This window comes from Sphingomonas dokdonensis, assembly GCF_002197685.1.
GTDB lineage: Bacteria > Pseudomonadota > Alphaproteobacteria > Sphingomonadales > Sphingomonadaceae > Sphingomonas > Sphingomonas dokdonensis.
In genome coordinates, this window is the sequence record NZ_NBBI01000001.1 from 447496 (window position 1) to 504176 (window position 56681).

Consider the following 56681-nt stretch of genomic DNA (forward strand, 5'->3'; position numbering starts at 1 on the left):
TGTTCACCAGCGCCTTTGGCTATGTCAGCTGGCCGATCGTCGGCAAGTTCGAGCTGGCGACCGCGATGCTGTTCGACATCGGGGTCGCGCTGGCCGTGATCGGCGCGGTGATGCTGGCGCTGGCCGAGCTCAGCCATATCGCGCAGCGGGCGCAGAAGGAGCCGGTCGAGGACGATGGCCCGATGGATATCGACCCTGCGAAATTGCGGGGCGCGCGTCCATGAGCATTGAATTTCTTGTCGCGACCGCAATCGGTGCGCTGACGGCCGGCGGCATCTACCTGTGCCTGCGCGCTCGCACCTTTCCGGTGGTGCTTGGCCTCGCCATGCTGTCCTATGCGATCAACCTGTTCCTGTTCGCCATGGGTCGGCTCGTGGTGGGTAAGCCGCCGATCTACGCCAAGGGCGTGGCCGTCTATACCGATCCGCTGCCGCAGGCGCTGGTGCTCACGGCCATCGTCATCTCGTTCGGCATGACCGCGCTGGCACTCGTGCTCGCGCTGCGCACCTTCCTGGAAACGGGGACCGATCAGGTCGACGGCACGCCTGATCCCGATCTCCTCGATCGGGAGAACCGCACATGAGCGCGCTGATCGCTGCGCCGGTGCTGCTGCCTGCCTTTGCCGCTACCCTCTCGCTACTGTTCCGGCGTCGGCGCCGGTGGATCGGGGCTGGCGTGTCGATCGGCGCGACCGCGCTGCTGCTCGCGATCGACCTCGTGCTGCTGGGGCAGGCGGCGACCGGCGAGATCGGAATCTATGCGCTTGGCGACTGGCCAGCGCCGTTCGGCATCGTGCTGGTGCTCGATCGGCTGGCGGCGATGATGCTCGTGCTCACCGCGGCGCTGGCGCTGGCGGTGAGTATTCATGCGACGTTGACCAGCCTCGACCGGCGCGGTTGGCATTTCCACCCGTTGTTTCAGTTTCAGCTGCTCGGGCTGAACGGCGCGTTCCTGACCGGCGATCTGTTCAACCTGTTCGTCTTTTTCGAGGTGCTGCTGATCGCGTCTTACGGCTTGCTGCTGCACGGGCAGGGGGCGCGGCGGCTGACGGCAGGCGTGCAATATGTAATCGTGAACCTTGTCGGCTCCACGCTGTTCCTGATCGCGCTGGGGCTGCTCTACGGCGTGACCGGCACGCTCAACATGGCCGACATGGCGGTGCGCGCAAGCGCCCTGCCGATTGGCGATCAAGGGCTGTTCCGCGCCGGCGGCCTGCTGCTCACCGCGGTGTTCGCGCTGAAAGCCGCCTTGTTGCCGCTGCACCTCTGGTTGCCGCGCGCTTACAGCGGCACCGCGCCTGCGGTCGCGGCGCTGTTTGCGATCATGACAAAGGTGGGCGCTTATGCGATCATCCGCACCGGCCCGCTGATCTTTGCGGGTGCGGCCGGCCGCTACATGATCCCGGCGGCGCTTGGCACGATGATCCTCGGCTTTGCCGGCTTCCTCGCCGCGCGCCACTTGCGCGTGATGACCGCCTTCGGCCTGATCGGCTCTACCGCAATCCTTCTCGTTGCCGTGGCGGTGTTCCAGGAAAGGGCGATGGCGGCGGCGCTATATTATCTGCCGCATACCACGCTTGCCGCGGCCTTCCTGTTCCTGGTCACCGACCTTCTGATTCGCTGGCGCGGCACGGAAGGTGACGCGATCGTCGTCACGCCGGGCTATCGCGGCCAGCAGGTGCTGGCGGCATTGTTCTTCGCCGGCGGGATCGCGCTGGCGGGGCTGCCGCCGCTGTCCGGTTTTATCGGCAAGCTGTTGATCCTGCAGGCGACGCTCTCGTCGTCGTGGTGGCCGGCGATCTGGGCCGCGATCCTGATCACCAGCCTTGTTGCGGTGATCGGCTTCGCGCGGGCCGGCAGCACCTTGTTTTGGAAGAGCAGCGGCGATGCGCCACCGTCGCCAGGCACGAGTGGCGCACGGGCCTTACCGCTTAAGGAGGCCGCGCCGGCTGGTTTTCTGCTGGCGCTCATGGTGCTGCTGACCGTCGCGGCGGGGCCGGTGACCGCCTATATGGAGGCAGCGAGCCACCAGATTTTCGACGTGGCCGATTATGCGCGCGCGGTGCTGCCGCCAGCGAGCGGGGTGGGCTCATGAAGCGCCTGTTGCCGCACCCCGGCCTCACCGCCATGCTGCTGCTCATCTGGATGCTGATGCTGAATTCGTTCAGCATGGGCGGCCTGCTGCTTGGCGCTTTCTTTGCGGTGCTTATCCCTGTCTATACCGCGGCTTTCTGGCCCGACCGCCCGGCGATGCGGTGGGAGCTGCCGCTGCTCCGGTTCGTGCTGTTGGTGATCCGCGACATCATCGTCGCAAACTTCCACGTTGCGCGCCTGATCCTGTTTCGCCGCAATCGTGATCTGCGGCCCGGGTGGCTCGCCATTCCGCTCGAGCTGCATTCCGCCGAGGCGATCACCCTACTGGCCGGCACGATCAGCCTCACGCCGGGTACCGTTTCGGTCGACATATCGACCGACGGGCGCCACCTTCTGGTTCACGCGCTGGATGTGGCCGACGTCAATGCGGAGATCGCGCACATCAAGGCACGCTATGAGCGTCGGCTGCTGGAGATTTTCCGGTGATCGCCGCCGCCCTCATTATCGCCATGGGGTGCATCGCGCTTGCCATGCTGCTCAACCTGTTCCGCCTGTTCCGCGGGCCGACCCCGGCAGACCGGATTCTGGCGCTGGATACCCTCGTCATCAACTCGATCGCTTTCATTATCCTGATCGGCATTCAGCAGACGACGACCACCTATTTCGAGGCCGCGCTGCTGCTGGCGATGGTCGGGTTCGTCGGCACGGCGGCCTATTGCAAGTTCCTCCTGCGTGGGGACGTGGTGGAATGACTGTCACCGTGATCGCCGATGCCGTAATCGCCGGGCTGCTCCTGCTGGGTGGCGGCTTCGCGCTGATCGGCAGCTGGGGGCTCGCGAAGCTGCCGTCGCTGATGAGCCGGCTGCACGGCCCGACCAAGGCGACCACGCTGGGCGTCGGCAGCTGCCTTGTCGCCTCGGTGGTCTATTTCCCGGTCCATGGCGGGGTATGGACCGCGCATGAGCTGCTGATCACTCTATTTCTGTTCATCACCGCGCCGATATCCGCCAATCTGATCGCAAAGGCGTATCTTCATGGCTGCCACACGGCGCCGGGCGAGCAGTCGATGATGGCGGAGGGCATGCCGGACGCAGCCGAGAACGGCGCCGATTGGGCGACGTTCGGCTATGATGACGCGGAGGAGGATCCGCTCTCGGTGCCAACCGGCGCGGGCGGCAAGGATCCGAGCGCCTGAGCGGCCGGCGTTACGCCGCGCTGTCGATCCCGAGTTCGCTGAGCTTGCGGTACAGGGTCGAGCGCCCAATCCCGAGCCGCCGCGCGACCTCCGTCATCCGGCCGCGGTAATGGCCGATCGCCAGGCGGATCACGTCGGCCTCGATTTCCTGCAGCGCGCGCAGATTGCCGTCGGCGTGGAACAACGTCACGCCGCCAGAGGTGGACATATGCTGCGGCTGAGGCACGCGCACGCGGCGGGCATCGAGCGACGCGATCTGCGGAAAGTCGGCCCGCGTGAGCGCATCGCCCTCGCATAGCACCGCGGCGCGAAACAGCGCATTCTGCAGCTGGCGCACATTGCCGGGCCAATCGTAATCGACCAGCAGGGCCAGCGCATCGTCGGTGATGCCTAGCTGGCGCAAGCCCGGCTGCAGCGCGATGCGGGCGAGCAGATGCCGCGCGAGGGCCGGAATATCCTGCGCGCGTTCGCGCAGCGGCGGGATCGTCACCGGCACGACGTTCAGCCGAAAGAACAGCTCCTCGCGAAACCGGCCTTCCTCCACCTCTTCGGTCAGCCGCTTGTTGGTGGCGGCGACCACGCGCACGTCCACCTCGCGTGGGTGGCGCCCGCCCTGCGCATGGATCAGCCCGGTCTGCATCGCGTCAAACAGCCGGTCCTGCGTCTCCAGCGGCATGTCGGCGATTTCGTCGATGAAGAGCGTGCCGCCATCGGCTTCCACGAATTTGCCGACCTTTCGATCGAAGGCGCCGGGGAAGGCGCCCGGTTCGTGGCCGAACAATTCGCTGTCGATCAGATTGGCGGGCAGGGTGGCACAATTCACCGTCAGCATCGGCTTTTTGGCGCGCGGGCTGGCGGCATGCACGGCCTCCGCCACCACTTCCTTGCCGACGCCGCTTTCGCCCTCGATCAGCACGGCAACGCGCGCGCGTGCGGCCTTTGCCGCGATCGCCAGTGCCGCGCGGAATTGCGGCTCCGATCCGACGATTTCGTCAAAGCCCAGCATCGCCGGGATCTTCTCGGTCAGCGGGCGCAGCTCGCCTGCGGCGGTGCCTTCTACCGCAGCGTCCAGCGCGTGCAGCAGCCGTTCGGGGGCGAGCGGCTTCACCAGGAAATCCGTCGCACCGGCGCGCATGGCGCTCACCGCATGTGCGACGGATCCGTTGGCGGTGACCACCAGGACCGGCAATGCCGGGCGACGGGCCCGCAGCTCGGCGATCAGCACGGAGGCGTCGGCATCCTCGCCCCATTGATCGAACAGGATCGCATCCAGGCGCATGCCGTCCTGCGTCCCCAGCATGGCGATCGCGGTTTCGGCATCGCCCGCAAAGATCGTACGCCAGCCGCCACGCGCCGCCAGCGCCGCCACCAGGCGGCGCTGCGCAGGCTCGTCATCTATCAGCATCAGCATGCGCTGCCCGTTGCGCGTCATCTGTGGTCCTGTTCCATCCCGCGTCCTGCTTTAGGCCGTGCAAGTAAAAGCAGGCTTAAGCAGGCTTGAGGGGTGGCCGTCGAGCGGACTAAGACGCTACACAAGGCTTTTGGGGAAAGAGGAACGCTATGGCTGACCATGGTACCACCGGCGGTGTCACGAAGGCGCATGCCGCCACTTACGATCGCGTGATGGCGATGCTGAAGTGGGGCACGCTGGCCTGCATTCTGCTCGCCGCTTTCGTTATCTGGCTGATCGCCTGAGCCATGAAGATCGCTGTCCTTAAAGAGGGGGCGGACGGCGAGCGGCGGGTGGCGGCAACACCGGAGACGGTGAAGAAGTTCATTCAGCTGGGCGCAGATCTGGCCGTTGAAACTGGCGCCGGCGCTGGCGCATCGATCGCCGACGAGGCGTATCGCGATGCCGGCGCCACCGTCTCCGACCGCGTCGGCACCATTGCCGGGGCGGACATCATCCTTGGCGTACAGGGGCCGGAGCCGGCTTCGCTCGCCGGGGCGAAGCCGGGCGCATGGATCGCTGCGGGCCTGAACCCGTTCGGCGATCGGGCGCGGGTGGATGCCTATGCGTCTGCCGGGCTTGAGGCGCTGGCGATGGAATTCATGCCGCGCATCACGCGTGCGCAATCGATGGACATCCTGTCCTCGCAATCGAACCTGTCGGGCTACAAGGCCGTGCTGGATGCGGCGGCGGAATATGGCCGGGCGTTTCCGATGATGATGACGGCCGCGGGCACCGTATCGGCGGCCAAGGTCTTCGTGATGGGTGTCGGCGTTGCCGGGCTACAGGCGATCGCCACCGCTCGGCGCCTGGGTGCGCAGGTATCGGCCACCGACGTGCGCTCCGCCACCAAGGAGCAGATCCAGTCGCTCGGCGCCAAGCCGATCTTCGTCGAGAATGTCGCGGGGATCGAGGGCGAAGGCTCGGGCGGTTATGCGACGGAGATGAGCGAGGAATACCAGAAGGCGCAGGCCGAGCTGGTATCCGGACATATTGCCAAGCAGGATATCGTCATCACCACCGCCCTGATCCCGGGGCGCGCCGCGCCGCGGCTGATCAGCGATGCGCAGATCGCGACCATGCGGCCGGGCAGCGTCATCGTCGATCTGGCGGTGGAGCAGGGCGGCAATGTCGAGGGCGCCGTCGCAGGCGAGATCGTCGTCAAGCATGGCGTGAAGATCGTCGGGCATCGCAACGTGCCCTCGCGCCTCGCGGCAGACTCGTCGGCATTGTTCGCCCGCAACCTGTTCAACTTCCTGTCCGCCTTCTGGGACAAGGAGCAGGGGCGGCCCGTGCTGGACGCGGAAATTGGCGATGCGGTGCGGCTGACCAGGGATGGCAAGGTCGTCAACGAACGGCTGCTGGCAGCCGGCTGATGCTGTCCTGCACGCCCGCGTACGGTCAGATGCATGATCGGGCGGGCGGCAAATGTTGAGGCGCTGGATGAGCGTGCGAGCGTGTCTCAGCATTCTCACCATCCGCGGTTTGAAAGGGAGGGGAAGTTGAGCTTCATCGCGATCCTGTCGATCTTCGTATTGGCGTGTTTCGTCGGCTATTTCGTGGTCTGGTCGGTCACGCCGGCGCTCCACACTCCGCTGATGGCGGTGACCAACGCGATCTCCAGCGTCATCATTGTTGGTGCGCTAATCGCCGCGGCGGCGAGCGGTTCGCCGAGCGCCAAATGGCTGGGCCTGCTCGGCGTGGTGCTGGCCAGCATCAACATCTTCGGCGGTTTTGCCGTCACCCAGCGCATGCTGGCAATGTACAAGAAGAAGGAGCGGCCGGCGGTCGCCAAGCACTGACGAATCGCGGCGCACGGTGACGAACCGGGCGCCGCAGGCCGCATAGCTGCGCCTGTCGCCGGGCGACCCGGCAGGCGCCGGATGACGAACAAGGGGGGAAGAGGATAGTGGAACACGTCGCGGACAATCCCTGGGTAGCGCTCGCCTACCTGATAGCGGGTGTGTGCTTCATCCTCGCACTGCGCGGGCTTTCCAGCCCGGAAAGCAGCCGCCGTGGCAATCGCTATGGCATGATCGGCATGGCGATCGCGGTGGTCACCACGCTGGTCACCCACGTGCCGACAGTGCCGGTGCTCGCCGTCGGCGAGGTCGCCGGTTATGATTATGCGGCACTGATGCAGCGCGTCGATACGCTGGCCGTGTTCGAAATACTGGCCGCGATCGGCATCGGCGCCGTGATCGGCGTGGTCACCGCGCGCCGGATCGCCATGACGGCGATGCCGCAGCTGGTCGCTGCCTTCCACAGCCTGGTCGGTCTGGCCGCAGTGCTGGTGGCGATTGCTGCGTTCCTCAATCCGGTCGCGTTCGGCATCGCCGACATCGTCACGCCGCTGATCGGCGCGCCCTTTGCCGCGATCCACGGTGTCAGCCGCGTCGAGATGATCCTGGGTGTCGCGATCGGTGCGATCACCTTCTCCGGCTCGGTCATCGCCTTTCTGAAGCTCAACGGGAACATGGGCGGTGCGCCGATCATGCTGCCCATGCGCCACGCGATCAATCTGGGCGTCGCCCTGATGATCCTGTGGTTCTCCTTCTCCTTCTGGCTCACCCAGTCGCCGCTCGACTTCTGGATCGTTGTGGCGCTTTCCTTCGCCATCGGTTTCCTGCTGATCATTCCGATCGGCGGCGCGGACATGCCGGTCGTGGTGTCGATGCTGAACAGCTATTCGGGCTGGGCGGCCGCAGCGATGGGTTTCACGCTGCATAACACCGCAATGATCATCACCGGCGCGTTGGTCGGCTCGTCGGGCGCGATCCTCAGCTACATCATGTGCCGCGCAATGAACCGCAGCTTCATCAGCGTGATCGCGGGCGGCTTCGGTGCGGAGGCCGGCCCGAGCGGCGGCGGCGGTGCGGCAATCGATCGTCCGTGGAAGCGTGGCTCTGCCGAGGATGCCGCCTTCCTGATGAGCCAGGCCGAGCAGGTCATCATCGTGCCGGGCTACGGCATGGCGGTCGCGCAGGCGCAGCACGCCTTGCGCGAAATGGCGGATAAGCTGAAGGAGCACGGTGTTCGCGTAAAATACGCCATTCACCCGGTGGCCGGCCGTATGCCGGGGCACATGAACGTGCTGCTGGCCGAGGCCAATGTTCCTTACGACGAAGTGTTCGAGCTGGAGGATGTCAATTCCGAATTCTCCCAGACAGACGTCGCCTTTGTCATCGGTGCCAACGACGTGACAAATCCGGCTGCGAAAACCGACAAGACTTCACCGATTTACGGCATGCCGGTGCTCGACGTAGAAAAGGCCAAGACGGTCCTTTTCATCAAGCGCTCGATGGGCGGTGTCGGCTACGCCGGCGTGGATAACGAAGTTTTCTACCGCGACAACACTATGATGCTTCTTGCCGACGCCAAGAAGATGGTCGAGGAGATCGTCAAATCCTTGGATTGATCGTCGTCGATCCAATTCGGATATAAAAGACGATTTAGCATGTATGCCCGCCCATTTTGGATGTTAGATCAAGATGGGACCTGGGGCGGGGCACACTTGGGTTCGATTCGGATCGGAGTGATGCATGCACTTGAACGAAGACTATAAGACCCAGATCAGCGCACGCTTCGATGCGGTGCTGATCAACGAGGTTGGAGAGGAAACACCAGGCGGCGCCGGGGCAGGCGCCGCCGTGATGCTCGCAGGCGGGCGTGTCGTCACCACGGCGCCGTTCGGCGAGGCGGTGCAGCGGATTGCGGGCATCGCATCACGGCCGCTCGTCCTGGTCGATGCCCGCGAGGTATCAGATGACGAAATGGCCCGCTCGCTGTCGCGGCTCGATGGCCTGGCGGCCGGACGTGACCTGGCGCTCGTCGTGGCGATCGGGTCCGATCAGATCGATGTCACCGCCGCGGGTCTGATGATGTCGCGACATCAGATCCTGTGCGAACCGAGCCCCGGCGACTGGATCGGCGCGATCGCCGTGGCGCAGGGCTTTTCCAACCTCGCCATGCATGACCGCGTCAGCGAAAACGAGGCGGCACGGCTGGCGCGGCTGAACGCAGAGGTGGCGCGGATCGCAGATGTTCTCGCCCGCTTGTCAAAGCACGATGAGCCGGCCCGTGCCGCTGTTGTTGCCGAAGTGGGGCTGGACTTCGCCTCCGAGCCGGGCGGTGAGCATCCGATCACCGCTGCCGATATCCGGCAGATCGTCCGTGCACGACGTTTGCGTGATCGCTATGTCGGCCCCGGTCTGTTCGAAGATCCGGCGTGGGACATGATGCTCGACCTTTATGCCGCGCATCTGGAGCGCGCGCATGTATCCGTCTCCAGCCTGTGCATCGCCGCGGCTGTCGCACCGACAACGGCGCTGCGCTGGATCGCGCGGTTGACCGAGGCCGGCATGTTCGAGCGCCGTCCCGATCCGTTCGACCGGCGTCGCGCGTTTATGTCGCTGACCGATCGCGGTCTCGATGCGATGCGTCGCTATGCCGCCATGGCGCAGGCACTCGGCCTTCCGGTCGTCTGATCCTGCTTCCGTGACCGGGGGCCAGCGGCGGCGGGCTGCACAGGAGCCTTGTGCGCCGCACCGGTCGCGCTTAAGGGGCTTTCTCCCGCGAGGGGGCGCTTAGCTCAGCTGGTAGAGCGGCTCGTTTACACCGAGTAGGTCGGCGGTTCGAACCCGTCAGCGCCCACCATCGCCGGCTTGCGTATGCCAGCGCGCGATCGCCTGTCACATCAACAGACACATTGACACGTCATGGTCTTGTTTTCGCGCCGCTCTGCCATGGTTGCGCCATCACCGTCTGCGAACAGATGCGGCATGAAGACCTTGTCGATGCTTGCCCTTGCTTCTCTTGTTTTGACTACCCCGGCTGCCGCGCAAGGCGGAACGGGGATCCTTGGGCCGTATGCCGCGCGCTGCAGCACCGGCAGTGCCCCCGCGATCCTGGTGAACGTGATTGGGCTCAAGAGCCGAACCGGCAATCTGCGGGTGCGTACCTTTGGTGGTGCGACATCAACATGGTTCGAGAAAAAGGGGTGGCTGACGCGCGTCGAAGTGCCGGCGCCCGCAAGTGGCCCGGTGCGCGTCTGCATGCCCGTGACCGCGCCGGGTACCTATGCGATCGACTTTCGTCATGACGTGACGGGGAATGGCGACACCGATCGCTCGGACGGGGGCGGCGCGTCCGGCGATCCGAAGGTGACGATCCTGGACTTCATCCTGGGCCGCAAGCCGTCGCCCAAGGTTACGGCGGTGCGCGTTGGCCATGGCGTGACGGAGATCACCATCACCGCCATGTACCTGCGTAACGGTGCGCTGCGGCCGTTGTGAGCCGAACGCGTCAGGCTGGCGCCAAGCGTCCTTGCAGCGCGGCGATCTGCTCCGCCTGGCGTTGCACCTCTACCCGGACGCGATCCGCCATTGTATCCAGCGCGGAATAGTCGGGCTGCAGCGCCAGCGCGCGTTCGCTGGCAAGGTCATCCACTCTGGTTGCCAGTTCCGACGTTGCGGCGCGCAAGGCGTCCAGCGCCGCCAGCGCCACATGCGCATCAAGCCAGGTTTCGCTTCCGGCCGGCGCGCCGCGCGCGGCGGCAACGGCCGCTTCGGCGCGCCCGCTTGCCGCGTCGAACGCAGCGGTCTGCTCAGCAAGCGTCCGCTGTATATCGGCCAGTGTCGCATCCAGCGCCGGGTCTGCAGCAGGTGGCGTTGGCGCGGCAGGCGCCGGCTCCGTCAGGGCCTGTGATTCGGCGGCCCGAGGCAGCAGGGAAGGATAAGCGGCGGGTGTCGTGCAGCCCACCATCAGGAAAGCGGGGGCGAGCATTGGCAGGAAAGCGCGAGAAATCATGGTCCGTGCATACTTTTTGCAAAAGTCGGCCGCAACGCTCTTGCGCAATCCGAAAGTGCCTTCTATCAGCGCCACTCCAACGCGCCCGTAGCTCAGCTGGATAGAGCATCAGACTACGAATCTGAGGGTCGGACGTTCGAATCGTTCCGGGCGCGCCAACTTTCCCTTTGGGAAAGCAGGAGGATACAGGGGCGGCGAGAGCCGCCCCTTTTTCTTTGCCTTCAGCTTTCTATTGAGCGCGGCGCTCTGCTCCCTAACCTCAAGCCTCGACCCCACGTCGCGAGGTTCCGGTCAGCTCCAGCGACCCTGCGGCCGCCAGCGTCACTGCGCACCTTCGTTTTCTCTGGGACGCATTGCACCAAGGCATCGCGGTAAGCGCGCCAGGACTCGTCTTAGTAGCCGGCGCATGCATCATGGCCGCAAATCGCCTGATTTGATTCATGGTCCTGTCGTGTGCACGCACTTGTCGGTGAGTGGCCGCGGCTTGTCGCCCTTTCGCGTTCAATGCTTTTGCTCCACAAGCACAGGCTCGCGAGCAAGCGGTGAAGGGGGATCCGTGGACGATATCTCAAGGGCGCGACTGAGCGATGCGTTGCGTCGTACAGCGCAGCGCGATCCCCGCGCCTTTCGCCTGGTGTATAAAATGACGGCGTCGAAGCTTTTTGGCATCTGCCTACGTATCTGTGGCGAACGAAAGGCCGCAGAGGACGTGTTGCAGGACGTCTACCTAACCGTTTGGACCCGCGCCGATGGCTTCGATGCCGCGCGCGGCAGCGCGATCGCGTGGTTGGCGACGATCGCGCGCAATCGCTCGATCGACTGGCGCCGCGCCAATGCGCGACCCACCGCGCCGACCGAGACGCTTGAGGCAGTCGCCGATCCGGCACCCCTGACGTCCGATGCGTTGCTGCTCGACGAGCGCGAGCGGTTGCTGCATTTCTGCCTCGGCACGCTTGAGCCGAACCAGTCGCACGTTATCCGGACAGCCTTCTTCGAGGGCCTGACCTATGCCGAACTGGCAGCGCGTGTCGCGGTGCCGCTTGGCACCATGAAAAGCTGGGTGCGCCGTGGCCTCATCAAATTGCGGGATTGCCTCGATGCCGCTGACGCCTGACGATAGCGCGACCGCCGCCGAGCTGGCGCTTGGCCTTCTCGACGGGGAGGAGCGCGCGGCGGCATTGCGTCGTGCGCTGGACGAGCGGGATTTCGCGCAAGAGGTGGAAACCTGGCGCACGCGCTTCGCCGTGCTTTACGCCGCCTATCCGGATGTGACACCGCCTGCCTGGATCGAGCGGCGCTTGATGGAAAGCACCGCCAGTGCTCGGCCGTGGAAATGGGCGGCCGGGCTTGCGTCGGCGCTCGCCGCTTCGCTCGCGCTGGTGATCGCGACCCGGATCGACACCGTGCCGTCTCCCGCACCTTCGCCCGCCCCTAGCCGTGAGATGCCGGCACCGGTCACCTTCGCCGCGGCGATGGTGCCCGCGAATGCCAAGCAGGGCCAAGCGTTCGCCGCCTTGTTCGACGCCGGCCGTGGCCAGGTCCGCGTGCCGACCGAGATTGCGGTGCCGACAAACAAGGTTGCGCAATTGTGGCGCATCGGTGCCGATGGCGTGCCGCATTCGCTGGGGCTGCTGAACGCGACCGGCACCACCGCAATCTCGCTGAGCGCCGCTGATCGTGCGGCACTGGCCACCGGGGCAACGCTGGCGATCTCGATCGAGCCGCCAGGCGGATCGCCCGCCAGCACGCCGACCGGGCCGGTGGTTGCGACCGGGTCGCTGACGCGTATCTGATTGGGGACCGGGCGCCTTCGGTTATGCCAATAAAAAAGTGGCCGGCTTCATCAGCCGGCCACCTGATTTTCAGCGGTTATGCGCAGATCAGGACGGCAGGCCGACCCGCAGGCTGGCATTGCCGTTGTTCGTTCCGTTCGGGAAGAAACCGCCGCCCGTACGATTTGCGCCAGTGGCGTTGAGGTACACAATGTTGTGCACCTGCTGGCTATTGCGACTGTAGGCGATGCCATCGCCATCGGCGAGAACGATGTTCGATGCTCCGTTGGCGCCGGCGATGCCCTGATCGGAGTCGCCATTCTTGTCGAGCTGGTCGCGCGCATCGGAAATCTTGGTGGTCGCCGTCACCAGCGCTGCCGTTGACATGCCCTTGGCGTAGAGCACCGTGCGGACCAGCCCGGCGTGATACGCCTCGGCCGCGAGGATGCCTGCCGCGGCTTCCAGATAGATCTTGCTCGACAGCAGCGGTGCCGCCCCCTTGTAGGCGCTAACGCCCACGTCCTCGAACAGGAACGCGCCGAGGAGGAAGTTCTCGGGGGAGGAATAGGGATTGAACGTCTCGTTGGCGCCAACCACGCCGGCGGCGCGGGCGGCTGCCGTGAAGGCACCGTTGGCGTCACCCGAGATATTGATGTTGGGCATGGCCACCGCTGCCGATCCCAGCGCGTTGCGCAAGAAAGCGACGTGCGCCACTTCGTCCGCGGCGATCTCGCGGGCATAAGCGCCGACGACCGGATCGCCCGAGAAATCGACCCTGGCACCGCCGGTGACAGTGCCGCCGGCAGCGCCGCCGCCGCTCGCCGTCTGCGCCGCGGCAAGGCCGGTGCCGTTTACCGCGAACGAATAGAATTGCGCTTCCAGATATTCGAGGTTGAGCGCGAGATTGAGAATGTCGGCATCGGTCACCGGCGCTGCGGTCGGCGTGGGCGTAGGTGAAGGAACAGGTGTCGGCGGGATGATGTTGTCGTTGTTGTCGTCGTCGAAACAGCCGGAGAGCAACGTCGCGCCGGAGAGCGCCAGCGTACTGCCGCCGGCAACCTTGATAAAGCGACGGCGCGCCGCGCGCCGTGCGTCCGATGCGGCGAGGATGTCGAGAGCCTTGCGATGGTCAATCATGATCTGTGTCCCGGAAAAAGCGTGAAAGAGGTCGTGAGCGCATCGTCGCGCTCAGGTCGTCGACCGGATGTTGCCGTTCACGCCATTGGGGAAGAACCCGCCCATCGTTGCGCTGCCCGCATTCAGATAGACGATGTTGAGGACCTGGCCGGTCGTCCGGCTGAACGCGAGGCCGTTTGCGTTCAACGGGGCGATGTTGGACGTCAGCGTCGCGCCGCTGCCGGTAGGTGCAATGCCCTGATCGTCGTCCGGCCCGATGCCGCGCACGCGATCTTCCGTCGGGTTGCCGTCGAGTGAATCGCGGGCATTGGAAATCTTCTCGGTCGCGTCCACGAGCGCGCTGATGCCCTTGGTATAGAGCGTCGTGCGTACCATTGCGGCATGGTAAGCCTCTACGGCCAGAATGCCCGCGGCTGCCTCAAGGAAGGTCTTGTTGGTCAGCAGCGGCGCTGCGCCCTTATAGGCGGTGACGCCGACGTCCTCGAAGATGAAGGCGCCGAGCAGGAAATTGTTCGGATTGGCATACGGATTGAAGGTTTCCGTGGCGCCGACCACGCCGGCGGCGCGCGCGGCGGCGGTGAACGGGCCGGACGCGTCGCCCGAAATGTTGATGTTGGGCATCGCCACCGCGGCGCTACCCAAGGCGTTGCGCAGGAACTTGACGTGCGCTTCCTCGTCGGCGGCGATCTCGCGCGCATAGGCGCCGACCAGCGGGTCACCCGTGAAGTCAACCTTGGCACCGCCGGTGACGGTACCGCCCGCGCTGCCGGACGGGGCGGCGGTCAGGCTGGAGGAAAGTCCGCTGCCGTTGAGGGCATAGAGGTAGAATTGCGCCTCGAGATATTCGAGGTTCAGCGCAAAGTTCAGCACATCCGCGTCCGTGAGCGTCTGCGCTTTGGCAGCGTCGGCATAGACGAATGCTCCACCCGCGGCAGCGGCGCCTAGTGCGGCTGTAAAGAACGCGCGACGATCGCGTCGCCGATCGGCGCGTCCCTCGAACGCCTCGATCACCTGGTCCTGTTGCGTCGTCACTTGGCACCTCCCATCGGCCCGCGAGGGTTCGGGGTTGCTTCTCTTCGTACGGGCCTACCGACGATACGTTCGACAGCGAAGTTTGGACGCACGGCGCAAGAAGTTTTATTTACCAATCGTGTAGCGGGCGTGAAAAGTCGGGCAGGCAACCTGCTGATTGCCTTGGCGGCTGGGAGTGTAACGACGGCGGCGTTTAGGTCGAACCCCGCTGGCACCTACACCAGCCGGAGTTCTCACGATGCGTCGCATGCCCATGATCATCGCCGTTGCCACGCTGACGGCAGCCTTTCCGGTGCTGATAGCGCCGGCAGCGGCCGCGCCGGCCGTCCAGGCGTTCGATCAGGCCGCGTTCGATGCGGCACAGAAGGCGGGAAGGCCGATCCTGATCTGGGTGCACGCGCCATGGTGTCCGGTATGCCGCCAGCAGCAGAAGACGATCGAGCGGCTGACGGCGGAACCGGCGATGCGGGCCATGCAGGTCTTTCGCATCGACTATGACACGCAAAAGTTACTCTGGCGGCGGTTCGGCGCAACGCAGCAATCCACCCTGATCGCCTTTCGCGGACGACGCGAAACCGGGCGCATCGCGCATGAAACGGACGACACAAAGGTTAACGCGGTGATCCGCGGTGCGATCGCCTGACGCAGCGTGACCGGCGTTCTCCAACCCGTCCTGGCCTATGCTGCCGGCGCGCTGACGATCCTTTCGCCCTGTGTGCTGCCGTTGGTGCCGATCGTTCTTTCGTCCGCGGCGCGGCGGCACCGGCTGGCACCGCTCGCGCTCGCCGCGGGGCTGGTGGTCGCGTTCACCACGACCGGGTTCGTCGTGGCGGCGTTCGGGCAGGCGCTAGGCATAGACACGCTGGCGGTGCGTGCCGCCGGGGCGGTGGTGCTGTGCCTCGCCGGCGTGCTTCTCCTGTCGCAACGGGCGCAGGATGCGCTTGGTCGGCTGGCTACACCGTTGGCTGCCTGGGCGACCCGCCGCCAGGATGCGCTTGCGCCGCGGGCCGGCTTGTGGGGCCAGGCGGCGGTGGGTGCGTTGCTCGGCATTGTCTGGGCGCCGTGCGTCGGCCCGACGCTCGGGGCAGCGGTGGCGCTTGCCGCGGAGGGCCGGGATCTGGGCGGAGTGTTCGCCGTCATGCTCGCCTTCGGGCTCGGTATCGCTACCGTCCTCCTCCTGATCGCGGTTGCCGCTCGTGGCATGCTGGCGCGGTGGCGTGGGCGGCTGATGACGGCGGGCGGCAGGGGCAAGGTCGTGCTGGGCGTGCTGCTTCTACTCGTCGGCGCCGCCATCCTGACCGGGACGGATCGAAAGATCGAGGCGCCGTGCTGGATCAGCTTCCGGACCGGATCACCGCATGGTCGACGGCGATCTGATCGACGCTGCGTGTGGGAAAGGCCGGCGCATCACTGTAACTTCTCGGTGGGCCGAGCCGAACTTCCCGGCGGATCCGGCACTGCCGGGCTTTACTGCAGGAACGGGCCTGAGATCATGCGACACGGAGTTCGCCCATGAAACCGCTTCATGCTTCTGCCCTGGCCGGCGCTCTCGCGATCGGCGGCGTCGGCCTGACCATCGCCGTACAACCCAGCGCGTCCGCGCAGCAGCGCACCGGCAAATCAGCGCCGACCAATCAGGCGGGTCGCCTCACCGTGGTTGAGCTGTTCCAGAGCCAGGGCTGCTCCAGCTGCCCGCCGGCTGCGGCGAACGTCAATGCACTTGCTGCGAACCCCGATGTCCTGGCGCTGTCCTACGGCGTTACCTACTGGGACAAGCTCGGCTGGAAGGACACGTTCGCCTCGGCGCAGTTCACCGCGCGGCAGTGGGACTATGCCCACAGGCGCGGGCGGGACCGCGTCTGGACTCCGCAGGTCTTCGTCGATGGTAAAGGCGACGTGGTGGGTGCGAACCGCGCCCAGCTCGTCGAGCTGATCGCCAAAACCAGCATCAAGGGCCCGTCCGTCACGATCGCGGGCGGCCGGGCGCAGATCGGAAGCGGCCGCGCCGTACGCCCCGCAACCGTGTGGTTGGTGCGATATGACCCGCGCACCGTACAGGTGCCGATCCGCGCCGGCGAGAACGGCGGGCGCACTCTGCCACACCGAAACATCGTGCGCGAGTTGGTGAAGATTGGCAGCTGGACCGGCAAGGCATCAAGCTTCGTGTTGCCCGTTCGCCGTGATGCCTATCGCACCGCCGTGCTGCTGCAGGACGGCAGCGGCGGGGCGATCATCGGCGCCGCGAAGGGCTGAAGACGCGCGCGCATGCCCGCCGACGTGTCGCAAGGCAGTGACTGGGGCCAGCTGATGGCCGCGTCACAGGACGGGCAGGGCGGCCCCTACCGTCGCTTGCTCGGCGAGCTGCGTCATTGGCTGACCGGGTTCTACGTGCGTCGGCTGCCGCCCGCGCAGGTGGAGGATGCGGTGCAGGACACGCTGATCGCGATCCATGACAAGCGGCACACGTATGATCGCGCGCGGCCGTTCAAACCGTGGCTGGTCGCGATCGCGCGCGCTACAAGTGGATCGATCGGCTGCGCTCGATGACGCGGACGCACACGGCTGCTTTGGACGACGACGTGGCGATCGGGGATCACGAGACGGCCGTGACAAGCGCAGCCGTGCTCGACCAGCTGCTGGGTGAGCTGAAGCCGGCGCAACAGGCGGTGATCCGGCTGGTCAAGCTGCAGGGCTACAGCATCGAGGAGGCATCTGCACGGACCGGGCAATCGCAGTCGCTGGTGAAGGTGAACATCCATCGCGGCCTTGCCCGCATGACCGCCCTGATCCAGCGGCAGGGCACCGCAGATTGAGGGCGATCGGCGCCATTGCGGTGCCCTGCCAGCCGCGCCCAGATGCGGCGCGGCAAAGCCCGGTTAGAGGCCGGCATACCATTCATAGCCGGCCACATCCTCCCAATAGCCGCCCTTGCCGCCGTTGATCCCGGCCAAGCTCGACACCAGCTCGATACGTTGGACGTATTTCGCCTGTTTGTAGCCCAATTGCCGTTCAACCCGGAGCCGCAGCGGGGCTCCGTTGCCCGGTGGCAGCAGTTCGTCGTTCAGCGCCCAAGCGAGGATCGTCTGTGGGTGGGCCGCGTCGATCCGATCGATCGATTCATAATACATCGTCCCGTTCGACTGCGGGTCGGCGCAGTGGAACACGACAAAGCGCGCCTGCGGGCTGACACCCGCGCGATCAAGCAGCAGCCTCAGGGGCACGTCGGTCCATTTGCCGATCGCGCTCCAGCCCTCCACGCAATCGTGCCGCGTGATCTGCGTTCGCGACGGCATCGCGCGCAATTGCGCCATGCTATACGCCTGCGGATGCGCGACGAGACCTTCCACCGGGATGCGCCAATCCGCAAAGCCGGTGGCGAGGTGACGGGCATAATCGTCGCCATTGGGCATCCGGACGCCGTTCATCCGGAATACGGGTGAGCGCTGATCCGGGCGGAATTCCTGCGCCAGGGCCGTGCGGTCCTGCAGCAACCGCAGCACGGCGTAATTACCGCCTTCGCCGGTACGCAGCAGCCGCTGGAACCGTTCGTCACGGCCGAGCCGGTCGCAGCCGGAGAGCAACGTGCCCGCGCCAGCGACGGCGCCGGTGATCAGCGCGCGGCGCCCGATCCCGCCGCTCATGCCGCATCCTCCTGCGCCGTGCGTTCGACTCGCGCGAAATACTGGCCAATGATGCGCGGCGCCCAGCGCTCGCGAGCGACTGCCGGTTCGACTGGGCCGGGCGGCACGCGAAACCAGCCTGTCAGCATCGACCGGATTTCGTTGTAAGGACCGGCAAGCACCACCAGCACGACATGGACGGCGATGAACGCCGCGATCAGCCCGGCGGCGATGAAATGGAGCGACCGCATCGTGGCGCGTCCGCCCACCAGATCGAGCGGCCAGTGCATGACGGCGTTGAAGCCGGGCGACAGCGAAAGCCCGCTGACGATCATCGTCGGCAGCAGCAGGAAAATGACGGCCACGTAGGTCATCTTCTGGATGACATTGTATGAAAGCGCGGCGGCACCCGTCGGGAACCGCAGCCGGGCGTGATCCTTCACATCCTGCCACAGATGCGCAGGTGAAAGATCGGCGCGCCTAAACGTCAGGTCGCGCTGTATGTGACGGTTGGCCAGGCCGATCACCATGTGCGCAAGCAGCCCGAATGCGAAGATCCAGGCGAAGAACAGATGCCACGTGCGCGCCAGCGCCAGATTGTAGGTAGACGGTATGGTCGTCCAGCCGGGAAATCGCGGCGGGTTGAACCACAGCTGGTCGAAATTGGCGCCGAACAGTCCCCAGTAGAGATGCGGATGTGCGTTCGAGATCATGAGCCCGCTCATCAGCAGGACGATCACCGCCAGCGCATTTGTCCAATGCCACAGCCGGGTCGGCAGGCGATGCTTATAGGCAAGGTCGCCGCCTTTCGCCGCGAGCGGTTCAGGCGAACGCTTCGACGCAGCCTGCGCCGTCAGGTCGATCACGGGGACTTCCCGTGCATGGTGGTCGGGGGTGACGGATGGGTTGTCGCGCCCGCCAGCGCCGCAACCGATGCGTACGCCGGCGGAGCAGCGGTCCTCAGTGCGGCGCCATCGCATCTTCGGCCATCATCGCATCAGGCTGTGCATGGGCGAGCTTGCGACAAGCAGCATCCTTGGCCTTTGCGGCTGCGGACAGCGACATGCAGCGTTTGGCGGTGCGAGCCTGCGCCGCGGTCATCTTCGGCGCCATGTGGTCGCTCGCCATCTTGTCCTGTGTCGCCATGGCGTCTTGAGATTGCGCAGCGGCCGGCGCGGCGACGGTCAGCGCGGCGAGGCTCATCAGGATCAGGTGCTTCAAGGGTGTACTCCATTCGATATGGCGACGACTTGGCGTCGTCGCATCGGAGTTCGCCCGAGCGGGAATAAGGTTACGCGGCGTGACACACTCGATCTTTGCCTGTGCGACCGGCCAAAGCTGTAACCTGATGCCACTCGCGATCGAATGGATGCGTATCGCTCGCCTATGGGCATAAAGGGGCGTTCCAGCCCGTATCGCCGACGATGGCTCGGCGGCGGCGTGACGTAGAGTTTACGATGCAGGGATGTTTGATGATCTGCGACCATGCGCCCCGCGCAGTGCCAGGAGCCTGCCGGTGAACACCGACGATCTGATCCTGAAGCTTTCGCAGGATAGTCGCCCAATGCGACCTGAGCGGCCGAGTGCGCGTCTCGCCATGGGCGTCGCTTGCGGTGCGGCGATGTCCGCGGTGCTTGTAATCCTGTGGCTTGGGCCACGCGCGGACCTCGCCGCTGCGGTTCATCACGCGTCGTACTGGCTGAAGTGGGGCTATACGCTGTCGCTGTCGGCAGCGGCGCTGGCCGTGACGGTTCAACTGGCGCGACCGGATACCGGCAGACTGCACGGATTGTGGCTGCCGATTATTCCCGTGATTCTCCTGACCTGTGTCGGGCTGATCGAGCTTCTGCGCACGCCCCCCGCCGATTGGCTGTCTATGTGGCTGGGGCAGAGCTGGCTAGCGTGTCCCGCCCTGGTGCTCCTATTCTCCCTGCCGATCTTCGTTGGCCTGCTGTGGTCGTTCCGCCGGCTAGCGCCGACCCGGCTGCGCGCCGCCGGCGCTGCCGCCGGGCTGACGGCCGGTGCATCGGCAGCGAGCGTCTATTGCCTCCATTGTCCGGAGGTGTCCGCATTGTTCGTGCTGACCTGGTACACGCTGGGCATCGCACTGGCGACGCTGCTGGGCATGTTGCTCGGCCCGCGCCTGTTGCGCTGGTAGCGAGCGGCCCTGCCGTCCACCAACGCAATGATCGTGTAACCGCTCGCCTGCCCGTCGCGAACTACCGCCGCGAAGGGTGAAACGATGAACGCAAATATCGGTATGTACGAGCGTGGCGTGGCTGCCGGGCTGCGCTGGACACTTGTTCTGATCTTCGCCCTGTTCGGGACCGCCAAATTCGCGGCCTATGAGGCGCAAGGGGTGGCGACGCTTGCCGCCAGCTATCCGCTCTTCGGCTGGATGTACCCGCTGCTGGGCGAACGCGGCGCAAGCAACGTGATCGGTACGATCGAGCTTGCCACCGGTGCGATGATCGCGGCCGGCGCATGGTCGACGCGCGCCGGGCTGGTCGGCGGCCTCATGGGCGTCGCCACCTTCTACATCACGCTCAGCTTCGCCATCGGCGCGCCGGCCTTTTGGGAGAGCGGCTATGACGCGCCTTTTCTCGGTCGAACCGGGCAGTTCCTGATCAAGGACGTCGTGCTGCTCGCCGCCTGTGCGGCAATCGCGGTGGACGGGCTACGCCGCATGATCGATCGCACGGCGTAGCAAGCGGCCCGCGCTGCATTCAGCGCCCGGGCACGTCCTCAAATACCGGCGCGCGGTCAAAATCCGCCTTGCCGAACGGCAGGTCGCGGAAAAGGTAGCGGTAGTAGAACGCGCGCAACCGCGCGTGGAAATCGCGTACCCGGTCCTGATAGGCGAGCCGGCCGCGCAGGTCCGTATCGGCGAGGCGGGTGAGCAATCCCTGCACGCCGACCGACGGCAGTACCCAGCCAAGCGCCCGGCCGGCAGCGTCGCGCGCCTCCAGCCCGGCGCGGTACGCGGCCACGCGCTTCGCCACGCTCTCGTCACCGTTCTGGTGAAAGGCGAGGTACCATTTATAGTGGAATTCCGGCCCGAGCGGTGCCGAATCCGACCACTCGGGATGATTGGCGTAAAAACGGCGCATGGTGTTCTCGCGTGGCACGTCCCAGGCGTGGTTGACCGCCTCACGCTGGGCGAGCGCGATCTCCGCGCCCTGCGCGACGGGCACCGCGGCGTTGATCGCGACATGGCCGAGCGTGGGGACGATCAGCACGAGTACCAGCCACGCCGCGGCAAGCGTGGCGGCATTCGCCACCGAGCTCCAGCGCAGCCGCCCGATCAGCACGGCAAGCGCCACCCAGAACAGCAGATAAGCGGCGGTCACCAGCACCACGATCGCAATCACCGGCAGCGACACGCCTTCGATCGCGGCGGCGACGACGAAAGGGATCGACAGCACCGCCCACAGCAGCGCCAGACGCAGCGACGTGCGGCGGCGCCACAGCGCCCGACCGCCATGCGGCAGCGCCTCCAGCGTACGGAGCCGCCCTGCCTCCCGCTCACCGGACACCAGATCGTGGAACAGCGCGATCACGAACAGCGGCGACAGGAACACCAGCACAAAGGCGAAGTCGAAGCGGCCGGGCAGCGCCAGCTCCGGATTGAACGTGTCGCCGTCATAGATCTGCGCCTCCAGCCCAAGCGCGCGGACGCGCTGAATATAGGGCGCGACATCGCGCATGCCGATGGCGGCGAAGGCGAGCGGTGCGGGTGCATCCCATGTCGGGTGGAAGCTGTAATAGGCTGCGCTGCCGGCATCCTTGGTCCGGTCGACGTAATCGGCGACCGCGTCGATATCCTCCGCCTGGGCGGCCGGCACCGCGGCGATGGCGGCGCGCTGCCGCGCGACCTCCGCCATGCCGCTGACCAGCGCCGCGATCGTCAGCACGCCGAGCAGCGCCAGCGCGACGATGGTGAGCCGCTGGCGGAGCAGCAGGCGCAATTCGTAGCGGACGAGGCTCATCGACGGGCTCCCAGACGACGGGTGGCGAGCGCGAGCAGGACGGCGGCGAGCGCCAGCCAGCCGATCACGATGGCAAGGCCCGGCGCCGCGCCAGCCGCCAGTGTCGCACCGCTCGGTGCCGTGTAGATGAAGTCGGGCATTTGCTGCCAAGCGGTGGCGGACACGCGCTTGCGACGGTCGGCACCGGCGTCGACGGCTGTATCGTCGGCATAGCTGACGTCTTCCGCCTGCATCCTGTTCAGCCGCTGGACCAGCGCGTAGCGATATGCCTCGGCCTGTTCGAGGAAGCGGCGATGCCCGGCGAAATCGGTGCCGGCTGCGGCCATCGACAGCGACCGGAGCGCGATGGTCGGGCTCAGCAGACCGATCCCCTCGACGAGCGCGTTCTGCCGGCGCTGCGCGTCATAGCTGGCGGTGGCATAGCGATCGAACAGGGTCGTGGTCAGCCGCTCCCCCTCCAGTCCGAGCAGGCCCTTGTAGTTGACCGGCAGGTCCTCGACGCGGGTCACGCCGTAGCGGTCGAGCACCGATCGCTTGAACGCGGCGAAATGGGGGTCGTCGGGATTGTGGCTGTCGCCCATGGTACGCAGGTCGCGGGCGATCGCCACATCGGTCTGCAACCGGTTCTGCAGCGGCACCGCGGCGCTCGCCACGTCGGGCGCGACGCGTGGCAGGAGCACAACGGCGACCGTCCACAGCGCGACCAGTGCGAGCAGCGCGTCGCGGCTGCGGCGAACGGCGGCGGACACCAGGACGATCAGCACCACCCATAGCGCCAGATAGGCCGCATAGCCGATCGCGATGGTCGCCATCGGCAGCGCAAGTGCCCCTGGCTGCCCGGCAAGCGCGACAAAGCCGATCATCGCCGGCAATCCCGTCAGCAGCGCCACCGCGCCCAGCGCCATCAGCTTGCCGCGCACCACCTGGCCGCGCGTTGCGCCCTGCAACATCAGCATGCGGATCGTGCCGCGCTCCGTCTCGCGCGCCAAAGCGCCATAGCCGAGGAAGATCAGCAGCAGGGGCGCCACCACCTGAAGGACGAACGCCGGGGTCAGCTGCCCGAAGCGGACCAGCAGCGAGCTTTGGCGCACGTCGCCGAAATTGGCGGTATTCTGCCGGTGCCCTTCCAGGAACATGCTGCTGCCGGTGAACGCGTCCACGCCGGGGTCGAAGGCGGCGAGGGGGCCGAGCGGGCGGAAGATGAAATGGCCGTAATGGACCACCCGGTGCGGGTGGCGATCGGGCTGCGCGTCAAAGGCATGTTCCGCCTCATGCTGGTGCCGCGCGCGCAGTTCGGCGTTGCCGCGCTGGTGCGACCAGGAGCTCAGCACCGCGACCAACGTCAGCAACACCAGCAGCGCAAAGGCGATCACCGCGACCCGGTTGCGCACCATCAGGCGCAATTCGTCGCGGGCGATGAGGCGGGTCACGCTCATGCCGCAAGCCGCTTCGACGCGACGGCGAAGCGGGCGTGCAGCGCACGCACGTCGAACCGCTCGGTGCCGCTCGCCGCGACCTCCTCGACGATCCGGCCGCCTTCGAGGAAGCCGATGCGATCCGCCACGTCCGCGGCGGAGAGCAGGTCGTGCGTCACCATCAGCACCGCGGTGCCGCGATCGCGCACCGCCCGCACCAGCGCATTGAAGTCGGCCGTGGCGCGCGGGTCCAGTCCGGACGTCGGCTCGTCCAGCAGCAGCACCGGCACCTCGCGCAGCAGGGCGACCGCGATCGCGACCTTCTGCCGCATGCCCTTCGAAAAGCCGCCCAGCCGCTGGTCCCAGGCGCGTTCCTGAAGCCCTGCCGCGGCCAGCGCATCGGTGATGACGCCGCGATCCTTGCGATCACCCGACAGCGCCAGCAGATAGTCCGCATTCTCGATCGCGGTCAGATGTTCGTACAATGCCACATTCTCCGGCAGGTAGGCGATCCGCCGCCGCGCCGCGTCGGGCGCCACGCCGGGATCGATCCCCGCAACCAGCACCGTTCCCGACTGCGCGCGCACGAAGCCGAGCAGCGTCGACAGCGTGGTCGACTTGCCCGCCCCATTGCCGCCCAGCAATGCGGTGATGCTGCCCGCCGGCACGTGCAGCGTCAGGCCGTCCAGAACGCGATGCTCGTCATAAGAGAGCGTCAGGTCCTGGATGTGGATCGCGTTCGGCGCGTTCGAAATGTCGTGGCTCATGGAATTGGGTCCTCAAATCTCGAAGCGGAGCGACGCCCGGATGGTGCGCGGCGCGCCCGGGTAGATCCACAGCGCGCTGTAGGAGCTGGCGGCGTATCGCTGATCGAACAGATTGTCGGCCTCCAGCCGAAAGCGCAGGTTTTCCGTCACCGGTGCCTCGATCGCGGCCTTGGCCTTTACATAGGCGGGGAGAATGATCGGGTTCAGTGTCACCGCGCCGGTGCGGTCCCCGACATAGGCGACGCCGCCGCTCAGCTGCCATTCGCCGCGCGCCGAGGGGATACGGTGCACGACCAGCAAGGTGCCCGAATGCTCCGGTACGTTCAGCACATCTGGCGTCGGAAAGGCCTCATCATCCGCCTTCGCATCTAGCCAAGCGTAATTGGCAACGATCTGCCATCGACGCCCGAAACGCGCCGAGGCATCCAGTTCGATGCCTTGGCTGACGAGGCTACCAACGGGAGCGAGAAAGTCCGGGTATCGCGGATTGGTGGTAAGGATGTCCTTTTTACGGATGTCGAACCAGGTTGCAGCTACATCAATGCCGGGCAGTTTTGCGGCAATGCCCACTTCATACCCGCGTCCCGTCTCCGGCCCGAAGCCATTGCCGTCGCGGTCCGTGCCAGTGTTCAACGAGAAGTTTTCGCCCCAGTTCGCGTGAACTGCCACAGCATCTGTCAACCGGTAGCGGCCGCCCACGCGGAAATTGACGGGCTCGTCGATGTTACGTCCTGTCACGCCGCTGTTGTTGTTGACGATCTTCTGCTGGTACGGGTCGATACGCGCACCGCCGACCAGCGTCAGGCGATCGGTGACTTCCCACATGTCCTGAATGTAGAAGGTGCCGACCCAGCGGTTTTCGTCGTTGTTAGTGAACGGGCGAAGCGGCGCCGCCACCGCGCCATAAACAGGGTTGAACAGGTCGACGGCGTAGGGCGCCGCTTCGGATGGATTGATGCGCAGCCAGCGCTCCTGATACTGGAAGCGATAGCCCTTGATCCCCGCGCTGACACGATGCCGGCCGATCTGCCCCGCCAGTTCGAGCCGCGCCGACAGATCGTCCACGCTGAAGTCGCGCGATCGGCGCTGCCGCCACAGCGCAGTGCCGACGATGCGGGACTGATCCGCCGACAAGCCCTTCAGCGTGCCGGTGCGCCAGACCACGCCGCCGTTGAGCGTCCATCCGCTGCCCAGTTGCGCCAGGCCGGTCAACTGATGCTGATCGTTCACCGATCGGGTGAGGCCGTTCGACGGCTCGCCGTACCAGTTACTCCGCGGCAGTGCGTTGGCATCGCCGTTTATCGCCGGGATGCCGCGATCGAATGGCGTGTCGAAGCGGCTGAACTCGCCCGTATAGGTCAGGCGCAGCGCATCGCTCGGCTGCCAGGTGAGCGACGGCGACACGATGCGCCGATTGACCGTCACGAAATCGCGCCAGCCGTCGCTGTCCTCCGCCGCCACGACGATCCGCCCCGCCAGCGTGTCGGTCAGCGGGCCGGTCGCATCCACCTCGATCCGGCGGGTGTCGAACGACCCGTAGCTGATCGTGGCGTTGGCGTGCGGGGTGAATCGCGGCACCTTGGTGACGATGTTGACGCGCCCGCCCGGATCGACGTCGCCAAACAGCGCGCCGGCCGGACCCTTCAGCACCTCGATCCGCTCGGTCGTGGCCGGATCGCGCGGCGGCGCCATGCCGCGGTTCGCCAGAAAGCCGTTCACGTAATATTCGGCGCCGCCATCGGGCGTGCCCAGAAAGCCGCGCACGGCGAAATTGTCGATCACCCCGCCGCGATTGTTCTGCTGGCTGAACCCGCTGACCAGTTCCAGGGCGTCGCTCAGCCGATAGGTGCCCGCCGCGTCCAGGATGTCGCGCTCGATCGAACGGCTGGACTGGGACATGCGCTCGGTGACGATGTCCGACGATTGGGTGCGGTCGATCGAGCTACGAGTGCCCAGCACGACGATGTCGGAGGGTTCGCCGCGGTTGGTGGCGGTCGTCTGCGCGAAGGCTGGAGCCGCACCGACGATCAGCGCAAGCCCAAGGGCGGACGAACGCAGATGCACGGCGAAGCTGGACTGAACGGACATGGATACTCCCTGAGCGCCGACCCGACCTGCGCCAAGCCGACGAAAACGATATGTTGCAACATGCCATACTTATCGTGCGCGGCAGCGCAACAGAGTTAACGACGTTATATTGTTACGGTTTGTTGCCGTTTGTCGCGGATCAGTTCGGCGTCAGTGTTCAGCCGCAGTCAGTCGACTTCGCGCGCGATGGGGTAGCGGAACGGGTAGGGATGCCCGGGGCCCGCCTCGGCATACAGCCACGCAAGCCGCGCATCGGGATCGGCGGCAAAGGCCGCGTCGGCCTTCAGCTTCGCGTCGAACCGCGCCTTCACCGTAGGGTCGGTCGCGAGCAGCCGGTCGCCTAGCGCGGCGAGCACGAACGCGTCCGTGTTCGGGGCGGGCGCGAGCATCTCGGGGAAGAAGCCCCAGGCGAGGAACGAATCCTGGCTCTCCGGCTCCAGCAGCGCTGCCGCGAGCAGCCCGAGCGGCTGATCCGCGGGCACCCGCACGCTGCCCGCGGGCATGTCCTCTTCGACTGTTTCGTGTTCGAACTTGGCGGTGATCGGATAGCGGCCTTCGCTCGCTTGCAGAACCTCGGGGTCGACCAGGCGCACGCTGTCGAGCGTCAGGCGGCGCGGGGCGGTGATCGTCTCGGTCGCGATGCCGTGCAGGCGCAGGCGCTCGATCACCTCGGTCTGCGCGGCGGGCACCCACCACGCCTTGGGCAGGCGCACCGTCTCCGTCGCGGTCTGTCCGATGACCGGCATGCGGAAGGTGACGGGCTTGCCCAGCCAGCGTTGTTCCATCCGGCCCGATGCGGGGGACCGATAGGTGTCGAATGCCACGCCCTTGAACCGTTCGATCCAGCCGATCGGCTCCTTGGCGGGCGTCCAGCGGGTGAGCAGCGTCGCCGGGCGGCTGGCACGATCCTGCGCCTTGGCGGCAGCGATCCTGCCGGCATCCGTCGCCGCAACCTTCAGCGCCGCCTCAAGGAGGACGTACGTGCCCAGCACGCGCTGGCGATAGGGCTTCAGCATGTGGTTTTCGACCAGCACGGTCGGCACGCCGATGAAGTCGCCATAGCCGGTCGAATAGCGCGGCCCTTCGGGGCTGTAGCGAATGCCCTTGGACGGCTGGCGCGTGTCGATCGGGCTTGGGTAGATGATCGGCGTGTGGCCGGCCTTCGTCAGCGCGGTCGACACCGCGGGACCGAAGCGGCCCATCAGCCAGTCGGCCGTCGCGCGATGCCGCGCATAGGTGCCCCAACCGGCATAGGTGAAGGTGATGTCATACTGCATGTCGAAGCCCTCGCTGACATGACAATCGACATAGAGGATCGGGTCGAGTGACCGGATCAGCGCAACCATCGAGCGCGATTCCGGCGCGTCCAGCTTTGCATAGTCACGGTTCAGGTCGATGTTGCGCGCGTTGGCGTCGCGGCCTTTGCTTGCCGGGCCACGCACGTGCGGAAAATTGTACGGGCTCATCTGTTCGTGCCCGTCGATGTTGTAGATCGGCACGAACACCAGGTCGACCGCGTCGAGCAGGTCCGCTTTGCCGCGCAGTGCGATGTCACGCAGCAGCATGAGCCCGGCGTCCTTGCCGTCGATCTCGCCCGCGTGGATCCCGCCCTGCACCAGCACGACGGGCTTCGCCGCACCCTGCGCGCCGCGCCCCTTGCTCGCGCGCACGAGGATCATGTCGCGGCCTTCGGTGGTGTGCCCGAACGTCTCCACGGTGATGAGCGGGGAGGCGGCGGCGAGCCGCTCGAGCCATGCCTTCACCTCGGCATAGCGCGGCGTCGTCTCGAAACGCGCCGCCTCGGCCGGGGTGATCCAGGGATCGCCCGCCTTGGCGACCAGCGCCTCGCTCTTGCCGGACCAGGGCAGCGTCGGTGGCAGTGGAGCAGGCTGTTCCTGTGCGAGAGCCGGCGCGGTGGCGGTGGAGAGTAGCAGGGCAAGCGAAGTGGCGCGAACGAGCAAGAACGATCCTCATGTGGCTGGTGGCGACGCGACGATCTTGAACCGCTCTGCCGTCGATCTACACCAGATACGAAACGTTGTAACATCCCGCAACCGGCTACGGGTCATCTGGCCATGGTGCAGTCCTTCTCAGGACACTGTCGGGCGGGTGCCGGCCGTTTGTTGCAGATGGCTGGCCAGCGTTCCGACCAGCGAAGTCGGAAGTGTACCGATTGGCAGGCACAGCAGCATCCGCCTGGTCGCCCAGCTATCGGACAGCGGCACGACATCGAGCTTCATGGAGGCGGCAAAGCCGCGCGCTGCGATCAGTGGTAGGATGCCGTAGCCGAACCCGGCTTCCACCATCCGGCATACGCCGTCGAAGCTGCGCACCTGCATCCGCAGCCGGAGCGATACCTCTGCGCGTGCGGCCTGTTCGACCAGCGTCCGAGTTAGCGCGGTGGAGTTGAGCAAGCCGATGAAGTCCTGGTTCTGAACCTCGGCAAAGGCGATGCTGGTGCGGCCCGCCAGACTGCCGCGCGGTGCCAGCAGCGCGAGGTGATCGGTGCGATAGGGCAGCGTCTCGAGCTGCGGCGCAGGCGTGCCTCCGATGATGATGCCCAGGTCGGCGCGGCCGTCGCTTACCGCACTGACGATCTCGGAACTCATGTTTTCTTCCAGATCGAGCCGCACGTCCGGCCGTTCCGCGGCAAAGGCGGCGAGATCGGCGGGCAGGAACTGGATAATGGCGGACGGATTGGTCTGGATCCTGATGGTGCCGCGCATGCCACCGGCGAAATCCGCCAATTCGCCCTCGATCGACCGTACCTGTTCCAGCAAAATCCGGGCGCGGTCGAGCAGCACCGCGCCGGCGGGTGTCAGTGCCAAGCCCTGACGGCTTCGCCGAAACAGGCGAACATTCAGCCGCTCCTCCATCAGCGCGATGCGGCGCGATGCCGCTGCCAAAGCAAGGTTTGACTGTTCGGCCGCCTCGCTGAGCGTGCCGCTTTCGGCCGCCCGAACAAAGAGCCGCAGCGTGACGAGATCTCTGATCACCGACTTGAAAGATACCTTTATTTCGCAAAAGGCGAAACCACGATTGCTGATTTGGCGATATACCGGACCTTCTAAGCAATCAATACGCCCATCGTTACGGCTTTTCGCAAAGCGAGAAAGCTAAGAAGCGGTGGGAGGGGATTGATGACGCTTCGTATTTCGATGACGCGGCTGGTTGCCGCGGCGACAATCGGCTTTGGACCGGTGGTATTGGCAATGCCTGCGACCGCGCAGGCGATCGACGCGGGAGACTATGTGCCGGCGCCGGACGGCACGCAGCTTGGCCTCGTCTATCTGCAATATGCCAATGCCGGTGCGCTGTATCGGGACGGCAAGAAGGTCGATGACGACGCGGAACTGGAGAGCGCGATCTCCATCCTGCGCTATGTCGGCTTCACCAAGATCGGCGGCATGACCTTCGACTATCAGGTGCTTCAGCCATTCGGCCATCTGGCCGGCGGCGGATCGACCAAGAGCCTGGGCAAGACCACCGGCTTCGGCGACACGATCTTGGTCGGTACCTTGTGGCTGCACGAGGACGCCGAGCACCAGTCGTACTTCGGTGTGACGCCCTATCTCTTCCTCCCGACCGGCGACTATCGCGCATCGCGCGCGCTGAACCTCGGCGAGAACCGCTGGAAGGGATCGCTTCAGGCGGTGTACTCGAAGGGTTTCGGCAAGCACTTCATCGCGGAGCTTTCGGGCGACGTGATGATCTACGGCAACAACGACGATGCCGGTGCGGCCTCCGACGATCTGACGCAAAAGGCGACGGTTCGCATCCAGGGCTTTGCACGCTTCCCGCTCGACGCGCGCAACGAGCTGAACGCCCGCATCATGCATGTCACCGGCGGCGAGACGAAGATCAACGGAATCGAACAGAACAACGTCACGCGGACCACGTCGCTGCTCGGCACGTGGCGGCACAATTTCACGCCCAAGTGGCAGATCATGACGCAGGTCGGCGCCGACGTCGCAGTGCGCAACGGCTTCAAGGAAGGCGTGCGCGGGCAAATCCGCCTGCTGCGCGTGTTCTGACGATAGAATAGGGGAGAGGCAGATGAGGAACATTCTCGACACCCGCCGCCTCGACGCGGCGATGCGCGACCATGCCGCCGGCGCGATCGACCGCCGCGGCTTCATGAGCCGCGCGATGGCGGCCGGCGCAGCCTTTGCGCTGGCGGATGCATTGTGGATCGGCGGCGGCAAGGCGTGGGCGCAATCCACCCGGCAGGCCGCCGCTCCGCAGGCGGCAGACTATATCGTGATTGGCGCGGGCTCCGCCGGCGCCACGCTGGCCGGGCAATTGGCGCAGCGCACCGGCGCGTCGGTGCTGGTGCTGGAGGCTGGCTTGTCGGACCAGACTCCACTCGTCACCGACCCGTCGCAATGGCCCGCTGCGCTCGCGTCGCCGTTTACCAAGACCTACGAAACCACGCCGCAGACCCATGCGCAAAACCGTGTGGTGCCCTATCCGCGCGGCGAGGGGCTGGGCGGCTGTTCCAGCATCAATTGCATGATCTACTGCCGAGGATCGACGCAGGACTATGACGACTGGGCCTATAACGGGGCGACCGGCTGGGACTGGAACGCTGTCCTGCCGGATTACAAGGAGCTGGAGGACTGGCAGGGCGGGGCAAGCGCGCTGCGCGGCGCCGGCGGCCCGCTCCATGTCACGCGGCCTGACCCCGCAAAGGGTCACGAAGGCGCGGTCGCCTTCATGGAAGGCGCGAAGTCGCTCGGCTACAAGGAGACGGAGGATTTCAACGGCGGCACGCTGGAGGGGCCGGCCTGGGTGAACTTCACCGTCCATGCCGGGAAGCGGCAGAACAGCGCGGTGGCGTTTCTGCGCCCGGCGATGGCAGCAGGGGCCAAGCTGACGGTGCTGACCGAAGCGCCGGTGCTGAAGCTGGTGATCGAAAAAGGGCGCTGCGTCGGCGTCCAGTATCTTCACGCGGGCAAGCCGGTGACGGTGCGGGCGAACAAGGAAGTGATCCTGTCCGCCGGCGCGATCATCACGCCCAAGCTGCTGACTCTGTCCGGCATCGGCGATCCGGCACATTTGCGGAAGCTGGGCATCGAACCAGTCGCGGCGCTGACCGGCGTCGGGCGTAACCTTCAGGACCATGTGCTGGGCGCCGGCGTCAACTTCGAGGCGAAGCGGCCGGTACCGCCGACCAACTACAATCACTCGGAAGTGTATTTCTGGTCCAAGTCCGCGCCATCGCAGCCGGTGCCGGACATCAACGCGCTTTATGTCAGCGTACCCTTCGCAACCAAGGAGCTGAATCTCCAGCAGCAGCATGGCTATGCGATCCTGTGCGGCGTGATGCGGCCGAAATCGCGCGGCGCGGTAACGGTGATGTCCGCGGACCCGCGTGTCGATCCGCTGATCGATCCCAACTACCTGGCGGTCGAGCAGGACATGGTGGCGCTGAAGGCCGCAACCGATCTTGCGCGCGCGATCGGCAACAGCGACGCGTACAAGGACATCCGCAAGGCCGAACTGCTGCCGGGTGCGGCAGCGGACAGCCCGGCGAGCTACCGCGGGTTTCTGCAGAAATCCGTGTCGACGTACTTCCATCCGGTCGGCACGGCGAAGATGGGCACCGACGAAGGATCGGTGGTCGATCCGCAGTTGCGCGTACACGGAATCGAGGGGCTGCGCGTGGCGGACGCATCGGTGATGCCGACGATCACCACCGGCAACACCAACGCGCCATCGATCCTGATCGGCTATCGCGGCGCCAAGCTGATCGCCGGCGCGGCATGATCGGCTAATCGTCGGCGGTGACGCAGCTCATGAAGTTGCGCACCGCCGGCGGCAACGGTCCATCGCGACGATGCGCGACGACGAGCTGCGCCTTGGGGCCGTCGCCCGAGATGCGCGCATAGGTCACGCCCTGCGCATGAAGCTGACGCATCGATTCCGGCACCAGCGCGACGCCGACGCCCGCGGCGACCAGGTTGACGGTGGACGCCATCTGCGGCGCCTCCTGCGCGATGCGTGGCGAGAAGCCGGCGTTGCGGCAGGCGGCGATGATGCTGTCGTACAGCAGCCGGCCGTTGGCCCGCGGATAGAGGATGAACGGATCGCCGGCGAGATCGACCAGCGCGACGCTGGTGCGGCCCGCAAGCCGGTGGCGCGCCGGCAGGGCAACCCACAGGTCTTCGTCGGGCAAGCGCCGCGTCACCAATCCGTCAGTTTCGCCAAGCGCGGGACGCAGGAACGCAACGTCCAGCCCCCCGTCCGCCATCGCCTCCAGCAGCCGCACGGTGGTCTGCTCCACCAGGCGGATCGTCAGGTCGGGATGGCGCTCGCGAAAGCGCCCGATGATACGCGGCACGAGCGGGTTGAACGAGGCCGAGCTGGTGAAGCCGATCGTCAATGCGCCGATCTCGCCGCGCGCGGCACGCTTCGCCGCCTGCGCCGCCTGCTCTGCCGCGGTCACCGCCGCCTGCGCCAGTGGCATGAACGCCTTGCCGGCATCCGTCAGCTCCACCCCGCGCGTCAGGCGGTGGAACAATTGCACGCCAAGTTCCTGTTCCAGCTGCTTGATCTGCTGGCTGAGCGGGGGCTGGCCGATCCCTAGCCGGGCAGCGGCGCGGGTGAAGTGCCGCTCCTCCGCGATCGCCAGCGCGTATCGAAGGTGTCGAAGTTCCATATCTCAATCTAATCGAAAACGCACGAAGCCGCTATTAGACGTTATGGTATGCTCCGCCTATCTCCGTAACCAAGATGATGCCGGACGTGCACCGCGTCAGAGTCGGAGAGTGACATGAAGGTCGATTTCAGCCGCAACTTCATCGGCGGCGCCTGGGTGGATCCGCAGACCGATGCGACGTTGCCGGCGATCGATCCGGCGACGGGCAAGGCGTTTGGCGCGATCCCCGACAGTAGCGATGCCGATGTCGATCTTGCGGTACGTGCCGCCCGGCGCGCGTTCGACGACGGCGCGTGGGGCCGGACCACCGCGACGGAACGCGGACGCATGCTGACGCGGCTCGGCGACCTGATCCTAGCGAATGCCGCCGAGCTATCGGCGATCGAAGCCAAGGACACTGGCAAGCCCAAGAGCGTGGCGGATGCCGACATCGTCGCGCTCGCACGCTATTTCGAATTCTACGGCGGCGCGGCGGACAAGCTGCATGGCGAGACCATTCCGTATCTGTCCGGCTATCACGTCGGCGTGATCCACGAACCGCACGGCGTGACGGGCCACATCCTGCCGTGGAACTACCCGGCGCAGATGTTCGGCCGCACGCTCGCGCCCTCGCTTGCGGTCGGCAACGCCACGGTGCTGAAGCCCGCCGAGGACGCATCGGCCAGTGCGCTGCGCCTCGCCGAACTGGCCGCTGAGGCCGGCTTTCCGGAAGGCGCGCTCAATATCGTCACCGGGCGTGGCGCGACCGCCGGCGCGGCGCTGGCCGCGCATCACGGCGTCGACTTCATGTCCTTCACCGGCTCGCCGCAAGTCGGGCAGATCATCCAGAAGCTGTGCGCGGACCATTACATCACCTGCACGCTGGAGCTTGGCGGCAAGTCTCCGCAGATCGTGTTTGCCGATGCGGATTTCGACGCAGCAATCCCGGTGATCGTGAAGGCGATCGTCCAGAACAGCGGCCAGACCTGCTCCGCGGGCAGCCGCCTGCTGGTCGAGCGTTCCGCGCATGACGCGTTTGTCGCGCGGCTCGCCGAGGCGTTCGCCAAGGTGCGCGTCGGCGCGCCCGACATGGATCTCGACTGTGGTCCGATCATCACCGCCAAGCAGCAGGGGCGCGTGCAGAGCTTCCTTGATCAGGCGCGGGCGGACGGCATTGCGGTGCTGGCGGAAGGCACGCTGGCCGACGGCATCGCCGCCGATGGCTTTTACGTGAAGCCGACGTTGCTCGGCCCGGTACCCCGCGACAATGTCATCGCGCGCGAGGAAGTGTTCGGCCCGGTGCTGACCGTGCTGCCGTTCGACGACGAAGCCGATGCCGTGCGCCTTGCCAACGATACCGATTACGGCCTCGTTGCGGCGGTCTGGACGCGCGACGGCGGGCGACAGATGCGCATGGTGAAGAAGGTTCGTGCCGGCCAGGTGTTCGTCAATTGCTATGGCGCTGGGGCGGGCATCGAGCTGCCGTTCGGCGGCGCCGGCAAGAGTGGGCATGGGCGCGAAAAGGGCTTCGCCGCCCTTCACGATTTCAGCAAGACCAAGACGATGGTGCTCAACCACGGCTGAGCGGCGGCACGTCAAGTTTCCCCAGGAGAGTGAAATGGATTTGAACGGCAAGACCGCGCTGATCACGGGTGCGGCGAGCGGCTTCGGCGAGGCGATGGCGCACCGCTTCGCCGACCGGGGCGCGCGGGTCGCGATCGTCGATCTGAACCTCGACAAGGCGCAGGGCGTCGCCGACGCGATCGGGGCCGACAAGGCGATCGCACTGCGTGCGGATGTCAGCAAGCGCGCCGATATCGAAGCCGTCGTAGCCGCCACGACCGAACGGTTCGGCGTACCCGACATCGTCATCAACAACGCCGGTTACACGCACAAGAACCAGCCCGCGCTCGAAGTGGACGAGGAAACGTTCGATCGCGTCCTCGCCGTCAACATCAAGGGCATCTACCTGATGGTGCAGGCCGTGGTGCCCGCGATGCGCGACAATGGCGGGGGCGTGATCCTGAACGTCGGGTCGGTATCCGGCATCCGTCCGCGCCCGGGGCTCAGCTGGTATGCGGGATCGAAGGGCGCCACCAACGTCCTGTCCAAGGCGCTGGCGGTCGAGTTCGCGCCGATGAACATCCGCGTCAACGCCATCGCACCGGTGATGGGCGTGACCGGCATGCTCGCCGACTTCATGGGCATGGAGGACACGCCGGAGAACCGCGGCAAGTTCCTCGCCTCCATCCCGCTCGGCCGCCTGTGCGAGCCCGCCGACGTGGCGGAGGCCGCCCTGTACCTCGCCAGCGCCGACTACATCACGGGCGTCGAACTGCCGGTCGACGGCGGCCGCTCGGTCTGAACGGAAGGACGACACATGAAGGAAGGCAAAGCAGCGGTCATCCGCGAAAAGGCCTCGCCGCTCGCGGTGGAAACCGTGACGTTCGGGGCGCCGCAGGCAGACGAAGTGCTGGTCCGCATCGTCGGTACCGGCGTGTGCCACACCGACATGGTGGTGCGCGACCAGGGCTATCCCGTGCCGTTGCCGCTGGTCGCCGGCCATGAAGGCGCGGGCGTGGTGGAAGCGGTGGGTGAGAACGTGCGCACGCTCGCGGTCGGCGACCATGTCGTGCTTGCCTTCGGCCATTGCGGGGCGTGCGGGAACTGCAAGGCGGGCAAGCCGGGCTATTGCGTCGAATTCTACGATCGCAATTTCAAGGGCGCGCGGATGGATGGCAGCCAGGCGATCTGTGACCATCACGGCCACGATCTGGGCAGCGCCTTTTTCGCACAGTCGAGCTTCGGCACCTACGCCATCGCGACCGAGCGTAACGCGGTGAAGATCCGCAAGGACGTGCCGCTGGAGATGATGGGGCCGCTCGGCTGCGGCATTTCTACCGGAGCGGGCGCGGTGCTCAACGTGCTGAAGCCGCATGCCGGCGCGTCGATCGCGATCTTCGGCGCGGGCTCCGTCGGGCTTTCCGCGGTGATGGCGGCGGCCGCGATTGGCTGCACCACGATTATCGTCGTCGACCTGCACGATACCCGCCTCGAGCTCGCGCGGGAGCTTGGCGCGACGCACGTCGTCAACGGCGGCAGCGCCGATGCGGTGGAGGAGATCCGAAAGGCGACCGACGGGCGCGGCGCGGATTTCACGCTGGAATGCACCGGCGTCGCCAAGGTGCTGGTGCAGGCGGTGGAGGCACTGTGCATTCCGGGCATGTGCGGCCTGATCGGCGCGGCCGACATGGGCGTCACTGCCAGCCTCGACATGAACACCCTGCTGTTCGGCCGCACCGTGCGCGGCATCATCGAAGGCGACAGCGTGCCGCAGCTATTCATCCCGCAATTGATCGAATTGTGGCGCGCGGGTCGCTTCCCCTTTGATCGGCTGGTCCGCTTCTACCCGCTGGAAGAGATCAACCAGGCGATCGAGGATTCCGAGACCGGCCGGGTGCTGAAGCCGATCGTGCGGCCCTGACACCCTGATCGCTCAACCATCATCACTTTAGGAGAACAGACGTGAGCGCGGATACCCTGGAACGCAGCACCGTCACGGTCGATTTCGCCGGCCCCTACGCATTGTCGATCGACGGCAAGCTGGTCGAGACCAACAAGAGCTTCGACGTCTTCAACCCGGCGACCAATGCGGTGCTGGCGCAGGCGCCCGAAGGCACGGCCGAGCATATGGAAGCGGCGATCGCGGCAGCGAAGCGCGCATTCCCGGCCTGGTCGGCGATGGACGCCGACGCGCGCGGCGCGCTGATCGAGCGCTATGCCGACGCGCTGGAGGCGCACAAGGAGGAGCTGATCACGCTTCTTACGCAGGAACAGGGCAAGCCGCGCCACTCGATGGCGACGGGCGAGGTCGAGGCGGCGATCCACTGGGTACGGGAGGTCGGCAAGCGGCGCCTGCCGGTTGAGGTGATCGAGGATACCGACGAGCATGTCGTGGAGGTGCACCATACGCCGCTCGGCGTCGTCGGTGCCATCACGCCGTGGAACTTCCCGGTGCTGCTCGGCCTGTGGAAGGTCGCGCCATGCCTCGTCACCGGCAACACCATGGTGATGAAGCCGTCGCCGTACACGCCGCTGTGCACGTTGCGTTTCGGCGAGATCGCGCAGCAGATATTCCCGGCCGGTGTGCTCAACATCGTGTCGGGCGGTAACGACCTCGGCCAGCAGATGACCGAGCATCCCGACATCGCCAAGATCAGCTTCACCGGCTCCACCGCGACCGGCAAGAAGGTAATGGCATCGGGTTCGACCAACCTGAAGCGGATCACGCTTGAACTGGGCGGCAACGATGCCGCGATCGTGCTGGCGGACGCCGATTGGCAGCCGCTGATCCCGACCCTGTTCTGGGCGGCGTTCGGCAATTCGGGCCAATGGTGCATCGCGTCCAAGCGCTTGTACGTCCACCGCTCGATCCACGCGGCATTCGTGAAGGCGTTCGTGGATTATGCCAAGGACGTGAAGGTCGGCGACGGCATGGACCCGGCAACGGGCCTCGGGCCGATCCAGAACAAGATGCAGTTCGGCAAGCTGAAGGACCTGTTCGCCGACGTGAAGGCGAACGGCTATGCCGTGCCGCTGGGCGGCGAGATCGACGAAAGCCTCGCGGGCAATTTCGTGCCCGTCACCATCGTCGACAATCCGCCGGAGGACAGCCGCATCGTCAAGGAGGAGCCGTTCGGCCCGATCCTGCCGATCATCGCGTTCGACGATGTGGAGGAGGTGATCGCGAAGGCGAACGACAGCCCGTTCGGCCTCGCCGGTTCGGTATGGGGGCGTGATCGCGATGCGGCGATCGCGGTCGCCAAGCGGCTGGAGACGGGCACCGTTTGGGTGAACGAGATTCACATTCACGGCATCGACGTGCCGTTCGGCGGGCACAAGCAGTCGGGCATGGGCGTGGAAAACGGTCAGGAGGGTCTGGCCGAATTTACCAACACCAAGACGTACATGTTCAAGAAATAAGGCGGAGCGGCGCCCTTCCGCGGGAAAAGGGCGCCATCCGACGTGCCACGAACGATTGTCAAACGGGGAGGGACGGGAGCCATGCGCCCGCTCGAAGGGATCACTGTTGTCAGCCTGGAACATGCGATCGCCGCGCCATTTGCGACGCGGCAGCTCGCCGACCTTGGCGCACGCGTCATCAAGGTGGAGCGGCCGGGTGCCGGCGATTTCGCCCGCGCCTATGACGAGCGGGTGAACGGCCTTGCCTCGCACTTCGTATGGACCAACCGGTCGAAGGAGAGCGTGGCGCTCGACCTGAAGAGCGAAGATGGTGTGGAGGCGCTGCGTCGGCTGGTCGCCAAGGCCGACGTGCTGGTGCAGAATCTGGCGCCGGGTGCGACCGCGCGCATGGGCTTCGACGCCGCGACGCTGGCGGAACGGCATCCGGGGCTGATCCTGTGCGAAATTTCCGGCTTCGGTCAGAACGGGCCGGATCGCGATCGCAAGGCGTACGACTTGCTGATCCAGGCCGAATCGGGATTCCTCTCGGTGACGGGCACGCCCGACGAGGTGGTGAAGGCGGGCTGCTCGATCGCGGACATCGCGGCTGGCATGTATGCCTATACCAACATTCTTGCCGCGCTGATCGAGCGGGGGCGGACCGGCAAGGGCCGCCATATCGACGTATCGATGCTCGAGGCGATGGCCGAGTGGATGAGCTTTCCGCTATATTATGCCTTTGACGGCGCGCCGCAGCCGCCGCGCACTGGCGCGGCGCACGCCACCATTTACCCCTACGGGCCATTCGAAACGGCCGACGGCGTGGTGCTGTTCGGCATCCAGAACGAGCGGGAGTGGACGTCGTTCTGCGACAACGTTCTTCGCATGCCGACGCTGGCCGCCAATCCGTTGTTCGCGACCAATTCCGCACGCTCGACGAACCGGGCGGCACTCGCCGAAACGATTACTGCGGTGTTGGGTAAGCAGCCGACAACGGAGGTGGTTGCGGCGTTGGACTCGGCGAGGATCGCCAATGCTGCCGTGAACCAGATGGCCGACCTGTGGTCTCACCGCCAATTGGCTGCTCGTCAGCGGTGGCGCGAGGTGCAGACGCAGGCCGGCGCTGTTCCTGCGCTGCTGCCGCCGGGACAGACCGACGCTCGCATGGATCCGGTGCCCAGCCCCGGTGAACATACCGCACGCGTCTTGGCTGAGATCGGGATGTCGCCGCCCCCTAAAGCTTGATCGCAGGTGCATTAGCGCACCTGCTGCAATGCCGCGCTGCGGCAGCGTCTTGCCGAGATCAGCAAGCTGGCCGCGTCAGTTAATGGCGCGGCCAAAAGTGTGCTGTTTGCGGCCGGAACGGTAGCATTGCACCGTTGTAAGAGGCTGCCACTTGGCCCCCTCAATCACCAATTTGGACGTTCTGGCACTGCAGCACACAGGTGCTTGCAACGCAGCATAGGGAAGTACAGCTTACGGTTGCGTATAACTACTTAAGCTTACCGCTCCGGACATGATGTCCGCTTCTACAAATCCCATTAAATGAATGAGATTCGCTGCTTAGGGAAAAGCTGTTTGTAGCAGTTGGTCACGTACCATTTCGACTTTGACGGATACGTCCATAATATTGTCATTATTGTGGCTTGACGGCGCGGCATCGGCGGCGCAGCTTTGGATTGCAAAACGAAAACCGTAGACTGGTTCAAGCCGGCACGGTCCTTTGGGGAGGATTGCAATGCATAAAACCAGCTTGCTTGGCGCAACTGCAATGGCGCTCGTTGCGCTCTCGCCGCAACTAGCGGCGGCGCAGTCCGCCCCAGCAGATGCAACGGCAACACAGGGCGCACAGCCGGCGCAAACAGAAACTACTACCCAATCGTCGAACAACGTAGGATATGCTGCGGACATCATCGTCACGGCGCAGCGCCAATCGCAAACGCTGCAGGAAGTGCCGATCGCGGTAAGTGCATTTTCCGCTGCTGCGCTCGAAGCGCAACAGATCGACAATGCTTCCGATCTTCAGTTGACCTTGCCCAACGTCACCTTTTCGAAAGGTAACTTCTCAGGGGCGAGCTTTACCATCCGCGGTATTGGCGATCTGTGCGTCGGCATTTCCTGCGACGCGGCGACTGCTATTCACCTGAACGGCTCGCCGCTGCTGGCCACCCGCATTTTCGAAACGGAATATTTCGATCTCGAACGCGTCGAGGTGCTCCGCGGTCCGCAAGGCACGCTGTTCGGGCGTTCGGCATCCTCGGGCGTGGTGAACTTCATCACGGCCAAGCCGCGGACCGATCGTTTCGCCGCCTCAGGCGAGGCGGAATACGGCAATTACAACTCGATACGCGGCAAGGCGATGATCAACGTGCCGCTGGGCGACACGCTCGCAGTGCGCTTGGCGGGCTTCTACTTGAATCGCGACGGTTACACGCTGAACACCTTCAACAACAGCCGCATCGACGGCCGCGACATGTACTCTGTGCGCGGGTCCATCCGTTGGGAGCCCTCGATCGACACCTCCGTCGATTTTCTGGCGTCTTACTTCAAGGAAAACGACGATCGCCTCCGTATTCAGAAGCAATTGTGCCAGACCGATCCGACCGGTGTGCTTGGGTGCTTGAACAATCGCCGTGACGGAGGGCGAACCAACACCAACTCCACTTTCACCGGCACGCTGGGTAGCCGCGAGTTCCTGTCGATCGCCTTTGCCAGCCCAGCACTCGGCAATGCCTTCGGCCTGGGCAGCCTTTACGGGCAGGACGGCTATGCGGGAAACCCGGTGCTGAACGATCCGCGTGAAGTATTTACCGCGTTCACGCCGACCTACAAGACGGATGAACTGACGCTGCAGGGGCGGATCGAGCATAATTTCGGGCCGATGAAGGCGCAACTGACCGGCTTCTACCATGAAACGACGGTTGACTCGTCACAGGATTATAACCTTGGCGTCAGCAATCGCTCCCTAATTCAGCCGACCCTCAACACGCTGTCGGCAGCCGCGGCAGGCGCGTTGCCCGGGCTTCCGGCGGCCTATTTCCAGCCGATCGCACGCGCGCTGATTCCGAACGGCCCGCAGGGCGATCTGTGCACCTCATTGCCGGAGAAATCGGGTTTGGGGGTCTACGGCGGGTTCAGCCGCTGCGGACCGATACCGAGTGCCTATGATCGCTCGGTTCAACGGACGCGGGATTGGTCAGCCGAGGCGATCATTTCCTCTGATTTCGACGGGATTTTCAACTTCCTGCTCGGCGGCATTTACGTCGATGCCAAGGTTCGGGACGGCGACTATTATGTCAACGCGTTCGCGATCGACTACGTGGCCGGTATTCTCGGAACGATCGGTGCACTGGGTGCCGGGCGAGCACCCGAGTTCTCCGCGACGCCTTTCTTCCGCAGCAACACCGACCTGTTCCGGCTCAAATCATACGGTATCTTCGGCGAAACCTACTTCGACTTTTCGGACAAGCTGAAGCTGACGCTCGGCGCACGGTACAATAACGATAAGAAGTTCGTTCGCTCTCGCTCGACCCTGGCAAGCTTTGGCGTACCGTACACACAGACCGGTAGCGCATTCGATGCGCCGCGCGCTGCGCTGTACGACGCTGATCCGGTGATTGCGGATATCCAGCCCTATGCGGTGCGTGAACGTACGTTTGACGAGATTACCGGACGCGCCGTGGTCGATTACAAGATCACTGATGACAATCTACTCTACGCGTCTTATTCACGCGGCTACAAATCGGGTGGCTTCAATCCGCCGGTGCAGGTGCCCGGCCTGACAGTTCCCGACGCTTTCCAGCCAGAGATCATCAATGCGTTCGAGATCGGATCGAAAAATACGTTCGCCGATGGGGCACTGACGCTCAATCTTACTGGCTTCTATTACAAGTACAAGGGCCTGCAACTCAGCAGAATTGTGGCAAGAACGTCGATCAACGATAATATCGATGCCGATATCTGGGGCGTCGAGCTGGAATCCATCGTTCGACCCGGTCCTGGCTGGGCCATCAACTTCGGTGCAAGCTACCTGAACACAAAGGTGACGTCGGACGCACCGTTCATCAATCAGCGGGACGTCTCCGGGGGTAATCCGAATACCGTCATCATCAAAGACATCGGAAACGGATCGAACTGCGTTGTCCGTGCCAATGCCGGAGGTCCGGCCACAGCGCAGGCTTTTGTTGCCGGGGTCAACTCGGCGCTCGGCCTGCGCGGGCCCGCGGCATTCCCGGGCGACGCTAATCTGGGTGCGGCAACCGGCGCGTTCGGCCTTTGCTCGGTGCTGACCGGCGCATCCGCTGGTACCGCCGGCGCAATTACGGTGCTGGAAGGGATCGGGGTCAGCCTGAAGGGCAATGAATTGCCGCAGGCACCCGTGGTCAAGTTCTCGGCCGGTGTCCAGAAGACGTTCGACTTTGCGAACGGTATGAGCCTGGTTCCCCGTGCCGACCTCACCTACACCGGGGATAGTTACGGCAACATCTTCAACGGTCGGATTAATCGTATCGAGGGTTACGAGCAGGTGAATGCCCAGATTCAGCTGAACGGCATGGATCAACGCTGGTTCGTCCGAGGCTTCATCCAGAACCTGTTCGACAACAATGCGACAACGGGTCTTTACCTGACCGATCAATCTTCGGGCCTGTTTACCAACATTTTCACGTTGGAACCGCGGCGGTATGGTATCGCAGCGGGGTTCAAGTTCTGAAGACCATCAAGGCCGGCCTGCGATCGCAAGCCGGCCTTTCCGACAGCGGGACGGCTGTGCGGGGCTTTGATCGTACCCGTCATGGAGCGTGGCAGTAGCAGCGCGACGCGGGTAGTCGACATACAGGCGTGAAACCTCGTCCGAGACTTCGCGCAACGCGAGCCCCCACGCTGACCTCGACGTGTCAATATGTGCCCCGCGCTGTCGCGGCGCAGCGGGCCTGCAAATCGGGGCTGGCATGACCAAGACGGATAAACGCTCCTCGCCACATCATCCGATGGCGAAGCAGCACAATGCAACCATGGATCGGATCCTGGATGCTGCCGAAGAGCTTTTCTCACAACGCGGCATCGATCAGGTGATGCTTAAAGACGTTGCGGAGCACGTCGGCGTTCACAGCTCGCTCCTGCGCTATTACGTGCGTGACAAGCAGGATCTTTTCCATGCCGTGCTCGATCAGCGCACACCGCTGACCAGTGAGCGCCGGCTGGCAGCCTTGAACCGTTATGAGCAGGAACATGCGGGCGATCTGACGATCGAGGGCGTCTTGCATGCGTACCTCGACGCCGAACCCGCGAACGGGCGATTGGACGACCGGGGCTGGCGCCACTTTGGCGCGCTCGGAGCGCGAGTAACCGCCGCTCGCACCGGCGGAGAGGCGTTGCTCGATGCCTATTTCGAACCGGTGATGGTGCGGCTGATCTGCCTGCTGAGAAAAGCGCAGCCTTCGTGTCGAACAGAAGACATATTGTGGAGCTGCCACTTTCTTTCCGGGGCGCTCGCCATCACGCTCGCGGGCGTCAGGCGAAGCGGCGCCAAAACGAATAACAACTGCTTCAACTATGATCTGCCCGACGCCAAAAATCGCCTGATAGCAGTGGCTGCGGCTGGGCTGCGCGATGCTCACCTCAGCCGCAACGGTGCGCGCGCGACTCCACGTCGTTCAGCAGGCTGACCAGCCAGCGCCGATGCGCTGCAAGCATCGGTGCCGGCCCCGCAGCACCTATACTTCAGGTAAGAGCTGTACGGGACCCTGCAACAAGTTCGTGGCGGGACGCGATGCGCCGCTCGAACGGTTTGGCGAAGATCGTGGAAACGGCAATATGCTCCGCGACCATCCGCTCAGGGGTTAGGCGAACAAGCGTATAGCCCTTCATGTTCTGATCGCAGAACACCACTTCGCGGTTCGTCGCGGCAAGGGTGGCGCCAAGCCCCGGCAAAATCGAGCCGTAGGAGGGGCTTGTGATGGCAGTGGCTCCAAACTCTGTCGCGACCAGCGCGCCGGCATCGTCATAAAGGTTGTTCGTCCAGGCCGCATGGCTGTCGCCCGACAGCACGATCGGCTGCGTGCGAGCCCGGCGGAAATTGGCGTACAGGCGCGCCCGGGCGGCGGGATATCCGTCCCACGCGTCGAGGTTGAACGGCAGGCCCGCGCGATAGCTCAGAACCGCCTGCTGCATCCTGTCGCGGAATGCCGCCGGAAGGCCCGCCAGCATCGCCGCGAGCTTCCCGCCATCGTCAATTTGCTCGGGATCGGGGCCTGCGACGCGCGCCATGATCACCTGATTGCCCAAGAGCTGCCATGGCTTGCCGGCCTGAACCGAGCGGGCGAGAACATCTTCTAGCCAGCGTTGCTGTTCCCCGCCGAGCAGCTCGCGGTCGGGCCGGGCACGTTGCGCCAGCGCCGCGCCGAACTGCTCCGGACCGGGCGCGCTGCCTTTCGGTGCGACCTGTTCGGATCGGGCGAGGAGCCGCGTCTCCATCATCGCCAGCGTCGCAAGGTTGCCGAACTCGAAGCTGCGGTAGATCGCTGCCCGCCCGAGCTTGCGCCGGGACTCGCGGATCGGCATCCATTCGAAATACGCCTGCATCGCGACAGCCTTGCGTACCTCCCAGCTGCCCTCGGTCGTGGGATCATGATTTTCCGCACCGCCGACCCAGCCGTCGTTGGCGACCTCGTGATCGTCCCACACGCAGATGAACGCCGCGCGCGCGTGCGCCGCCTGCATATCGGGATCATTTTTCACCTGAGCGTGGCGGCGGCGATAATCCGCCAGTGAGACGATCTCATGCGGGGGATCAGGCAGGCGGCCGAGCTTCTTGCCGATGTCGCCGCCATATCCCTCGGCACCGTATTCGTAGATGTAATCGCCCAGGTGAACGACCGCATCGATCCGATCCAGCGCCGCGATGTCAGCATAAGCGTTGAAGAGCCCGCCGGGGAACAGCTGGCACGAGACGGCGGCTAGCACCACGTCCTCTACCGCGCCGACGGGCAAGGTGCGAAAGCGACCTGTTGGTGACCGCTGTCCTGCCGGCGTGGTGAACCAGAACCAGTAATCGTGTCCTGCCTGAAGCCCCGTCGCCTCCACCTTCGCGGTATGGTCTGCGGCAGCGCGCGCGAGAACGCGGCCGCTTTTCACCGGCTTGCCCTCTGCGGAGGTCGCGACGTGCCATGTCAGTGCCACCTCGTCGATCGGCTGCGCGGGGGTCACGCGGGTCCATAGCACGGCACCGTCCGCCGCCGGATCACCACTCGCCACGCCATGCTCGAATGCCGATGCTGGCGTTTCCTGCGCCTCCAGCGTGGCGGGCAGCGCAAGCGCTGCTCCGCTGCCGATCAGTGCCAAGGCGCCACGCCGCCCCATCACCGCTTTGCCTGTTTTTTCCGTCATCAGTCGATCCGATCAGAAACGGGCGGTCAGCTGAGCGCCGTAGAAGCGCGGCTCGCCCGGGATAAAGGTTGGCACGCTGAAGCTGCCGCCGGTGTTGCCGGCATCGAGCAGAAAGTCCTCATTGAAGGCATTGCGCAAGAAGGCTGATAGCTCGAAGCGATCCTGACCAAAGCTGACGCCGGCGCGGACGTTCACCAGCGTCACCGGACCCTGCGAGATTTCAGGCCGATTGGGCAGTTCGAAAAAGATCGTGCTGCGATGCGTGATGCTGGGGGTGGCGAACAGCCGAACGCCGTCGCTGATCGGCGCGTCGATGGTGAAGCCGCCCGCCGCCTGCCATTCTGGTTGCAGTCGGAAGCGCGCCCCGGAGAACTGCGGGGCAAAGCTGCTGTTCTTGTCGACGCCGCCATCGATCCAGCCGACGTTGCCGAACAGGCTAAGCCAGCGCGTCGGCTTCACGTTCAGCTCCGCCTCGACGCCCAAATTGCTCGCCGTGCCGGCGCTTTGCGTAAGGCTGGTGCCGTTGGGCTGAAGCACGCTGACCTGGAAGCCATCGTATTTCTGGTAGAAGACGCCAAGCGACCCGGACACCTTGCCTAACGCCGCCTTGATGCCGCCTTCGTAGTTCCAGACGACTTCTTCCGGCACCAGTTGGCGGTTCGCGACGGGGCGACCGCCGACCCGCGCGGCGTTCAGCTGAACGACCGGCGATCGGCGACCTTTCGAGATCGTGCCATAGACGTTCACCTCCGGTGTCAGTCGATATAGCGCGTTGAAGCGGGGCAGCACGGCCGCGTAGCTTTGCTCGGCAGTGAAGGTCTGGCCCGCCGTATCCACCTGCCCAGGCACCAGCGAGAGCGCCAGGCTCGGCAGGCCGGCGAGAAGCTGCGCTCGCAGCGGGGCGGGCAGCAGTCCCGGCAGCACGGGCACCGGCACATTGGCGAAATAGCCGGAGCGACGCTTTTCGATCAGAACCCGAACGCCGGCGGTCAGCTCAAGCTTTGGCGTCGGGATCCAAGTGGTGTCGGCGAACACCGAATAGCTGTCGTTCTTACCTTGGTTTTCGAACACCGAGGCATAGGGTATCTGCGTCAGCGCACCGCCCGTCAGCGTGGGTGTGGCCTGTGCCGCCGTCACCACGCCGCTGGCGTTGACGCAGCCTAGCGGCAAGGCGCGTGTCAGGCACTGGATGAAGGTGCCTTCTTCAGACGAGAAAGGCACGTTTTGCGAATTGTCTTCAAGAAAAACGTTCCAGCCGAACGAGGCGCGCCAGCTCGGATCAACATAGGTGAAGCGACCTTCGTGGCTGGCCTGCCAACCTTTCGCGATCTCGGCGAATTCAAGCCACCAAGCGGCGGAACCGTCGGCGTCGAACACCTCACGGCTGTCGAAATTGCGATAGCCATTGACGGTGGTGAAGTTCCAGTTGTCGGCAAAGTCGTAGCTGATGGTCAGATTGCCATCGTACACCTTGCGGTTGAGGCCAAGCTGGTCGTTACCGAGCACCTGCGCGGAGAGGGGTGAGCCGCCAAGGTTCGCATTGCCGAAGGGGTTGCCCGGACCATCCTCCGTCGGCAGCGCGCGCGAGATGAACGGTGTGCCGCCATTGTCCTGACGGTCGAACGTGCCGATCAGGTCGACGGTAAGGTCGTCCGTCGGCGTGTAGCGCAGGGACGCGCGGATGCCGAGCTGATCCTGTGCATACAGATCGCGTTCCTGGCGCGGCGACAGGTTCTTGACGTAGCCGTCGCGCGTCTTCCACTCGAACGCGACGCGAGCCGCCAAGACATCCGACCCGCCGTTCACGTAGCCGGACAGCAACGTCTGATCGAAGTTCCCGTAGCCTGCTGTCAGCGCACCGGAAAAGCCGGGGCGTGGGCGCGCGGAGGTCAGGCTGATCGCACCGACCGCCGAGGCCGTGCCGAAGAGCGTCGCCTGTGGTCCCTTGATGACCTCTACGCGCTCAAGATCGTAGATCGCCTGGTACGAGCCGCGTGAACGCGAGATGTCGACGCCATTATAATAAAGCGTCACGCGTGGCCCCTGCTGCGACGAGCCGGAGTCCGACGTGATGCCACGAATGACGATACCGGGATTGTTGGCGCTTTGCTCCTGAATGTTCAGGCCGGGAATGTAGTTCGACAGCTCGTCCAGATCGCCGACGCCCAACTCACTGATGCGCTGACCCGTGACGGCCGAAATGGTGATCGGCACGTCCTGCGCGCGCTGCTCGATCTTCTGCGCGGTGACGATGATGTCATTGCTGTCGCGCGGGTCCTCGGTCGGCGTGGCACTCGGGTCTTGCACGGATGCTTGAGCAAATGCGGGCGCGGCCAGGAACGATGCGGAAGTAAGAAGCGCAGCGGAAAGCGGAATACGTAGCACGAGATCCTCCAATGACCTGGCGGTCAGTAGAGGCTTGCGGCGTCATCGGCATGACGAGGATGCGACGCTGCTGTGACACGCGGCAAGATTGTTGATCCGCTGTTCGCCCTCAAACTCTGGTCGCGCGGGCGAGCAGGGGAAGAAGGGCGGGCGCGCGGCGTGCCAAGTGGACAGCCATTGCGGCGAGCCACGGTTGCTCGCCCGCATGCCAGGCCAGTGACGCGATCTTGACCGGTCGGTGCAATCGAGCGGCGAAGCGCCGCTGAAAAGATTGTGCAGCTGCGGAACCGCCGCTTTGATAGGCCTCCGCAGCCGCCATACCGCTGGCCGTCGCGATCGCCATTCCTTCGCCGGCGAGCGACGGGATGACCCCGGCCTGATCGCCGAGCCGAAAGACGCCCGGTAACGCTGTGGTCGCGCGCCAGCCGTATGGAACGTTCGCCACCGCATCGATCGGGCTGTTAGGCATGCGCAGCGCGAGGCGCTCACCAAGCAGAGGTAGTTCGGCGCCAAGTTCATGAAGCAGCTTCTCGGGGGTGCCGGCTGACTGCAATCGCGACCGCCGCACGGCCATGCACAGGTTGCCGCTGCCATCCTCTTGCCTGACCAGCCCGGCGTAGCCGTCGCGCGTCAGGTGCAGCTCGATTGCGTTGCCGACTAGTCGATCCAATGCCGAGCCAGGCAACAGGCGCACCCGCAGTCCAAGCGTCGGATCGTCGCCGCGCGCTTCTGCAGGGCGCGCCAGGCCGCGCGTGTCATGCTTGCCACTAGCGAGGAACAATGCTTCCGCGTCGATCTCGGCGCCATCCTCAAGCCTTGCGACGCTTCCGTCAATCGCACGCACGCCAATACCGCGCTCGATTCTTGCGCCGGCTTTGGCCGCATGCGCCAGCATCAGGCTGTCCAGCCTGAAGCGGGAAGCGGCGCGAGCGGGGGCCGGAAGCGGCGCCTCGGCCATGCCGTCGCGTGTCAGCAGCCGAACATGGGTGATGCAATTCGGATTGAGCGCGGCCCCTTCGATCCCGAGGCGTTCGAGCATGGCAAGCATGTGCCAGCTCATAAACCCGCCGCACAGCGCATCACCCGTCTCGCGCGTTCGTTCGATTAGGAGGTGCGGCATACGCGATCGCGCCAGGCATATAGCCAGGCTGGCGCCTGCCGGTCCGCCGCCGACGATCAGCGCAGGCGTTCGACGCATAGCCGAAATGGGAAATTGCGCTGGATGCTCGCGTCAGAAATGCCGACTTCGGCCAGCAGTTCCTGCCAATCTGCCGGTCGAAACGATCGCGCGATCGACATCGTGCCGTCGTGGCGTACCATGGGGTGCCAACGGGCAAGGCGCGCCAGCAGCGGAAAGCCGCGATAGGCGAAGGTGTGTCGCAGAAGATCGTTTACGAACCAGCCGATTGCAGCATGGGCCTCCATAAAGCGAAGAAAGGCGATCAGCTGCTCGCGGGTCATGTGATGCGCGACGAGGCTGGAAATGATCACATCCCATGGTTGATCCGCTAGGTCGGCGTAATCTCCGGTGAGCCAACGTATTGATGAGCCTGAGGGCGTATGCTCGCGTGCCGCCGCTTCGCTGCGCGGGTTCAGATCGACCCCGACGAGATCGACGGCAAGACCCCGTCGCGCAGACCAGCGCTCGATTCGGCGGAGCATGTCGCCGTCGCCGAAGCCGACGTCCAAGATGCGCAGTCGGGAGCGACCGCGGGCGGCGCGGCCCAGAAAAGCGAGGGTAGGTCGCGGCGCGAGCGTGACGGTGTTTACGCGCGCAAGATCGGCGACGACCGCGGCATAAACGGCGGGATCGAGATCGTCGGCATCCATCAACTCATCGGCGTGGAGCCTCGTGGCGAGGGTCACGTCACGCTCGCAAAGCGGAAGCCTTCGGCCGCGAGCCCCGGCCCGAAGGCAAGCGCAACACCTTGCCGGATGGGCAGCCCATCGAGCAGCCGAGCCAGAACGAACATCAGCGTGGAGGACGACATGTTGCCATTCTCCCACAATGTCTCTCGAGAGGCTGCCAACGCCTGCTCGGGCACGTCAAGCGATCGCTCAACGGCGTCAAGGATCGAACGGCCGCCAGCGTGAACCGCCCACCCGTCTATGTCCGCTGGCGGCGTGCCACCCGTGATGGCGCGTACGAAGTCCCGATCGGCCAGCGCCGCAGCTATCCTGCCCGGCACTTCTCCCGACAGGTGCATGGCGAACCCATGATCGGTGACGTCCCACCGGATCAGCTCTGCGCTATCGGGCAGGGTGGTTGCGAAGGTTGATCCGAGCGCAAAGCCGCTTTGGTCGCCGGTGACGAGCGCCGCCGCGGCGCCGTCGCCGAACTGAAGCATGGCCAGCAATGCTTCAAGATCGCTGGTCGCTTGAAGATGCAAGGTGGAAAGCTCGACCGTCACCACGAGCACCTTGGCGCTCGGTTCGGAGCGCACGATGTGCCGGGCCGTTCGCAGCGCCGCGACGGCCGCATAGCAACCCATGAAGCCGATCAGGGTCCGCTCGGTCGACGGCGGCAGGCCGAGTTTTGCGGCAACGATTTGGTCGATGCCCGGCGCAACGAAGCCGGTGCAGCTTGCCACCACCAGATGCGTGACCCCGTCGAGCGACTGTTTTGTTGCAAGATCGTCGATTGCGCGCAGTGCGAGAACAGGCGCTGCCTGGGCGTAAATGGCCATGCGGGTAGCGGTGCCCGGCCAGCGATCGGCCTCGTACAAGCCCGTCGCGGCCGTGGGATCCAGACCCTCCGGCAGCACCGACCAGCGGTGGGTGATGCCGGCACGCTTCGCCATTCGGTCAAACAAAGCCGCCTCCCGCGTTCCGGCCAGCCGTCGTCGCGCCCATGCGATGAAGAATTCATGGACGTCGAGCGGTGGAACTGCCGTTCCGATCGCATGTAGATAGGCGGTCAAACGTCCTCACAGGCAAGCTTACCAAACCACAACGCTCGCGCGGGCGTGATGGAACCGAGTGCCACCGAAAATTCGCAATAAAGTTGTGCGGGTTCTCATTTGCCGCGCGAACTGATCGGTCTGAGCGGACCTAACGCCTATCCGCCACGTTGTGCTCGCGATTGACGGCCATGCCGCTGCAACGAAAAGGGGAAGACGCGTGCTTAAGGGCGCTGCCATATTCGCGGTTATCGCGCTGATTTGCTGGGTGCTTGGCTTTGGCGGTCTTGCCGGGGCCGCGTGGGGTGTGGCGAAGATCCTGTTCTGGATTGCCGTGGCGATCGCGGTCGTGCTCGCGGTGCTTGGCCTCACGATCTACAAAAAAGTGACATGAGGAACCGGGCCATGCCGAATAGCGCGGTCTTGGCGGGCGACCAGCCCGGCCACGAGCCGGTACGCAATCGCTCGTTCAGCCAAGCGCAGGTCGCCGCGACAACCGTAACCGTGATTGCCGTTCTGGGCGTCGCCTGGCTTTTGACGACGCTGACCGACTTCCTGCTGATGGTGTTCGCCGCTTTGGTGCTTGCAGTGATTTTCGACACCATGACCGGTGCGGTTCAACGTTTCACCGGCATCAAGCGCGGCTTTGCACTGACGCTGTCGGTGGTCGCCTTGCTTGCGGTCTTCGCCAGCGTGTTCACGTTGTTCGGCACGCAATTGACTGGTCAGTTCGATACTATTCGCGACAGCATTCCACGCGCGATCGAACAGGTACGCGGATTGCTCGATCGGGTAGGCCTCGGTGCGCCGGCGCGCGACGCGCTTCAGACCGGTACCGGGGATGTCTCCAAATTCGTGTCGCAGGTCGGCGGCTATGCAGTCACGGTGGGGAACGGCGTCGCGAACTTCGTTCTGATCTTCGTCGGCGCCATCTTCATCGCCAGCGACCCCAAAGTGTATCGACGCGGCTTGTTGCTGCTAATTCCTCAACAGGCAGAGGCAACGGCGGAGTCGGCTTTGGATGACGCATCCCGCGGCTTGCGCGGTTGGATGGTCGGCCAAGCTGTGTCCTCGCTGGTCGTGGCTGTACTTACCTGGGGTGGACTGACGCTTCTGGGGGTGCCGGCGTCGGTCGGGCTTGGCCTGATTGCAGGCTTGCTCGATGTGATTCCGATGGTCGGCCCGATCATCTCGGGGGTTCCTGCGGTGCTGCTGGCGTTTACCGTGTCGCCCGCAACTGCATTGTGGACGGTGATCCTGTTTCTGCTGGTTCAGCAGCTCCAGGGCAATTTTCTGCAGCCGATGATTCAGAAGCATGCGGTGAACGTACCCCCCGCGGTTTTGCTGTTCTCGGTAGTTGCTGCCGGGCTGCTGTTCGGCTTCATGGGCGTGCTGCTGTCCGCGCCGCTGACGGTGGTGATCTTCGTTCTTGTTCAGCGCATCTATGTTAGCGCCCTGTTGAAGAAGGACATCAAGGTCGCTGGGGAAGATGAAAGCTGATGGGCAGCAGAGCTGGGCGCTCAAGTCGTCAGGCAGCTTGGGCGACCCCGCGTGTGATCAGTCCATCAAGAAACTGCTCAGTCGAGCGAGCCCAGCTGAATGCCTGGCCGATCGCGGCGCAGGTGGCGCGATCACGGGTCAGTGCGGCCGAGATGGCTAGTTCAATCATATCGTGCAGCGCGCCGGCTTTCGGGGTAACGACGTCGAGCGGTCCGGGGACGGGATAGGCGGCGATCGGTGTGCCGCTCGCCAGCGCCTCGATCATAACCAGCCCGAACGTATCGGTTCTGCTGGGGAAGACGAAGACGTCGGCACTGCGGTAAGCCGCGGCGAGCCGGTCGCCGTACAGCGGGCCGAGGAACAGTGCATCCGGCCAGCGGCTCCTCAGGGCCGCCAGCGAAGGGCCGTCGCCGACTACGACCTTTGTGCCGGGTGTGCGCGCCGCGAGAAATGCCTGGATGTTCTTCTCCGGTGCAATCCTGCCGACGTGAAGCTGGATCGGCCGTGGCAGGTCGGCAAGCTCGGGCAGTGGGGCGCCCTCCGGGCTGAAAAGCTGCACGTCCACGCCGCGGCTCCACCGGTGGCAGTGCACGAGCCCCTGTGCGTGTAGCTCCGCCTCCAGGGACGATGTCGCGACCAGGATGCGGGCGGCTGGATGGTGGAAGCGCCGTAGCGCGCCCCAGAAGAGGCTGGTGGGCAGGCCGGTGCGAACCGCGAGATAGTCAGGGAAGCGGGTGTGAAAGGAGGTCGAGAACGTCCGGCCGCGTTCCAGGCACCAGTGGCGTGCAGCCCAGCCCAAGGGTCCCTCGGTGGCGATGTGGATGGCGTCTGCGTCGGCGTGGTCCAGCGCGCGGGTCACGCTGCGCCGGGGGGACACCGCCAGCCGGATCTCGGGATAGCTGGGGCAGGGGATGGTACGAAAGGCGCCCGGTGTGATCGGCAGCACGTCGTGCCCCATATGGCGCAACTGGTCGGCAGTTGCCGTGAGGGTGCGGACGACGCCGTTTACCTGCGGCGCCCAGGCATCGCTGATGAGCGCGATCCTCATGCCGGCACCGCCACGATTGCCGGCGCACGGCGAGCCGTGACGGTCTGTTCACGGTGCTGCTCTGCCCAGTCTATGATCGAGAGCGTGCCATCCGCCGTTTCGACCAGCGCCGTGCAGCTTTCCACCCAATCACCGTCGTTGTAATACGTGATATCGCCAAAGCGGCGGATCTCGGCGCAGTGGATGTGCCCGCATACGACGCCATCGACGTGACGCTCGGCCGCGGCATGCGCAAGCGCCTCTTCGAAGCGCGAAATAAAGGCGACGGCATTCTTGACCCGCCGTTTCATGTGCGCGGCGAGCGACCAATAGGGCAGGCCAAACCTGCGGCGAACCCAATTTACCGACCGATTGCTCTTCAACAGCAACGTATAAGCATGATCGCCAAGAAAGGCGAGCCAGCGCTGATAAAGCACGACATTGTCGAACTGATCGCCGTGGATCACCAGCAGGCGGCGGCCGTCAGCAGTGACGTGGATGTCTTCGTCAAGCAGTTCGATGCCGCCGAACTCAAGACCCGTATAGTCGCGGAAATGCTCGTCATGATTCCCGGGAATGTAAATGACGCGGGTGCCATGTTTGGCCATCTTGAGGATGGCGCGCACCACATCGTTATGGCTTTGCGGCCAGAACCAACCCCGGCGTAGTGCCCAGCCGTCGACAATATCGCCGACCAGATACAATGTGTCGCATTCGTGACTTTTCAGAAAGTCGAGGAGGAGCGTTGCATTGCAGCCGGCAGTTCCGAGGTGAAGATCGGAGATGAAGATCGTGCGATAACGCGTGCGGCGGCGTTCACTTTCCGAGGTATCGTCATCATCGGTCAGCCAACGAGGCAAAGTGGCGGGCGCCCCGAACGAAATATCATGGCCGTGCGCGCGCGCGACTTGGGGAAAAACAGCTTGGCTGGCCATCACTCTTCTCCGGACAATAGTTCACGGATCGCGTTGATGGTCACTCCGATTAGTGGATGTGTGCGTCTTTTCCATGGAGGTGACGTGACACTGAGGTTGCAAGCCGACCTTCAAGTGTCACGTACCATGCGGCTTGTACACGCAACCGAAGCGCGTCAGCCAGGTTGGCCGTTGCCGCCCGTTGCGCCAAAGACCTGGCCGGTGGAGAAGCTGAGCGCCGGATCGGCAGCGGCGACGTAAAGCGCCGCGATTTCCGCTGGTTGGCCGGGCCGACCAAGCGGCGCGGACTCGCCGAAGGTGCGTTGCTTCTCGGGCGTGGCACCGCCGCTGACCTGAAGCGGCGTCCAGAATGGTCCCGGCGTGACCGCGTTGACGCGGATGCCGCGCGACGCGAGCTGCTTTGCCATGCCTTTGGTGAAGTTCAGCACGGCAGCGCGGGTCATCGCATAGTCCACAATATCTTTCGACGGGTCGCCTGCCTGTTCAGACGACGTATTCACGATGACAGCGCCAGATTCCATGCGCTCCAGTGCCGCCTTCGTCAGCCAGAAGGGCGCATAGACATTGGTCTTCATCGTGTCGTCGAAGTCCTGGCTGGAGATATCGGCGATGCCGGGGCGCGTTTGCTGGCGCGCGGCATTGTTGACGAGGATGTCGAGGCCGCCGAGTTGCGTTGCTGCCTGCTCCACGAGCGTGCGGCAAAAGCGTTCGTCGCGAAGATCGCCTGGAATGGCGACGGCCTTGCGCCCTTCCGCCTTGATCAACGCAATAACTTCGCGGGCGTCGGGTTCCTCTGCGGGGAGATAGTTGATGGCGACGTCGGCACCTTCGCGCGCATAGGCGATCGCTGCGGCGCGGCCGATGCCACTGTCGCCGCCAGTGATCAGCGCTTTCTTGCCCGCCAGCTTGCCCGAACCGCGATAGCTTTTCTCGCCATGATCCGGGCGCGGATTCATCTTGGAGGCAAGGCCTGGCCAAGGCTGGCGCTGAACCGGAAAAGGGGGCTTGGGATAGGCCGCTGCCGCGGCAGTAGTGGCCGCTTTCGGGTCCTTTTTGGCCTGTGCGGCGGCAGCAGTGGCCGTTGCTGCCGTCAGTGCGGCCGCGCCGGCGACAAAGGTACGACGATCGGTTTCGGACATCGGTGAGCTCCAGATGGGTAAGGTTGAAGCGCTTGCCGACGATGGCTGTTCCACCGGGGCGACGCCGGCCCCGGTGGCTCGTCTGCCTTTTACGAGAGAAGCTCTTGCCTGACGATCGACGCACCGTCCGCCAGCGCCTTCAGCTTGCCGCGTGCGACGTGGCGGGCAAGCGGGGCCAGTCCGCAGTTTGTGGCCGGATACAGCTTGTCCGCATCGACAAAGCGGAGTGCGGCGCGCAACGTCTGTGCGACCTGATCCGGTGTCTCGATCGCGTCCGTCGCGACATCGATGGCGCCGACCATCACCTTCTTGCCCCTGACCAGCGCGATCAAGTCCATTGGCACGCGGGAGTTCTGGCACTCGAGAGAAATGATGTCGATGGTCGAACGCTGCAGGTTGGGAAAGGTGCGCTCATACTGGCGCCATTCGCTGCCAAGCGTCTTCTTCCATTGGGTGTTGGCTTCGATGCCATAGCCGTAGCAGATGTGGACGGCCGTTTCCGCGCGCAGCCCCTCGGCCGCGCGTTCAAGCGTGGCGATCCCCCAGTCGTTCGCTTCGTCGAAGAAGACGTTGAAGGCGGGTTCGTCGAACTGGATGATGTCGACGCCGGCGGCCTCCAACTCGCGTGCCTCCTGGTTGAGGATGGTGGCGAACTCCCAAGCGAGCTTTTCGCGGGTGCGATAATGCGCGTCGTACAGGGTATCGATCATCGTCATCGGACCGGGCAGCGTCCATTTGATCGGCTGATCGGTCTGCGCGCGCAGGAAAGCGGCGTCTTCCACGAAGACCGGCTGCGGACGCTCCACCGCGCCGACCACCGTTGGCACGCTGGCATCGTAGCGATCGCGGATGCGGACCGTTTCGCGCTTTTCAAAGTCGACGCCGGCGAGATGCTCGACGAAGGTGGTGACGAAATGCTGGCGCGTCTGCTCGCCATCGCCGAGGATGTGGATGCCGGCGCGGCGCTGATCGTCGACAGCCAGCCGGAGCGCGTCCTGCTTGCCGGCGACCAGGTCGTCGCCCGTCAGCCGCCACGGCGCCCAGAGCGTGTTCGGTTCGGCCAGCCAGGCGGGCTTGGGCAGGCTGCCCGCGGTCGTGGTCTGCAACAATGTCATGGATTTGAAGCCTTTTCGGTCGGAGACGGTCAGAGCGGGCGCGCTGCGGCCCATTGCGCGAGCATCGCGCCGTGCGGGCGGATGAAATGATCTTCGGCGAACTTGCCTTGTTCGATCGCAAGCATGCTGCGCTCTTCGCGATCGTAGGTGATGCGGGTGAGCGAATAGTCCTGGAAGGTCAGGCTGGGCTGGTATCGTTCGGCCGCGACCGAATTGGCGTTGTAGATTTCCGGCCGATAGATTTTCTGGAACGTTTCCATCGTGCTGATGGTGCTGGCGAGCTCAAGGCTGGTGTAGTCGCGCGCGAGGTCGCCGATGTGGTAGAA

The 56681-nt window shown here is 65.0% G+C and carries 56 protein-coding genes and 2 tRNA genes (2 of these 58 only partly in view); 34 read left to right on the plus strand and 24 right to left on the minus strand.

Features of this window, described 5'->3' with window-relative positions:
• The 6 genes in view from SPDO_RS02130 to SPDO_RS02155 are tightly spaced (each overlapping or abutting the next) and all read left to right on the plus strand, a layout consistent with a single transcriptional unit that may run on beyond the window.
• Positions 1–224 carry the end of a monovalent cation/H+ antiporter subunit A gene (locus SPDO_RS02130; RefSeq protein WP_088365782.1) on the plus strand. Its footprint begins 2629 nt before the window's first position, so only the last 224 of its 2853 coding nucleotides appear in the window; its start codon lies off the left edge, out of view; the stop codon is at positions 222–224.
• Positions 221–583 (plus strand): Na+/H+ antiporter subunit C, encoded by a 363-nt coding sequence (locus SPDO_RS02135; protein ID WP_211279973.1) that lies wholly within the window; start codon positions 221–223, stop codon positions 581–583. The genes SPDO_RS02130 and SPDO_RS02135 overlap by 4 nt, the downstream gene beginning before the upstream one ends.
• Entirely contained in the window at positions 580–2094 is a 1515-nt protein-coding gene (locus SPDO_RS02140; protein ID WP_088365783.1) for a monovalent cation/H+ antiporter subunit D, read from the plus strand. Before SPDO_RS02135 ends, SPDO_RS02140 begins: the two co-directional genes overlap by 4 nt.
• Positions 2091–2579, plus strand: coding sequence for a Na+/H+ antiporter subunit E (locus SPDO_RS02145; protein ID WP_088365784.1), 489 nt, complete (start codon positions 2091–2093; stop codon positions 2577–2579). Before SPDO_RS02140 ends, SPDO_RS02145 begins: the two co-directional genes overlap by 4 nt.
• The gene (locus SPDO_RS02150; RefSeq protein WP_088365785.1) at positions 2576–2845 is read left to right on the plus strand and encodes a K+/H+ antiporter subunit F; all 270 of its coding nucleotides are present in this window, start codon (positions 2576–2578) and stop codon (positions 2843–2845) included. Before SPDO_RS02145 ends, SPDO_RS02150 begins: the two co-directional genes overlap by 4 nt.
• A complete protein-coding gene (locus SPDO_RS02155; RefSeq protein ID WP_088365786.1) occupies positions 2842–3288 on the plus strand; it encodes a Na+/H+ antiporter subunit G in 447 nt (148 codons plus the stop codon). The genes SPDO_RS02150 and SPDO_RS02155 overlap by 4 nt, the downstream gene beginning before the upstream one ends.
• Before the next feature lie 10 nt (positions 3289–3298).
• Here the strand turns inward: SPDO_RS02155 and SPDO_RS02160 are convergent, their stop codons facing one another.
• Positions 3299–4720 carry a sigma-54-dependent transcriptional regulator gene (locus tag SPDO_RS02160; RefSeq protein WP_088365787.1) on the minus strand — a complete coding sequence of 474 codons (1422 nt, stop codon included), beginning with the start codon at positions 4718–4720 and terminating at the stop codon, positions 3299–3301.
• A 128-nt stretch (positions 4721–4848) separates the two neighbouring features.
• On the opposite strand from SPDO_RS02160, the gene SPDO_RS02165 reads away from it, so the two are divergent.
• The 7 genes from SPDO_RS02165 to SPDO_RS02195 all read left to right on the plus strand — a co-directional run bounded on the left by SPDO_RS02165 (position 4849) and on the right by SPDO_RS02195 (position 10032).
• A complete protein-coding gene (locus SPDO_RS02165) occupies positions 4849–4983 on the plus strand; it encodes an aa3-type cytochrome c oxidase subunit IV (RefSeq protein WP_088365788.1) in 135 nt (44 codons plus the stop codon).
• Positions 4984–4986: 3 nt separating this feature from the next.
• Positions 4987–6114, plus strand: coding sequence for an NAD(P) transhydrogenase subunit alpha (locus SPDO_RS02170; RefSeq protein ID WP_088365789.1), 1128 nt, complete (start codon positions 4987–4989; stop codon positions 6112–6114).
• A gap of 126 nt (positions 6115–6240) precedes the next feature.
• Entirely contained in the window at positions 6241–6540 is a 300-nt protein-coding gene (locus SPDO_RS02175) for a proton-translocating transhydrogenase family protein (RefSeq protein ID WP_088365790.1), read from the plus strand.
• A 107-nt stretch (positions 6541–6647) separates the two neighbouring features.
• Positions 6648–8156 carry an NAD(P)(+) transhydrogenase (Re/Si-specific) subunit beta gene (locus SPDO_RS02180; RefSeq protein ID WP_088365791.1) on the plus strand — a complete coding sequence of 503 codons (1509 nt, stop codon included), beginning with the start codon at positions 6648–6650 and terminating at the stop codon, positions 8154–8156.
• Positions 8157–8280: 124 nt separating this feature from the next.
• Complete coding sequence (locus tag SPDO_RS02185) at positions 8281–9225, plus strand: winged helix DNA-binding protein (RefSeq protein WP_088365792.1); 945 nt, start codon at positions 8281–8283, stop codon at positions 9223–9225.
• 93 nt (positions 9226–9318) lie between these two features.
• Positions 9319–9394: transfer RNA gene (locus SPDO_RS02190), tRNA-Val, on the plus strand.
• 260 nt (positions 9395–9654) lie between these two features.
• Positions 9655–10032, plus strand: coding sequence for a DUF2141 domain-containing protein (locus SPDO_RS02195; RefSeq protein WP_245828997.1), 378 nt, complete (start codon positions 9655–9657; stop codon positions 10030–10032).
• Positions 10033–10042: 10 nt separating this feature from the next.
• Here the strand turns inward: SPDO_RS02195 and SPDO_RS02200 are convergent, their stop codons facing one another.
• Positions 10043–10546 carry a hypothetical protein gene (locus SPDO_RS02200; RefSeq protein ID WP_143559559.1) on the minus strand — a complete coding sequence of 168 codons (504 nt, stop codon included), beginning with the start codon at positions 10544–10546 and terminating at the stop codon, positions 10043–10045.
• An 81-nt stretch (positions 10547–10627) separates the two neighbouring features.
• Here SPDO_RS02200 and SPDO_RS02205 point away from each other — a divergent pair.
• From SPDO_RS02205 to SPDO_RS02215, 3 genes are all read left to right on the plus strand, one after another.
• Positions 10628–10704 (plus strand) — tRNA-Arg (locus SPDO_RS02205).
• Positions 10705–11102: 398 nt separating this feature from the next.
• Positions 11103–11660, plus strand: coding sequence for a sigma-70 family RNA polymerase sigma factor (locus tag SPDO_RS02210; RefSeq protein WP_245828999.1), 558 nt, complete (start codon positions 11103–11105; stop codon positions 11658–11660).
• On the plus strand, positions 11644–12339 hold the full coding sequence (locus tag SPDO_RS02215) for an anti-sigma factor (protein ID WP_088365795.1): 696 nt from the start codon (positions 11644–11646) through the stop codon (positions 12337–12339). Before SPDO_RS02210 ends, SPDO_RS02215 begins: the two co-directional genes overlap by 17 nt.
• 87 nt (positions 12340–12426) lie before the next feature.
• Here the strand turns inward: SPDO_RS02215 and SPDO_RS02220 are convergent, their stop codons facing one another.
• Together SPDO_RS02220 and SPDO_RS02225 are read right to left on the minus strand one after the other, a co-directional pair.
• Complete coding sequence (locus SPDO_RS02220) at positions 12427–13455, minus strand: ferritin-like domain-containing protein (protein ID WP_088365796.1); 1029 nt, start codon at positions 13453–13455, stop codon at positions 12427–12429.
• Positions 13456–13506: 51 nt separating this feature from the next.
• Entirely contained in the window at positions 13507–14487 is a 981-nt protein-coding gene (locus SPDO_RS02225) for a ferritin-like domain-containing protein (RefSeq protein WP_088365797.1), read from the minus strand.
• Between the two features lie 238 nt (positions 14488–14725).
• On the opposite strand from SPDO_RS02225, the gene SPDO_RS02230 reads away from it, so the two are divergent.
• The 5 genes from SPDO_RS02230 to SPDO_RS17305 are packed head-to-tail and all read left to right on the plus strand — an operon-like array spanning position 14726 to position 17300.
• Complete coding sequence (locus tag SPDO_RS02230; RefSeq protein ID WP_211279974.1) at positions 14726–15130, plus strand: thioredoxin family protein; 405 nt, start codon at positions 14726–14728, stop codon at positions 15128–15130.
• 6 nt (positions 15131–15136) lie between these two features.
• Positions 15137–16003 (plus strand): cytochrome c biogenesis CcdA family protein, encoded by an 867-nt coding sequence (locus SPDO_RS02235; protein WP_088365798.1) that lies wholly within the window; start codon positions 15137–15139, stop codon positions 16001–16003.
• Complete coding sequence (locus SPDO_RS02240) at positions 16000–16740, plus strand: DUF1223 domain-containing protein (RefSeq protein WP_088365799.1); 741 nt, start codon at positions 16000–16002, stop codon at positions 16738–16740. Before SPDO_RS02235 ends, SPDO_RS02240 begins: the two co-directional genes overlap by 4 nt.
• 12 nt (positions 16741–16752) lie before the next feature.
• Positions 16753–17034 carry a sigma factor gene (locus SPDO_RS17300; RefSeq protein WP_342746648.1) on the plus strand — a complete coding sequence of 94 codons (282 nt, stop codon included), beginning with the start codon at positions 16753–16755 and terminating at the stop codon, positions 17032–17034.
• On the plus strand, positions 17031–17300 hold the full coding sequence (locus SPDO_RS17305; RefSeq protein ID WP_342746649.1) for a sigma factor-like helix-turn-helix DNA-binding protein: 270 nt from the start codon (positions 17031–17033) through the stop codon (positions 17298–17300). The genes SPDO_RS17300 and SPDO_RS17305 overlap by 4 nt, the downstream gene beginning before the upstream one ends.
• A gap of 63 nt (positions 17301–17363) precedes the next feature.
• Here SPDO_RS17305 and SPDO_RS02250 read toward each other — a convergent pair whose 3' ends face one another.
• The 3 genes from SPDO_RS02250 to SPDO_RS02260 all read right to left on the minus strand — a co-directional run bounded on the left by SPDO_RS02250 (position 17364) and on the right by SPDO_RS02260 (position 19328).
• Positions 17364–18128: a molybdopterin-binding protein gene (locus SPDO_RS02250; RefSeq protein WP_088365800.1), complete on the minus strand. Its 765-nt coding sequence runs from the start codon at positions 18126–18128 to the stop codon at positions 17364–17366.
• Positions 18125–18886 (minus strand): cytochrome b/b6 domain-containing protein, encoded by a 762-nt coding sequence (locus SPDO_RS02255; protein WP_245829145.1) that lies wholly within the window; start codon positions 18884–18886, stop codon positions 18125–18127. Before SPDO_RS02255 ends, SPDO_RS02250 begins: the two co-directional genes overlap by 4 nt.
• Before the next feature lie 181 nt (positions 18887–19067).
• On the minus strand, positions 19068–19328 hold the full coding sequence (locus SPDO_RS02260; protein ID WP_088365802.1) for a hypothetical protein: 261 nt from the start codon (positions 19326–19328) through the stop codon (positions 19068–19070).
• Between the two features lie 295 nt (positions 19329–19623).
• On the opposite strand from SPDO_RS02260, the gene SPDO_RS02265 reads away from it, so the two are divergent.
• Positions 19624–20265 carry a DUF1109 domain-containing protein gene (locus SPDO_RS02265; protein WP_088365803.1) on the plus strand — a complete coding sequence of 214 codons (642 nt, stop codon included), beginning with the start codon at positions 19624–19626 and terminating at the stop codon, positions 20263–20265.
• A gap of 84 nt (positions 20266–20349) precedes the next feature.
• Complete coding sequence (locus SPDO_RS02270) at positions 20350–20814, plus strand: YkgB family protein (RefSeq protein ID WP_088365804.1); 465 nt, start codon at positions 20350–20352, stop codon at positions 20812–20814.
• Between the two features lie 19 nt (positions 20815–20833).
• Here the strand turns inward: SPDO_RS02270 and SPDO_RS02275 are convergent, their stop codons facing one another.
• From SPDO_RS02275 to SPDO_RS02300, 6 genes are all read right to left on the minus strand, one after another.
• A complete protein-coding gene (locus SPDO_RS02275; protein WP_088365805.1) occupies positions 20834–22096 on the minus strand; it encodes an ABC transporter permease in 1263 nt (420 codons plus the stop codon).
• The gene (locus SPDO_RS02280) at positions 22093–23532 is read right to left on the minus strand and encodes an ABC transporter permease (protein ID WP_088365806.1); all 1440 of its coding nucleotides are present in this window, start codon (positions 23530–23532) and stop codon (positions 22093–22095) included. Before SPDO_RS02280 ends, SPDO_RS02275 begins: the two co-directional genes overlap by 4 nt.
• Positions 23529–24278, minus strand: coding sequence for an ABC transporter ATP-binding protein (locus tag SPDO_RS02285; RefSeq protein ID WP_088365807.1), 750 nt, complete (start codon positions 24276–24278; stop codon positions 23529–23531). Before SPDO_RS02285 ends, SPDO_RS02280 begins: the two co-directional genes overlap by 4 nt.
• 12 nt (positions 24279–24290) lie before the next feature.
• The gene (locus SPDO_RS02290) at positions 24291–26366 is read right to left on the minus strand and encodes a TonB-dependent siderophore receptor (RefSeq protein ID WP_088365808.1); all 2076 of its coding nucleotides are present in this window, start codon (positions 26364–26366) and stop codon (positions 24291–24293) included.
• 167 nt (positions 26367–26533) lie between these two features.
• Complete coding sequence (locus SPDO_RS02295; protein ID WP_088365809.1) at positions 26534–28327, minus strand: M14 family metallopeptidase; 1794 nt, start codon at positions 28325–28327, stop codon at positions 26534–26536.
• Positions 28328–28456: 129 nt separating this feature from the next.
• Positions 28457–29362: a LysR family transcriptional regulator gene (locus tag SPDO_RS02300; protein ID WP_088365810.1), complete on the minus strand. Its 906-nt coding sequence runs from the start codon at positions 29360–29362 to the stop codon at positions 28457–28459.
• A gap of 144 nt (positions 29363–29506) precedes the next feature.
• Between SPDO_RS02300 and SPDO_RS02305 the strand changes: the two genes are divergently transcribed.
• Entirely contained in the window at positions 29507–30400 is an 894-nt protein-coding gene (locus tag SPDO_RS02305) for a transporter (RefSeq protein WP_088365811.1), read from the plus strand.
• Between the two features lie 22 nt (positions 30401–30422).
• The gene (locus SPDO_RS02310; protein ID WP_088365812.1) at positions 30423–32135 is read left to right on the plus strand and encodes a GMC family oxidoreductase; all 1713 of its coding nucleotides are present in this window, start codon (positions 30423–30425) and stop codon (positions 32133–32135) included.
• 4 nt (positions 32136–32139) lie between these two features.
• Here SPDO_RS02310 and SPDO_RS02315 read toward each other — a convergent pair whose 3' ends face one another.
• A complete protein-coding gene (locus SPDO_RS02315) occupies positions 32140–33027 on the minus strand; it encodes a LysR family transcriptional regulator (protein WP_088365813.1) in 888 nt (295 codons plus the stop codon).
• A 114-nt stretch (positions 33028–33141) separates the two neighbouring features.
• Between SPDO_RS02315 and SPDO_RS02320 the strand changes: the two genes are divergently transcribed.
• The 7 genes from SPDO_RS02320 to SPDO_RS02350 all read left to right on the plus strand — a co-directional run bounded on the left by SPDO_RS02320 (position 33142) and on the right by SPDO_RS02350 (position 43634).
• Positions 33142–34590 carry an aldehyde dehydrogenase family protein gene (locus tag SPDO_RS02320; protein ID WP_088365814.1) on the plus strand — a complete coding sequence of 483 codons (1449 nt, stop codon included), beginning with the start codon at positions 33142–33144 and terminating at the stop codon, positions 34588–34590.
• A gap of 34 nt (positions 34591–34624) precedes the next feature.
• Complete coding sequence (locus SPDO_RS02325; RefSeq protein WP_088365815.1) at positions 34625–35371, plus strand: glucose 1-dehydrogenase; 747 nt, start codon at positions 34625–34627, stop codon at positions 35369–35371.
• A gap of 15 nt (positions 35372–35386) precedes the next feature.
• Positions 35387–36490: an NAD(P)-dependent alcohol dehydrogenase gene (locus SPDO_RS02330; RefSeq protein ID WP_088365816.1), complete on the plus strand. Its 1104-nt coding sequence runs from the start codon at positions 35387–35389 to the stop codon at positions 36488–36490.
• Positions 36491–36531: 41 nt separating this feature from the next.
• Positions 36532–37989: an aldehyde dehydrogenase family protein gene (locus SPDO_RS02335; RefSeq protein ID WP_245829001.1), complete on the plus strand. Its 1458-nt coding sequence runs from the start codon at positions 36532–36534 to the stop codon at positions 37987–37989.
• Positions 37990–38070: 81 nt separating this feature from the next.
• Positions 38071–39213: a CaiB/BaiF CoA transferase family protein gene (locus SPDO_RS02340; protein ID WP_088365817.1), complete on the plus strand. Its 1143-nt coding sequence runs from the start codon at positions 38071–38073 to the stop codon at positions 39211–39213.
• A 493-nt stretch (positions 39214–39706) separates the two neighbouring features.
• Positions 39707–42679, plus strand: a complete 2973-nt coding sequence (locus SPDO_RS02345; protein ID WP_088365818.1) for a TonB-dependent receptor — start codon at positions 39707–39709, stop codon at positions 42677–42679.
• Positions 42680–42917: 238 nt separating this feature from the next.
• Positions 42918–43634, plus strand: coding sequence for a TetR/AcrR family transcriptional regulator (locus tag SPDO_RS02350; RefSeq protein ID WP_088365819.1), 717 nt, complete (start codon positions 42918–42920; stop codon positions 43632–43634).
• Between the two features lie 55 nt (positions 43635–43689).
• Here the strand turns inward: SPDO_RS02350 and SPDO_RS02355 are convergent, their stop codons facing one another.
• The 5 genes from SPDO_RS02355 to SPDO_RS02375 form a co-directional block, all read right to left on the minus strand.
• Positions 43690–45354: an alkaline phosphatase D family protein gene (locus SPDO_RS02355; RefSeq protein ID WP_088365820.1), complete on the minus strand. Its 1665-nt coding sequence runs from the start codon at positions 45352–45354 to the stop codon at positions 43690–43692.
• Positions 45355–45366: 12 nt separating this feature from the next.
• Positions 45367–47730, minus strand: coding sequence for a TonB-dependent receptor (locus SPDO_RS02360; RefSeq protein WP_088366332.1), 2364 nt, complete (start codon positions 47728–47730; stop codon positions 45367–45369).
• A gap of 118 nt (positions 47731–47848) precedes the next feature.
• Complete coding sequence (locus tag SPDO_RS02365; RefSeq protein WP_088365821.1) at positions 47849–48937, minus strand: NAD(P)/FAD-dependent oxidoreductase; 1089 nt, start codon at positions 48935–48937, stop codon at positions 47849–47851.
• Positions 48916–49605 (minus strand): methyltransferase domain-containing protein, encoded by a 690-nt coding sequence (locus SPDO_RS02370; RefSeq protein WP_088365822.1) that lies wholly within the window; start codon positions 49603–49605, stop codon positions 48916–48918. Before SPDO_RS02370 ends, SPDO_RS02365 begins: the two co-directional genes overlap by 22 nt.
• Positions 49602–50660: a type III polyketide synthase gene (locus SPDO_RS02375; RefSeq protein WP_088365823.1), complete on the minus strand. Its 1059-nt coding sequence runs from the start codon at positions 50658–50660 to the stop codon at positions 49602–49604. Before SPDO_RS02375 ends, SPDO_RS02370 begins: the two co-directional genes overlap by 4 nt.
• 151 nt (positions 50661–50811) lie before the next feature.
• Here SPDO_RS02375 and SPDO_RS02380 point away from each other — a divergent pair, with 151 nt between their 5' ends.
• Together SPDO_RS02380 and SPDO_RS02385 are read left to right on the plus strand one after the other, a co-directional pair.
• On the plus strand, positions 50812–51033 hold the full coding sequence (locus SPDO_RS02380; RefSeq protein WP_425441909.1) for a DUF1328 domain-containing protein: 222 nt from the start codon (positions 50812–50814) through the stop codon (positions 51031–51033).
• A gap of 11 nt (positions 51034–51044) precedes the next feature.
• Positions 51045–52139: an AI-2E family transporter gene (locus SPDO_RS02385; RefSeq protein ID WP_088365825.1), complete on the plus strand. Its 1095-nt coding sequence runs from the start codon at positions 51045–51047 to the stop codon at positions 52137–52139.
• A 28-nt stretch (positions 52140–52167) separates the two neighbouring features.
• Here SPDO_RS02385 and SPDO_RS02390 read toward each other — a convergent pair whose 3' ends face one another.
• The 5 genes from SPDO_RS02390 to SPDO_RS02410 all read right to left on the minus strand — a co-directional run.
• On the minus strand, positions 52168–53187 hold the full coding sequence (locus SPDO_RS02390; protein ID WP_088365826.1) for a glycosyltransferase family 4 protein: 1020 nt from the start codon (positions 53185–53187) through the stop codon (positions 52168–52170).
• Positions 53184–54101 (minus strand): UDP-2,3-diacylglucosamine diphosphatase, encoded by a 918-nt coding sequence (locus tag SPDO_RS02395; RefSeq protein WP_088365827.1) that lies wholly within the window; start codon positions 54099–54101, stop codon positions 53184–53186. Before SPDO_RS02395 ends, SPDO_RS02390 begins: the two co-directional genes overlap by 4 nt.
• Before the next feature lie 155 nt (positions 54102–54256).
• The gene (locus tag SPDO_RS02400; RefSeq protein ID WP_169716231.1) at positions 54257–55240 is read right to left on the minus strand and encodes an SDR family oxidoreductase; all 984 of its coding nucleotides are present in this window, start codon (positions 55238–55240) and stop codon (positions 54257–54259) included.
• An 89-nt stretch (positions 55241–55329) separates the two neighbouring features.
• Positions 55330–56355, minus strand: coding sequence for a methionine synthase (locus SPDO_RS02405; protein WP_211279975.1), 1026 nt, complete (start codon positions 56353–56355; stop codon positions 55330–55332).
• A gap of 29 nt (positions 56356–56384) precedes the next feature.
• A protein-coding gene (locus tag SPDO_RS02410) for a putative oxygenase MesX (RefSeq protein ID WP_088365829.1) crosses the window boundary here: on the minus strand, positions 56385–56681 show its end. Its footprint extends 687 nt past the window's final position; the window shows 297 of its 984 coding nt (coding positions 688–984); its start codon lies off the right edge, out of view — the gene reads right to left on this strand; it ends in the stop codon at positions 56385–56387.

Excerpts from the sequence above, each read along its gene's own strand:
- SPDO_RS02135 (WP_211279973.1), top strand. The coding sequence starts at position 221 with ATGAGCATTGAATTTCTTGTCGCGACCGCAATCGGTGCGCTGACGGCC.
- SPDO_RS02140 (WP_088365783.1), top strand. The coding sequence starts at position 580 with ATGAGCGCGCTGATCGCTGCGCCGGTGCTGCTGCCTGCCTTTGCCGCT.
- SPDO_RS02145 (WP_088365784.1), top strand. The coding sequence starts at position 2,091 with ATGAAGCGCCTGTTGCCGCACCCCGGCCTCACCGCCATGCTGCTGCTC.
- SPDO_RS02155 (WP_088365786.1), top strand. The coding sequence starts at position 2,842 with ATGACTGTCACCGTGATCGCCGATGCCGTAATCGCCGGGCTGCTCCTG.
- SPDO_RS02160 (WP_088365787.1), bottom strand. The coding sequence starts at position 4,720 with ATGACGCGCAACGGGCAGCGCATGCTGATGCTGATAGATGACGAGCCT.
- SPDO_RS02165 (WP_088365788.1), top strand. The coding sequence starts at position 4,849 with ATGGCTGACCATGGTACCACCGGCGGTGTCACGAAGGCGCATGCCGCC.
- SPDO_RS02170 (WP_088365789.1), top strand. The coding sequence starts at position 4,987 with ATGAAGATCGCTGTCCTTAAAGAGGGGGCGGACGGCGAGCGGCGGGTG.
- SPDO_RS02185 (WP_088365792.1), top strand. The coding sequence starts at position 8,281 with ATGCACTTGAACGAAGACTATAAGACCCAGATCAGCGCACGCTTCGAT.
- SPDO_RS02200 (WP_143559559.1), bottom strand. The coding sequence starts at position 10,546 with ATGATTTCTCGCGCTTTCCTGCCAATGCTCGCCCCCGCTTTCCTGATG.
- SPDO_RS02215 (WP_088365795.1), top strand. The coding sequence starts at position 11,644 with ATGCCGCTGACGCCTGACGATAGCGCGACCGCCGCCGAGCTGGCGCTT.
- SPDO_RS02220 (WP_088365796.1), bottom strand. The coding sequence starts at position 13,455 with ATGATTGACCATCGCAAGGCTCTCGACATCCTCGCCGCATCGGACGCA.
- SPDO_RS02230 (WP_211279974.1), top strand. The coding sequence starts at position 14,726 with ATGCGTCGCATGCCCATGATCATCGCCGTTGCCACGCTGACGGCAGCC.
- SPDO_RS02240 (WP_088365799.1), top strand. The coding sequence starts at position 16,000 with ATGAAACCGCTTCATGCTTCTGCCCTGGCCGGCGCTCTCGCGATCGGC.
- SPDO_RS17300 (WP_342746648.1), top strand. The coding sequence starts at position 16,753 with ATGCCCGCCGACGTGTCGCAAGGCAGTGACTGGGGCCAGCTGATGGCC.
- SPDO_RS17305 (WP_342746649.1), top strand. The coding sequence starts at position 17,031 with ATGACGCGGACGCACACGGCTGCTTTGGACGACGACGTGGCGATCGGG.
- SPDO_RS02250 (WP_088365800.1), bottom strand. The coding sequence starts at position 18,128 with ATGAGCGGCGGGATCGGGCGCCGCGCGCTGATCACCGGCGCCGTCGCT.
- SPDO_RS02270 (WP_088365804.1), top strand. The coding sequence starts at position 20,350 with ATGAACGCAAATATCGGTATGTACGAGCGTGGCGTGGCTGCCGGGCTG.
- SPDO_RS02275 (WP_088365805.1), bottom strand. The coding sequence starts at position 22,096 with ATGAGCCTCGTCCGCTACGAATTGCGCCTGCTGCTCCGCCAGCGGCTC.
- SPDO_RS02280 (WP_088365806.1), bottom strand. The coding sequence starts at position 23,532 with ATGAGCGTGACCCGCCTCATCGCCCGCGACGAATTGCGCCTGATGGTG.
- SPDO_RS02285 (WP_088365807.1), bottom strand. The coding sequence starts at position 24,278 with ATGAGCCACGACATTTCGAACGCGCCGAACGCGATCCACATCCAGGAC.
- SPDO_RS02290 (WP_088365808.1), bottom strand. The coding sequence starts at position 26,366 with ATGTCCGTTCAGTCCAGCTTCGCCGTGCATCTGCGTTCGTCCGCCCTT.
- SPDO_RS02305 (WP_088365811.1), top strand. The coding sequence starts at position 29,507 with ATGACGCTTCGTATTTCGATGACGCGGCTGGTTGCCGCGGCGACAATC.
- SPDO_RS02310 (WP_088365812.1), top strand. The coding sequence starts at position 30,423 with ATGAGGAACATTCTCGACACCCGCCGCCTCGACGCGGCGATGCGCGAC.
- SPDO_RS02315 (WP_088365813.1), bottom strand. The coding sequence starts at position 33,027 with ATGGAACTTCGACACCTTCGATACGCGCTGGCGATCGCGGAGGAGCGG.
- SPDO_RS02320 (WP_088365814.1), top strand. The coding sequence starts at position 33,142 with ATGAAGGTCGATTTCAGCCGCAACTTCATCGGCGGCGCCTGGGTGGAT.
- SPDO_RS02325 (WP_088365815.1), top strand. The coding sequence starts at position 34,625 with ATGGATTTGAACGGCAAGACCGCGCTGATCACGGGTGCGGCGAGCGGC.
- SPDO_RS02330 (WP_088365816.1), top strand. The coding sequence starts at position 35,387 with ATGAAGGAAGGCAAAGCAGCGGTCATCCGCGAAAAGGCCTCGCCGCTC.
- SPDO_RS02340 (WP_088365817.1), top strand. The coding sequence starts at position 38,071 with ATGCGCCCGCTCGAAGGGATCACTGTTGTCAGCCTGGAACATGCGATC.
- SPDO_RS02345 (WP_088365818.1), top strand. The coding sequence starts at position 39,707 with ATGCATAAAACCAGCTTGCTTGGCGCAACTGCAATGGCGCTCGTTGCG.
- SPDO_RS02350 (WP_088365819.1), top strand. The coding sequence starts at position 42,918 with ATGACCAAGACGGATAAACGCTCCTCGCCACATCATCCGATGGCGAAG.
- SPDO_RS02355 (WP_088365820.1), bottom strand. The coding sequence starts at position 45,354 with ATGACGGAAAAAACAGGCAAAGCGGTGATGGGGCGGCGTGGCGCCTTG.
- SPDO_RS02365 (WP_088365821.1), bottom strand. The coding sequence starts at position 48,937 with ATGCGTCGAACGCCTGCGCTGATCGTCGGCGGCGGACCGGCAGGCGCC.
- SPDO_RS02385 (WP_088365825.1), top strand. The coding sequence starts at position 51,045 with ATGCCGAATAGCGCGGTCTTGGCGGGCGACCAGCCCGGCCACGAGCCG.
- SPDO_RS02390 (WP_088365826.1), bottom strand. The coding sequence starts at position 53,187 with ATGAGGATCGCGCTCATCAGCGATGCCTGGGCGCCGCAGGTAAACGGC.
- SPDO_RS02395 (WP_088365827.1), bottom strand. The coding sequence starts at position 54,101 with ATGGCCAGCCAAGCTGTTTTTCCCCAAGTCGCGCGCGCGCACGGCCAT.
- SPDO_RS02400 (WP_169716231.1), bottom strand. The coding sequence starts at position 55,240 with ATGTCCGAAACCGATCGTCGTACCTTTGTCGCCGGCGCGGCCGCACTG.
- SPDO_RS02405 (WP_211279975.1), bottom strand. The coding sequence starts at position 56,355 with ATGACATTGTTGCAGACCACGACCGCGGGCAGCCTGCCCAAGCCCGCC.